This is a genomic window from Paenibacillus caseinilyticus (assembly GCF_027533645.1).
GTDB classification, from domain to species: Bacteria; Bacillota; Bacilli; order Paenibacillales; family NBRC-103111; genus Paenibacillus_G; species Paenibacillus_G caseinilyticus.
This window is the reverse complement of sequence record NZ_JAQAGY010000035.1, coordinates 1-57671: the sequence shown is the minus strand read 5'-3', so window position 1 is coordinate 57671 and position 57671 is coordinate 1. Positions and strand designations below refer to the sequence as shown.

The following is a 57671-nucleotide window of genomic DNA, read 5'->3' as shown; positions in this document are numbered from 1 at the left end:
TACTGCAGATTGCGCTCTTCCTGTCCCGGGATCGGTTGGTGGAAGAGCATCGGAAGCCCTTTGGCCAGCCCTTCGGTACAGGTCATGCCTCCAGGCTTGGTGATTAGGAGGTCCGAGACGTCCATCCACTCCGATATCTCCTGGGTGAAGCCAAGCAGCCGGACGTTCGGATGGCGGAAGTGCGGATGGTCAGCCAATATACGGATCATTTTACGGTTGGAGCCGAGGCAGAGGACCAGTTGAATCTCCTCGCGCCAGCGGACCAGTCTGTGAAGAAAGCTGCGGTCTTGGAGCATCCCCCAGCCTCCCCCCATGACAAGCACGGTGGGCAGCGGACGCAGTCCGAACCTGGAACGGAGTACCTCCCGGTTCTGAGGCTCCCAGAAATCCGGATGCACGGGAATGCCTGTGACCTGGATGGCTTCAGATGGAATGCCTAGACCTTCCAGTTTGTGCTTAACATCCGGGGTAGAGACGAGATAGGTATTCACCTCGCTGCTGACCCACGTGCCGTGGGCATCGTAATCCGTGATGACCGTACACAGCGGAATCTCGAGACCGAACCGCTTGAGACGGGAGATGACGGCGCTGGGAAAAGGGTGTGTGCAGACGATGGCATCGGGACGCAGCTGCCGGATAATCCCCGCGGTCCGGGCGTAGCAGATCCGGTGCAGGGCCAGCTGGGTTAACCGGTTCAGCGATTTTTTATCCTGAGACCGGTACACCAGGCCGTACAGCTTTGGCTGTGTCGTTACCGTTTTGTGATAAGCGCCGATGACCCATGGGGCAAGCGTCGGATGAAGGAAGGTGCCGAGCTCAAGGACGCGCGTCTGGATATGGGGGGCCAGCCTACGCAGGCTGCCCGACAGCGCCTTGGCTGCCTGCGTATGGCCGGCTCCGAATCCTTCGGAGAGAATCAGAATCCTTTTTTTGCGCATGGACACTCACCATACCTCGTACCATTGTAGTCATACCTTGGTTCTGGAAGCGGCGCGGCAGCACGTGATCTATCCGATGATGGAAGCAGCCGCAAGCGCCGCGCCGGTCCCGATCACCGATCCAACCAGACAATCCGATGGATAGTGCAGCCCCAGATAGATGCGGGAGATTCCGACGAGTATGGCGGCCGGAAGCAAGGCTGCGGCGCACCAAGGAGACATGAGCATCAGCGGGACGGTAACGGAGAAGACCGCCGTCGTATGGCCCGAAGGAAAGGAATGATCTTTCAGCGGATTCTTGTATGTGATCGTGTCGGGGAGAACAAGATAAGGACGAAGACGCGGGTATTTCTTCTTGATGACCGCCACCGGGATATGGCTGACGGCCAAGGCTATGCAGCTCTCGAGCCCCGCAAGCTTCCACGACCCTCTCCCGAATAACGCCACGCTCAGCGCAATAAAGATCATCGCCGTCGCGCCCCCCAGATGGGTAATGCCGTTAAAGAAAAGATCCAGCATCCGATGCTGCATCCGGCGGTTTACAAAGCTAAACATCTTCCTTTCATGCTGCACCAGCCACGAAACCACTCGGCCCATTTCATAACCCTCCTCGAAAGTGGGATAAGCTCTCCTAAGCATTCATATACATTCATTGTACATCCTTTTTGTTATTGGAGTATCAACAGGATATGAAACAAGGCGAAGCCCAAAATTAACGCAGCCTTGATGTTCTCTTAACAGTGCTCCGTTACGATGGCAAAGAATCCGGATGAAAGCAGGGTTCGTTCGCTTCATTAATATAGAGAGAGCGGTTTCACTCGGCCCGATCCTCTCCAGTTTATTACGCAATAAAGTGTCCATATGTTTCATTAACGCAAAGCCCGCACCCCGAAGCACCCATCTCTTCCGATGCCCGATCAGGCTCCTGGGCATGCCTGCTACTGCGAAATCATCTTCCCATGCGGTTTTGTTCACAATCTCATCAAATTTGAGGTGTTTCAACAAAACTTGTAGGAGGTTAATCATGAGAGTAGCCCTGTTTACAGATACGTTTGTGCCGGATGTGAACGGTGTGGCGAAGACGCTTGGCCGCTGGGTGAAGGATCTGGAATCAAGGGGAGTAGAGTGCAGGGTATTCGCTCCTCAAGGGCCCGAGGCTTCGGAAGCGGACCAATGGATGGTGGAACGGTTCTACAGTATCCCCTTCCTTCTGTATCCGGAGTGCCGGATGGCGATCCCGAACCTGTTGAATCTCAAGCGATCCTTGAAGGAATTTGCACCGGATCTGATCCACCTGGCCACGCCCTTCAACCTGGGACTCGCCGGGCTTCACTACGCGAGACGCAATCACATTCCCGTGGTTGCCTCCTACCACACCCACTTCGACCAATACCTCGCTTATTACAAGCTGCAGTGGATGGAGCCCATGCTATGGAAGTATATGCTCTGGTTCCACCAAGACTGCCGCCGTATTTTTGTGCCGTCACATTCGACTTTGCAGCATCTGCGCACCAAGGGGCTGAAAGAACTCGAGATCTGGTCGCGGGGGGTGGAAATACAGCGGTTCCATCCGCTGGTGAACCGGGATGAAGTGCTTCGGGCATGCAACATTCCACCGCATAAGTTCGTCATGCTTTATGTGGGGAGATTGGCTGTCGAAAAGAGTATGGATGTACTTCTCGGCACGATGGATGCGCTCCCTGAGGCGATCCGGCGCCAGGCGCATCTGGTGATCGCCGGAGACGGTCCGCTGCTTCAGCCGCTTCGGGAGCAGTACGGCAGCAGGTGCAACATCACGTTCACCGGTTTTCGCGAGGGCCAATCCCTGAGTGATCTTTATGCCGCGGCGGATGTGTTTTTGTTTCCTTCGGCAACGGAAACCTTTGGCAATGTCGTCCTGGAAGCCATGGCTTCTGGAACGCCGGTGATCGGAGCGCGTGCAGGCGGGGTGCAGGATACCGTCAGGCATGGGTCCACAGGCTTGCTTTGCCGCCCGGGGGACATCGCGGATTTTGTCGATGCGGTCGAGCGTTTGTACGCAAGTCCCTCTCTGAGTGCACAACTTGCCCAAGGCGGAAGGGCCTACAGCCTGACGCAGTCGTGGGGGGCGGTTTTTGACGGCTTGTTTGCGAGCTACAAGGAAGTATTGGACTCCTCCACCGCCCGCGAGCGCGGAAGAAAAGTTTCGTATAAGTGAGCGGAAAAATGAGCGGAGCCTCCCCTGAATACCTGGGCGCGTGTAAGCCGATGCCGGTCATTCCGCCGATCAAGCAGAAAGTTTTTTCCAGCCCTGGCTTATAAAAAGTTTGAAAATCGATGAAAATAAGACGTAAAAAGCTGGATGTCAGAGTCTCTGCGGGGATTATCGGCCGTTTTTGCGCGAAATGACGCGGTAATGAGGGCAGGGAGCACCCTGTAGGTTTTGACAAATGGATGCAAAGAGAGGAAAATCATATTCGGCGACCCTCGTAAAGAGGGGACTCCCTATCGAAATGGATCTATGGCGCTATCAAAAAAGACATAAGGGGTACATACAAAAAAAGGGGGATGTTGCATGTTAGACAGTTTACTGTTAGGCCTGCAGATTGTGCTGGCTTGCATCGGGGCCTATCAGCTGGTTCTGACGTTTTTCGGTTGGTATCGCCGCAGAAACCGGGCCGAACACGCTCCGCAAAAGTCGTTTGCCGTATTGGTGGCCGCTCATAACGAAGAGCAGGTGGTCGGCGCGCTGATTGAGAATCTCAAAAATCTCGACTATCCGAAAGAGCTTTATGATATATTCGTCATTTGCGACAACTGCTCGGACCAGACGGCTCAGATCGCCAGGGATGCCGGCGTGCATGCCTGCGAACGGCATAATCCGCAGCTGCGGGGCAAAGGTTTTGCCATCGAATGGATGCTCAAAGAGCTCTGGAAGATGCCGCGCCAATATGACGCGGTCGTGATGTTCGATGCCGATAACCTCGTCAGCCCGGATTACCTGTTGCATATGAACAATGACCTGTGCAACGGTTCCCAGGTCATCCAAGCTTATCTCGATACGAAGAACCCGCACGATTCCTGGATCACGGCGGCTTACGCGATTACGTACTGGTACTGCAACCGCCTGTGGCAGCTGCCCCGTACGAACCTCGGACTCGCCAATTACCTTGGCGGGACGGGCATGTGCTTCGAGACCAACCTGCTGAAAGAAATCGGCTGGGGGGCTACAAGCCTTGTCGAGGACTTGGAGTTCACGATGCGCTGCGTTATGCGGGGCATTAATCCGACGTTCAATTACGATGCGAAAGTATACGATGAGAAGCCGCTGACCTTCAAGGCTTCGGCACGCCAGCGCCTTCGCTGGATGCAGGGTCATTTCGATGTGGCCAGACGCTACTTTTTCCCGCTGTTCTGGAGAGGGATCAAAGAGGGCAGCTGGGCGAAGATCGATACGGCCGTCTATGCGCTCAACGTCTACAACTTGTTTATCGGTTCCATCGTCACGGTTGTTCTTTGGATCAACGCGGTGATTCCGGATGTGGAGAAGTTCCCTTCGCTGTATGAGATGGCGCCTTATGCGTTCGGTATTTTCTCTGTTCTTACTTACGCTCAGTTCGTGGTTGCCCTGGTTTTGGAGAAGGCGCCGCTCAAAACGTATAAATATCTGTTTGCCTTCCCGGTGTACCTGCTGTCCTGGTGGCCGATTACGTTCTATGCGTTCTTTACCCAAAACAACAAGCAGTGGAGCCACACCGAGCATACACGGGTCATCCGGCTTGAAGAGATGCAGAGCAAGCAGGCTTCCTAAAACAGGTTGACATGGGTTAGGCATTTGTGATATATTATTTTGGTGCAAAAGAAGAAGCGCCCGCTTCTCACCTGTCCGACCCCGGTTGGCTGGTTATGATTAGAGTGACTTGAACAGTCTGTCCGATTTATTTGGATGGCTATCACTTGAAACCAAACCGACGTGGGCGTACTAAGCGCCCACGTCTTTTTTTATAATCCCTTTTGGAGGTGGCAGGTTATCAGTACAGAGCACATGATTAACGATGAAATTCGGGCGAGAGAAGTTCGTATGATTGGCGCGGACGGAGAGCAGCTCGGCATCATGCCGATTCGCGAGGCGCTTCAAATGGCGCTGGACTTGAATTTGGACTTGGTGAACGTGGCTCCTACGGCTAAACCGCCGGTATGCCGGGTGATGGACTACGGGAAGTTCCGCTATGAAACACAGAAGAAAGAAAAGGAAGCCCGTAAGAACCAGAAGATCGTTGAACTGAAGGAAATCCGTCTGAGTGCAACCATCGATGAACATGACTTCCAGACGAAGCTGCGCAATGTCGAGAAGTTCCTGACCGACGGCGACAAGGTGAAACTCTCGGTTCGTTTCCGCGGACGTGAGATTGCCCACGCTTCGATCGGACAGAAGGTCCTGGAACGCATGGCTGCCGAAGTGGAAGAACTTTGCGTGATTGAGCGTAGACCGAAACTCGAGGGTCGCAGCATGATCATGATTCTTGCTCCGAAAGCACAGTAGTAATTACTTATTCTTTAAGGAGGAACACCCCATGCCTAAGATGAAGACTCACAGCAGCTTGAAAGACCGTTTCAAAATTACCGGTACCGGTAAAGTAAAACGCTATAAAGCGCACAAAAACCATCTGTTGTCCGGCAAGTCCGCCCGTCAAAAGCGCGTATTGGGCACGAACCCGGTTATGGCTCCCGGCGATGTAAGACGCCTGAAGCAGCAGCTCGGCAACATCTAATTCATACCGCATTACGTCTGTACGTTTTCGATACTTAGACCACTTTGGAGGTAGATTTTCATGGCAAGAGTGAAAGGCGGTTTCATCCGCACCCGTCGTCGCAAGAAGATTCTGAAACTTGCAAAAGGTTACTTCGGTTCCAAACATAGATTATTTAAAACAGCTAAAGAACAGGTTATGAAATCCCTGGTCTACGCATACCGTGACCGTCGTCGGAACAAGCGCGACTTCCGCAGATTGTGGATCGTACGGATCAACGCGGCTGCCCGTCAGAACGGCCTGTCCTACAGCAAGCTGATGCACGGCCTGAAGCTGGCTGAAGTTCAAGTGAACCGCAAGATGCTCGCTGACCTCGCGGTTAACGACATCGCAGCGTTCAACTCCTTCGCTGACACAGCCAAACAAAAGCTTAACGCTTAATTGGGGTAAGGCTTGTGTAAGGCTTAAATAAAAACCCCCGGTTTGAAAGCTCGCGAGAGCTTCCGAACCGGGGGTTTTTGCGTCCACCGAAATTTCGCTGAAGGCACGGAATACCGGCGGCTGTGCACAAAAAAGGCACCTTCCCTTGCATCCGCCAGCAGATGAGCTTCTGCGGTGGCGTAAGCTTAGGGAAGGTGCTTCTGCAGCGGGGTAAGCTTAGGGAAGGTGCTTCACTTGGGATGCTTGAGGGAAATCGGCCAGCTGCCTTAGGACTCCGGCGTGACGGTGAACTGAGCCTCCGGCACCCAGCGGTGACGGTAGAAATCCCGCCCTTTGATCTGCACACGGTCTGGATAAACCTCTACATAGAGACCTTCGCTTTCCTCAGGTCCGTTCATTTTCTCCCCTTTTTGCCCATTGTCGCTCCATGTCTCGATGACGGCGGAGGAGTTCACCATGGTGAAGGCATCGTGTACGAGGGTCTGCGGATTCTTCAGCTCCCAGTGGGTATGCCCGGAGAATAGAATGACTTGGGGGTATGCGGACAGGATCTTCTTGAGCTCTTCGTGCTGAATCACGGCGCGGGTATTCGTGCAGCAGAAGTGGGTGCCGGATACCGTATAGGGCAGCGGCTGGTGCAGGAAGACGAAGATCGGTTTGCCGGGTTCGCTGCCGGCCTTCAGTGTGCTCTTCAGCCAGTTCAGCTGGGCATCGGACAAGTAGGCGTCTTCCCCGTTATTCGGGTCGGACTGGCGGTAACGTTCCGAGCCGAGGAAGATGAATTGGTAGCCTTGGAATTTCTGGGCGGTGTAAACCCGTTCTCTGCCTGCAAAAGTCAGGAATCTGGAGAGCGAGTCCTGCTCCGTCTCTCCGTTCGGAAATCCGCCGCCGTTCCATTCCCGGCCGCCGGTATACCAGGCTTTGAAGTACTCATGATTGCCTACGGTCGTGAATATGGTCTCCGGGAGAGGGGATTCCTGCAGAAGCTCCTGCAGCTTGATGTAGTCTTCTGTCATGCCTTCGGTCATATCCCCGTTGAGCACCAGTGCATCCGTACCCGCGTCGATGTTCTCGATGTCGGTGAGCGCCTGCTTCAGCTTCCGGTGGGAAGGCTTGTGCCAGGATTGGACATGAACGTCACTGAGGACAGCGAAGGTAAAGGTAGGCTCGGCCTGCGGAATCGGAGGCGCAGGCCGAGCCGTAGGGCCTGTAGAAGCCGAGAGGGTTTGTACGGAACGTACATCCCCCTTGGCGGCTCCGCTCCTCCCGTCCCAAGGGGCAAACAGGCTGGGCCCATGCAGAAGAGGAGCGGCTGCGGAGGAGGCGATGAGAGCGGGCAGCAGGGAAAGGGATAACAGGGTGTTGTGGAAACGTCGTCGCATAGGAATCACTCCTTCTTATGTAAGTTTAGGATGCTTCTATCCAATAACCTTTACACGCAGGTTCAGAATCATCCGCTGGACGGCGGGCAAGGCCCGGCTAAGTAGGATTGGGCATGGTCATGGCCTCTGCTCCCGGTTGTTGCTGCGGTAAGTATGATTGTCCTTCCTTCAGGGGGTCATGGAGAAAGCCGAAGGGCATCGACGCTCCCTTCGGCTCTCCCATACTGCATCCAATGCCGCGCTGCTAGTCTTTCAAGGGAATCGTGAAGTCTGCTTCCGGGATCCAGCGGTGCCGGTAGAAGTCGCGTCCCTTGATGGCGACGCGGTCTTTGTACACTTCGACGTACAGACCTTCGCTCTCTTCCGGTGCCGTCTGCATTTCGCCGCCGCTTCCATTATCTGTCCATGGCTGTACGACGGAGGACGAGTTCACCATGGTGAACTTCTCCCTGACCATCGTCCCGGGGAGCTTCAGTTCCCAGTGGCTGTGGCCGGAGAAGAAGACAACCTGCGGATAGGCGGATAGAATGGCTGTGAGCTCTTCATGCTGCACGATGGCACGGTTGTTGACGCAGCAAAAATGGGTGCCGGCTACCGTGTACGGCAGGGGCTGGTGCAGAAAGACAAAGATTGGCTTGCCGTTCGAGGCTCCTTTGCGGAGCGTCTTCTTGAGCCAGTTCAGCTGATCTTGGGAGAGGTAGGCGTCTTCGAGGTTCGCCGGGTCGGATTGGCGGTATTGTTCCGAACCGAGAAAAATAAAATGATAACCTTTGACCATCTGGTCATAATACACTTTGTTGTTCTCTCTGGTCAAATCCAGGAAGCGGACGATGGACGCTTCCTCGGTCTCTCCGTTCGGGAAGGCGGGGGGATTCCAGTAGCCGGAAGCGTCGAACCAGGCTTTATAGAACTCATGATTGCCGATGGTATAGAATATGCTGCGGGGATGCGGCAGTCCTGCGAGCAGTTCGCGGAGCTTGGCATAGTCGGCCGGCATGCCGTTCGTCAGGTCGCCGTTGATAACGAGGGTATCGGATTTGGGACGGATCTGGTTCAGGTCCTGCAGCGCTTGCGTGAACTTCTCATGCGAAGGGGTATGCCAGGATTGGATATGAATATCGCTAAGTACGGGGAAGGAAAGCTTGGGTTGGTCCTTCTTGTCCAGCGGGCTGCCCGCCCCACTCGGCTCGTTGCGCTGTTCAGCGTCTTCGGAAGCGGGAGACTTGCTGCCGGCTGAGCCCGCTGGAGGCCCGAGTGAAGATTCGGCGGAGCGCTCGGCGGCACCTGGGTTCTCCAGCGTTTTGCTGCCTCCCACAGGGCCGGAATTCGGCTGGGATCCAAGGGGGGCGGCGGCTGCCGATGCAAGGACACCGGTCAGGAGGACAGCGGTTAAGGCGGCGGACAGGAACGTTTGGCGCACGGAAGCTTCCACTCCTTCATGATTCGTCTCGTTTATTATTCGTATCGTTACCTAAGGAACAGGGGATTAGCCTCGCAGTAACGATCTAACCATAACCCCGCCGTGTCATCGAGGGGTAAAGGGGGGACGAAGGTTTTGTGAAGAAAACGGAAGGGTCCACGAGGTCTTAACTTAACGCGACAAGATACGACAGAGATGGAGATAGGCGCCTTGGAATGCAAACGGAGCGGATAGGGGGAACCTTAGAAGAGGATAGTGCGAACCTTAGAGGTGATCCTGCGAGAGAAGCTGGTAGCCATAGGAAGCCTGCGTACGAAGTGAAGCCTCCGGAGCCGAAGAAACTGCAGAATGACGCCGAGTAAGCCTTGCAGACTGCACAATGACGCCAGTGTGTCTTTCCTAGTATTCAGATTGACGCTTGACTAAATAAGGGATAGGGCATATAATTATCAAAAAGTACAACAGTTGCTAACGGCTATGAAGAGGACGAAGTGATAAGGGCTCTTATGCTCAGAGAGCATTTGGAGATGCTGAAACCAATGCCATAATCCCTAATCTACGAGCTCACCTCGGAGCTGTTTTCCTGAAAAGTACTCGTTTTTTTAAAAGCGGGCTTTACCGCTGGAAAGCGATGTAGTTATTAGGGAGAATCGGAAGGGCACACGTTACCGTGCCGAAGGTTCCTTAAAGCGTTCTTTGCGCTGCTGCTTCTATCGTGCTAGCCGATAGCTGCCGCCTTGCCATGAACGGTCTTTGAGACCTGCTAAGGTTATTTGCCGAGAGGCATCTAACAAACTTTGGGTGGTACCACGGAAGATCAACCCCTTTCGTCCCTTCAAATGCACAAGCTGCATTTGGGGCGAGAGGGGTTTTTTGATGCATATTTGTCGGACTGTCGGATTTTCGAGAGGAGGCCATAAGATGATCGTTCAAACAACACAGAAATCAAAGGAGCAGCTGCGCGAAGAGCTGCTGAAGCCAGAGGTCGTCACCGGATCGGAAGCGCTCCTGAGGAGCTTGCTGCTGGAGGACGTGGACTGCGTCTTCGGTTATCCCGGCGGTGCGGTGCTTTACATCTATGATGCCATGCACGGCAATCCGAACTTCAACCACCTGCTGACAAGACATGAGCAGGGGGCGATCCACGCAGCAGACGGTTATGCACGGTCGACCGGCAAAGTCGGCGTCTGTATCGCCACCTCGGGACCGGGAGCGACGAACCTGGTTACGGGGATTGCGACGGCGTACATGGACTCGGTGCCGCTTGTGGTCATTACAGGCAACGTGGCGACGTCGGTAATCGGAACGGATGCTTTCCAGGAAGCCGACATCACGGGTATTACGATGCCGGTCACGAAGCACAGCTATCTCGTGCGCGATGTCCGGGATCTGCCCCGCATCATCAAAGAGGCGTTCCATATTGCATCGACCGGCCGCAAAGGCCCGGTATTAATCGACATTCCGAAGGACGTATCGAACGACACCTTCCCGTACTACTATCCGGAGAAGGTGGAGATTCGCGGCTACAACCCGACGGTGCAGCCGAACCGCCTTCAGGTGGACCGTATGCTCGAAGCGATCGCCGAGAGCGAGCGTCCTGTGATCTTGGCCGGCGGCGGGGTGGTCTACTCCGGCGCTGCGGAAGAGCTCATCAAGTTCGTGGAAGCCACGCGGATTCCGGTCACGACGACACTGCTCGGACTCGGCGGCTTCCCGAGTGCGCATGAGCTGTGGCTCGGCATGCCGGGTATGCACGGGACGCATACGGCGAACCATGCGCTGCAGAACTGCGACCTGCTCATCGGCATCGGCGCCCGGTTCGACGACCGGGTGACGATGAAAGTGGACGGATTCGCCCCTAAGGCGAAGAAGATCGTGCATATCGACGTGGATCCGGCGGAGATCGGCAAGATCGTCGAAACGGCGATCCCTGTGGTCGGAGACGTCAAGGCGGTTCTTGAGCTGGCCAACCAGAAAGTAAAGGCTGGCGACACCTCCGCTTGGGTCGATTGGGTGAAGGAGAACAAAGCCAAGTATCCGCTGAGCTACAAGGATTCCGATACGGAGCTGAAACCGCAATACGTGATCGAGATGCTGCACGAGACGACAAACGGCGAAGCTATAGTAACGACAGACGTCGGCCAGCACCAGATGTGGTCGGCACAGTATTACAAGTTCAACAAGCCGCGCTCCTGGATCACTTCCGGCGGCCTCGGCACGATGGGCTTCGGCTTCCCTTCCGCGATCGGCGCACAGGTGGCCAATCCGGACCGCCTCGTCATCTCGATCAACGGCGACGGCGGGATGCAGATGTGCTCGCAGGAGCTCGCGATCTGCGCCATCAACAAGATCCCGGTGAAGATCGTCGTCATCAACAACCAGGTGCTCGGCATGGTCCGTCAGTGGCAGGAGATTATCTACGATAACCGCTACAGCCACATCGACCTTGCCGGTTCCCCGGACTTCGTCAAGCTGGCTGAAGCCTACGGCGTGAAGGGGCTGCGCGCAACGAACAAGGATGAAGCACGCACTGCATGGAAGGAAGCGCTGGATACCCCAGGTCCGGTACTCGTCGAATTCGTGGTCCGCAAGCACGAGAATGTGTTCCCGATGGTCACGCAGGGATCGACGATAGACCAAATGATAATGGGGGATTCGTAAATGAGCTACAAACATACCATATCCGTACTAGTGAATAACCAGCCCGGTGTGCTGCAGCGTGTATCCGGCCTGTTCGGCCGCCGGGGATTCAATATCGAGAGCATCACCGTTGGCGAATCCGAGGAGAAGGGCCTCTCCCGGATGATCATTGTGACGACAGGGGACGATAAGACGCTCGAACAGGTGTCGAAGCAGCTCTACAAGCTGATCGATGTCATCAAGGTCGTCGACCTCAGCGCCAACCCGATGGTGGGCCGCGAGCTCGCTTTGATCAAAGTTGCCGCAGAGCCAAGCGTCCGTCCCGAGATCCTCGGCGTAGTGGAGACCTTCCGCGCTGCGGTGGTCGATATCGGACCGAGCTCGCTGATCGTGCAGGTGGTCGGCGACTCCGAGAAGATCGACGCGATGACCGAGCTGCTCAAGCCTTACGGTATCAAGGAGCTGTCCCGCACTGGCGTTACCGCCATGATCCGCGGCAAATAAACGTTAGCTAGGCAGAGGTTTACGGTATATCTTCAATACAACATTTTATCGGCATATCCCGTGTGAGCGGGAGCCCAAGCGGATAGCAGCCGGTCGGCATGCCGCACAGGCAGGGTTGTCCCTTTGGGCACCCGCTCACAGGGTTTAACTTAAAGGAGGAGCAATTATCCCATGGCAGTTACTATGTACTATGAAAAAGACGCAGACCTGAACGTTCTGAAGGGCAAGACGATCGCGATCATCGGTTACGGAAGCCAAGGCCACGCCCAAGCGCAAAACCTGCGTGACAGCGGCCTGAAGGTAGTCATCGGCCTTCGCCAAGGGCGCTCTTTCGACCAGGCGAAAAACGACGGTTTCGATGTATACTCCGTTGCGGAAGCTACTAAGATCGCCGACGTGGTACAAATCCTGATGCCGGACGAGACGCAGGCGAGCGTATACCGGAATGAAATCGAGCCTAACCTGAAGCAGGGCGCAACGATCATGTTCTCCCACGGCTTCAATGTCCACTTCGGCCAAATCAAGCCGTCCCCGGACAAAGACGTACTGCTCGTCGCTCCGAAGTCCCCGGGTCACATGGTGCGCCGCGTATACGTGGAAGGTTTCGGCGTTCCCGGCCTGATCGCGGTACAGCAGAACGCTACGGGCCAAGCGCAAGCGATCGGTCTGGCGTATGCCAAAGGGATCGGCTGCACGCGTGCGGGCGTAATCGAAACGTCCTTCCGCGAAGAAACCGAAACGGATCTGTTCGGTGAGCAGGCGGTTCTGTGCGGCGGCGCTTCCGAGCTCGTCAAGGCCGGCTTCGAAACGCTGGTGGAAGCAGGCTATGCTCCAGAGATGGCTTACTTCGAGTGTCTGCATGAACTGAAGCTGATCGTCGACCTGATGTATGAAGGCGGCCTGGCTTCCATGAGAAGCTCGATCTCCAACACGGCTGAGTACGGCGACTACGTAACGGGTCCTCGCATCATCACGAGCGAGACCAAAGCCGAAATGAAGCGCGTACTGACTGATATCCAGCAGGGCAAATTCGCCCGCGACTTCATCCTTGAGAACCAATCCGGCTTCGCCTTCATGACGGCAACACGCCGCTTGGAGTCCGAGCACGGCCTCGAGAAAGTCGGTTCCCAGCTGCGCGAAATGATGCACTGGATCAAGAAGTAATCAGGCTCCAGAACCGTTTTCCCGAAATAGGGAAGACTTAGAAGAAGGTCGGCTTGGGAGCGGGCAGGAAGCGTACGGGCAGCCGGGGCGTTTTCCCCGCTGTCCGGGCCGTACCTTTTTCTGCTTACTGAAGACCAAACTATATTATAAAGCGCAGGTGAAACCTTATGAGGAAAATTTATATTTTTGACACGACGCTGCGTGACGGAGAGCAGTCTCCCGGCGTGAACCTGAATATGCAGGAGAAGGTGGAGATTGCGCTGCAGCTCGAGAAGCTCGGTGTAGACCGGATCGAAGCCGGATTCCCTGCCGCGTCGCCGGGCGACCTCGCCGGTGTGAACGCCGTAGCGCGTGCGGTCAAGAATGCGTCGATCGTCGGCCTCTCCCGCTCCCGCACCCAGGATATCGATGCGGTTCGGGAAGCACTCAAGGGTGCACAGGATCCGTGCATTCACCTGTTCCTCGCCTCGTCGCCGATACACCGCAAGCACAAGCTGCGGATGGAGAAGCATCAGGTGCTCGAAGCGGCCGAAGCGGCTATCCGGTATGCGAAGCAGTATTTCAGCAAAGTCGAATTTTCTCCGGAGGATGCGGGCCGGACGGAGCTGGACTTCCTGTGCGAAGTGACGGAGATGGCGATTCGGGCGGGAGCAACGGTCGTGAATATTCCGGATACGGTCGGTTACCTGACGCCTTATGAATACGGGAATATCTTCAAGACCCTGAAGGAGAATGTGAAGGGGATCGAGACGATCCAGCTCAGCGCCCACTGCCATGACGATCTCGGAATGGCTACCGCCAATGCCTTGGCAGCCATCCTGAATGGCGCGGATCAGATTGAAGGCACCATCAACGGCATTGGTGAGCGGGCCGGCAATACTGCGATTGAAGAGGTGGCCCTCGCCCTCGAGACACGCCAGGAGTTCTTCCAGGCGAAGACGGGCTTGACCCTTTCGGAGATCGCGCGCACGAGCAGGCTGGTCAGCAAGCTGACGGGCATGCCGGTACCGGGCAACAAGGCGATTGTCGGCGCCAATGCTTTTGCACACGAGTCCGGAATCCATCAGGACGGCATGCTGAAGGAGAAAACGACATACGAGATCATGTCGCCGGAGACAATCGGCCTTAAGGAAAGCAAGCTGACGCTCGGCAAGCTGTCCGGACGCCATGCCTTCCGCGAGAAGCTCGTGGATCTCGGGTACGATCTTGGGGACGAGCAGCTCAATACGGCGTTCGGCAAGTTCAAGGACCTCGCCGACAAGAAGAAGAATGTAACCGACGAGGACATCCGCGCGTTGATCGAGGAGAAACTGATCGAGACGCCGGAAGTGTATGCGCTGGAGACCATCCAGGTCTCTTATGGCAACCAGTCGACGCCGACCGCTACGGTCCGCTTGCGGCTGCAAGATGGCAGCACGCTGGATGAAGCGGCGGTGGGCAATGGCTCGGTCGATGCCATCTATAAGGCTATCGATAAGGCAACGCAGGAAGAGGTGGAGCTAGGCGACTACTCCATCCAGTCCGTAACCCAAGGGAAGGACGCACTCGGCGAAGTGCATGTGGTCCTGAGCCAAGGGGATTACTCCGTACAGGGACGTGGCGTCAGCACGGATATCCTGGAAGCGAGTGCGCGCGCCTACGTCGATGCCGTGAACCGGCTGGTGGAGAAGCGCAAGACGCCGGCCCGCGGCCGCGATAATGTAACGCTGATTTAAGATAACGCAAGGAAAGCGGCGCCCATAATATGCAGCGCTGCTGTGCGATAAGCAGCGGAGAAACAGAGGGATGCTTGCCCATCCCGCTCCTACAAGCCTCCGGCTCCCGTACTGGTTTTATTCCAGCGGGAGCCGGAGTTTTTTTGTGTGAGGATATGTCCTGATTCCCATGGACAGCGAAGGTGTTGATTTTACCAACGGTTAAAACAACTGGCCGAACAGCCGGCTGTCCATCAAGTTCGTATCCACCGGGCATCCCTGGGCATCCCGGCTGTACTGCCAAGCCCATACATTCGAGCTGCAGGGGGGCTTCTTCGGAGCATAGATCGGCGGGGCATCCGGACCGGAGGCCGGACGTTGAGGCTCGGCACTCCACAGCGCCGTCTCGGCCGTGACCCGAAAGTCCCGGCGGACCGCCTCGCAGAAGGCGGTGCTGAAGGAGCCGAGTACGGGGTCGTGATAGAGGCCTGACTTGTAACCCGACGAGCGTATGGCATTCACCCAGCCCAGAATCCATAAGGCGTCTACCGAAAAAAAACGTTCGACATTGCCGAACAGGAACTTCCCGCGCGGGATGCCAAGCCGACGGGCATGCTGAGCCGCCAACTGGGCGGTTTTTTTGCCGTTCTCATAACCGGTCGCTTGCCGGAATTCATTATAAATCGGCAGAATCCGGATTCCCTGCCGGTGCAGGAGAGTGATCTCTACCTTGCTGAGCCCCGAAGCGACGCCTTGAACTGTTGTCAAGTATCTTCCCCAGAACCGCGGCTTCCCGAACTGTTCGGTCACACATCCGAGCAGCTTCTCATCCACCGGCGAAGCCGAGTCGACACCCCATACATAAGCCATGATCCATTCCTCCCTTAGGCAGCAGGCTATCATAGCATATTCCATTCAGCGCCTGGACTCTCTAGGCTTTTGTCCAAATTTTATACAAAGGTCATAGTTATATAGTTCTCAGGACTCATGAAATTGAGCTGGGATCGAATGGATATTGTCGAAAACCGTAGTCCAGCTATAACGTTTGGGGAGAGGCTGAACGATATATATACAGGAAGCATTAAAGGGACCTAAAGGGGGCAGCGCACTCCAAGTTTAGATCCTAAAGAAAGACCAAATTATATTTTATCGGAGGAATGAAATGATATGCGAAGAAGGGGAATGTCATTTTTTGCCAAGAACCTTTTGTTTACCTCGATCAACATCGTATTGGTCGGCGTGATTCTCATCGTATCCAGCTACCTGATTCAAAGAAATGTCTTGGTGAGCCAGCTGCATAATCAGATCGAGACGATTACAGGCAAATGGAACAGTCAGATCGTTACATCCGAAGTACAAACCGCTGTACAAGAGAAGAGCTACGAAGGACCGGTACAGACGAAGATCCGAGCCATGTTGGACCAGGTGAGCAAATATAATCCGAACATCGCCCAGGCGTATATCTTCGGAACAGAGTTGCAGGACGGGAACAAAACATCCGTGGTTGCCATGCCGACCCATGTCATGGAAATGCTCGTCAAAGACAACCTGCTCGTAGGTACCATGTATGAGCAGCCAACTGAAATTGCAGAGACCGTGAAAGAAATGATTGCTTCCGGCAAGCCGGAATTATCCGATTTTTATAAGGACGATTATGGCACTTGGGTGACCATCGTCTATCCGCTCAAAGACAGCAGCGGCAAAATCTTTGCTTACTTCGGCGTTGATACGGATGCCAGCCTGGTAGAAAAAGGAATGAACTCCCTGATTCTGTACAGCCTGCTGATCATGGCGGTATTTATGGTCATCACGCTTGTGGCCCAATACCTCATCGCGAGGAAGACACTGTCGCCGATCAAGAACCTGATGCAGGGGATCGACCTGGTGAGTGAAGGGCGCCTGGATGTGGAGATCGCAACGGGCACCGACGACCTCGGTCTGATCAACGAGAAATTCAACTTGATGGTTCAGAAGATGAACGAGACGATGCTGAAAGTGCAGGAAACCTCGCACCAGGTGGCCGATTCGGCCAAGGCGCTCTACTCGAACTCCGACCGCAGCAGCAAGAGCGCGGAGAATATCGGCGGACATATCAAAGAAATCGCCGGCAGCATCAAGGTTCAAGAGCAATCCAGCTTTGAAGCTTCCCGGGCGATCTCCGAAATGGCATCGGTTATTCAAATGATCGCGACCAATTCGGCGGACGTGTCGGATGAAGCTTATGCCGTAGAGAAGAAGTCGATCCAAGGGGACGAAGTCGTACAGACGATGGCGGACCAAATGCTCCTGATCACGCAAACGGTGAAGAGCACTTCCGTTGCGGTCAACTCGCTCGAAAAGCGTTCCCAGGAAATCGGCAGCATTCTCGAGATGATTACCGGCATCGCGAACCAAACGAACCTGCTCGCTTTGAACGCAGCCATTGAAGCGGCGCGGGTAGGCGAGCACGGCAAAGGCTTTGCCGTTGTAGCCGGTGAAGTCCGCAAGCTGGCAGAACAATCCCAGTCTTCGGCCAATCAAATTTCCGTTCTGATCAAAGAAATCCAGAGCGAAATCCGCAGTGCGGCCGTAGCTATGGATCAAGGAACGCACGTAGTGGAGAAAGGCATGCAGGTAGCGGAAGCCACGGGGCAGCTGTTCTCCGAAATCCGCAACGCAACCAAACGGGTATCTTCGCAGATCCAAGAAGTGTCCGCCGCTGCGCAGCAGATCTCTGCGGGAACCGATGAGATTTCGGCAACGGCCGGCGATCTGACCACTTCCGTCAGCAAGACTGCAGCAAGTGCAAGCGAAATCGCACAGTCGATTGACGAGCAGAAGCAGTATATGGAGTCGATCGTAGATGCTTCGAACACGCTGTCGGACATGTCCCAAGACTTGAAAGGTCTTCTCGAGCAGTTCCACGTCAAGAAGAACTGAGAGTAGATTCATCCATGGTAACACTGACCCCTCCTCCTCTTGGGGGAGGGGTTTTGCTGACGGACGGTAACTATGATCATGATCTATGATTACGATCTATGTTTACGATGCCCAGCCGACCCCCAGGCTACCCGGCCTCGGACATTACATCAAGGGAGACAAGCACCATGACATCGAAACCCCATCATCCATTGCAGGGAGCGCCCGAACTCGCGATTCTGCAGATTCCATTAGATTCTTCCCGCCGTACCCGTACATTCGAATACCAAAGCATGGCCATTGAGCTTCCCGGGGAACTCAGCGGTATGCTCAGCGGCGTAAGCCGGGATCAGGAAGCATTTCATCTGACCCTGACGGTTTTTGCTGCCTGGCTCTACCGGCTCTCCGGGGAGAAGGAGCTGACCATCGGCGTTGAAGCCGGCGGAGAGGCCCTCCTTCTGTCTCTTGAATTAGCACGTGGTCAAAAATTCAGCTCTCTTCAGCACAACATCCGGGAAGGTCTGGAGCGGGCGGAGAAGGCTTCCGTGGACGCTGTGGATACCTTGTTCCATTGGAACGCGCCCACTCATGCGGGTCCTGTTTCGCAGACCCTCCGCTTCGGCATTCAAACCTGCGAAGGACGCTCTTGCCTTCTGGCCGAGTATGATGCCTCGCTGCTCAAAGAGTCGACGCTTCGCCGGTATGCGGGATATTACGTGACTCTGCTCGAGACGGCCCTGACGTCGCCAGAGACCCCTTTTGGTGCAGTAGATATACTTACGGCGGAAGATGCCGAGCTCTATCGGCGGATGAACGATACCGCCGGGGCCTACCCGCTGGATATGACCATTCACGGCATGGTGGAGGAAGCAGCTGTCCGCTTCGGCGACCGGCCTGCGCTTTCTTCGAATGAAGGCCGCTATACTTACCGGGAACTGAACCGGCGCGCGAATCAGGTGGCTCATCTGCTGCTTGCCAAGGGGCTGAACAAAGGGGACTGTGTGGCAATCTATATGGAGCGCAGCCTCGATACCGTTGTATCTCTCCTCGGCGTACTGAAGGCAGGCGGTGTCTATGTGCCGGTCGATCCGGACCATCCGGAAGAACGCTGCCGTTATATCCTGGAGGATACAGCAGCTCCTTTGATCCTGACGAAATCATCGCTTCTGGAGAAAGCTAGCCGCCTCACGGAGCCCCTGGGAACTGTGAAGGAGTTCCTTCCGGTAGATGGGCCCGGGATGGAGCAGTACGGCGAAGCGAATCCGTCGGCGGATACGCAGCCGGATGATATGGCCTATATCATCTACACCTCCGGTTCGACGGGCAAACCGAAAGGCGCCATGATTGCGCACCGCGGCGTCGTCAACCTGGGAACCGCGATCCGGCGCGACTACGGCATTACGGAGTATGATGTACTGACGCAGTTCGCCACGTACAGCTTCGATGCTTCGGTATGGGACACGATCGGCGCTTTGTTCTCCGGGGCGGAGCTGTATCTCTTGTCGTCTGAGGAGCGTATATCGGTAGAGGCCTTTGCCGAAGCGGCTGAGAGATCCGGCACGACGATCATTGCGATTCTGCCTACGGTGTTCTTCAATCAACTCGCTGCTTATTTGTCGCAGGAAGGCTTCCGGCGGCTGGCGAAGGTGAGAACGATTATGGTCGGCGGCGAGGCGCTTTACGGCGAACAGGTACGGGGGTTCCAGCACAAGTTCGGCACGGGGATCCAGGTCGTGAACCTGTACGGCCCGACGGAGACGACGGTGGTAGCCACTTCCCATACGATCGAAGGCTATATTGCCGACGGCATGGCGAATGTCCCGATCGGCCGCCCGCTCCCGAACTACCGGATCTATCTGGTGAATGAGGAAGGACAGCTGTGTCCCGTAGGCGTACCAGGCGAGATGTATATTGCCACGGTGGGACGGGCCATAGGTTATTTGAATCAGCCCGAGAAGACGGCGGAGGCCTTCGTCCTCAGCCCGCTGGCTGACGGGGAGAAGGTGTACCGCTCGGGGGATATCGCCAAGCTGCTGGCGGACGGCACGATCGAATATGTGTCCCGGCGCGATTCCCAGATCAAGATCCGCGGCCACCGCATTGAGATCGGGGAGATCGAAGACAGCTTCGCCCAGTTCCCGAATGTGCAGGACGCCGTAGTGATCCCGAAGAAAGAGGGCGACGGCCAGAACATGCTCGTCGGATATTTCACCTCGAAGGATGGGGCCGCGATCCCGCCGGCGGAAGTCAAGCACTTCCTGGCCGAGAAGCTGCCGGGCACTTATGTGCCGAAGCATGTATGCCAGCTCGCCGAGATGCCGCTGTCGCCGACCGGCAAGATCGACCGCAAGAAGCTGGTGTCGTATGAGCATGCGGATGCGGCGGCGGAGAACAGCGCGGATTACATCGCGCCGGTTACGCCGATGCAGAAGCTGGCGGCTTCCGCTTGGCAGGAGTCGCTGCACATGGATAAGGTGGGGCTGCACGATTCGTTCTTTGAGATCGGCGGGGACTCGCTGATGGTCATTCAAGTATTGGTGCTCTTGAAGCCCCAGGTGCCGAGCCTGACGATCGGCGACCTCTTCCAATACAAGACGCTTGAAGAGCTGGCCCTGCGGATGGAGGAGCTCGTCCGCAGCGCACCGGCAGTGGAAACCAAATCGGCCGTATGGCAAGTGACCGATTTGAACGAGCACCCGGTCGAAGTCGCCACCCCGGCTCCATGGGCAGGCAACCACGCTCCTTCCCATATTCTGCTGACGGGCAGCACCGGGTATCTCGGCTCCCATCTGCTCTATGATCTGCTGCAGCACAGCGAGGCGAAAGTCTATGCCCTGGTGCGCAAGCCTTCCGCAGGGACAGCCAGACAGCGGCTCGAGGAGCTCATGAGCTGGTACTTCGGCGGGGATGTGCTTGGTGCGATGAGCGGGCGCGTCGAGGTAGTCGAAGGCGACTTGGAGCAGCCGCGCCTGGGCCTAGCCGCAAGCGATTGGGATAGGCTCGCCGGCTGCGTCGATGCCATCCTCCATGCGGCTGCCGATGTGCGCCACTTCGGGGACAGCGCACAGTTCGAGAAGACCAATGTACTTGGAACGAAATATTTGCTCGAGCTGGCCGAATCGAAGCCGGGTGTGCGGTTCCACCATGTCTCCACCCTGGGGGTACCGGAGGATCTGCTCCTCAGCGGCCAGTGGGAAGAGGTACTTCGCGTGAGCGAGTTCTCGCCGGAGCTGCGGCTCGAAAATCTGTATACGAACAGCAAGCTCGAGGCGGAGAAGCTGGTCTACGAAGCGGCGAAGCGCGGAGTGGCCGTCAATGTGTACCGGGCGGGCAACCTGACCTGCCACTCGGAAACCGGCAGATTCCAGCGGAATATCGACAGCAACGCGTTCTACCGGATGTTCAAAGCGATGTTCTTGCTCGGCAAAGCACCGAAGGCGAACTGGTACGTCGACTTCACGCCGATCGATTATGCCAGCCGTTCGATCGTCCATCTGGCCTTCCGTGAAGATACGGTCGGTCGGACCTTCCACATATGCAACCCGGAGCAGATCCTCTACTCCGACCTGATCGAGATGATTCGGGACTGCGGCTATGAGGTCGAAACGATAGAGTTCCAGCGGTATATGGACTGGCTGTTCGATGCAGGCATTCCGAAGCCGGCCGAAGCGCTGCAGCTGGCGATGGCGCAGCTCGAAGGCGACGGGGCCAAAGACTCGGAGGTCCGCTACGGCTGCACAGTGACGTCTGCCTTCCTGCGCGGCACGGACATTGCCTGTCCGCCGGCCGGCCAAGAGTTCATCCGGCTGATGCTTCAGTATGCAGCGGAGATCGGGTATTTCCCGCAGGGGACGAATCATTTGCAGCGGGCATAAGGAACGATTCCATCGTATCGAAGGTTTATGATCGAACGACCAAAGGAGGGCATGCCGCGGGCATGTCCTTTTTTTTGGACATCGCACAAAATTCATCACGCAGAGTTCATTCTGTCTTATCGCACGGGGCAGAAGGTATGAAAGAACAGGGAGTCTGCCCATCCTAGAGAAGAGAGAGAGGAGGTGGACAGACCATGGCACAAGACGTACTTTGTGAAGTGAACTCCTGTAAATACTGGGCGGCGGGCAACAAATGCAGCGCTTCCGCCATCTATGTAGTAAGTCATCGAGGCAGACAAGCGAGAGATTCGGAAGAAACGGATTGCAAGACGTTCGAACCGAAGCTGTAACGACGGTCCATTTGGGATTATAGGACACTAGGAAGAACGGACGACGGCGGCCTGCGGGCTGCCGTTTTATCTTGCGATACTAGAATGTATATCTCACCGGAGCTCGACCCTGTCTTCTGGTATTTCTTAATCAACACGCATCGTTCTTGAAGGAAGACGAAGCCGTTCTCGCTGTCAGAAAGTATAAGGAGAGCATAGGCGTGTGTTTATCTCCATGCGCCGTTGTCTCCCTTCTTTTGCAAGTATAACCAAGAATGATTCTTATTATCACTAGGATTGCGGATCAACCTGGAGCAGAACAAAAAATCCGGCAGCCGAGGTATCTCGGGCTGCCGGATCGCTCCGTTCCTTGCAGAATCAGTGTGCCGCTGCCGCCTGCATGTTCTTCAGGGCGCGGTCGAGGCGGTCGAAAGCCATGACCATCTGCTCGCTGTCGGTATGCGTAAAGTTCAGACGCATCGTATTGTACTGCGGCTGGTCCGCGAAGAAGGCGATGCCCGGTACGAAGGCGACGCCTTCCTCGACGGCGTACTTCATGAGCTGCTGGGTATCGATGCCCTCCGGCATCTCGACCCAGACGAACATGCCGCCTTGCGGCTCGAGGAAGCGCATGCCTTCCCAGTTCTTCGAACGGAGGAGACCGACCATCTGGCGCATCCGTGCTTCGTACTCGGTACGGATGAGGTCGATGTGGGCATACAAGTCGAAGTTCTCCATGAGCGCATGCAGCGCCTGCTGGTCCATCGTGCTCGAATGCAGGTCTGCGGCCTGCTTCGCCCGCGTCATATGGGTGATAACGTTCTGGTCTCCCACGACCCATCCCGTGCGCAGGGCGGGAGCGACGATTTTGGAGAAGGTGCTCGTATACACGACCGGACTGCCGTTCGCTTCCCCGGCCAGCGAGAAGATGGAAGGATAGGCCTCATCCCCGCCGCCGAACCGCAGCTCGCCGTACGGATCGTCTTCGAGGATCAGCACGCCGTGACGGCGGCAGATGTCGAGCGTGCCCTGCCGGCGTTCGGGGCTCCAGGCTTTGCCCGTCGGATTGGCGAAGGTCGGGATCACATACACCATCTTGGGCGAGTGCGCCTGAATTTTGCCCTCGAGGTCACCCAGGTTCATGCCGTCCGCATCGCAGTCCACCGAGATGATCTGGGCCTTGCGCGACTGGAATACTTGGATGGCGGCCAGATACGTCGGTTTCTCGACGAGGATGACGTCGCCCGGATCGATATATACACGCGTAAGCAGGTCGATCGCCTGCTGGGATCCCGTAGTGAGCAGCATATTGTCGATAGGGGCATGGATGCCCTTGCGCTCCAGATGCTTCGACAAGCTCTGGCGCAGCGGTGTGAAGCCCTCGGTCAGGCCGTACTGCAGCACCCCTTTGCCCTGCTCGAAGACTCGGGTGAAGGCCGCTTGGACCGCATCCAGCGGAAAGAACTGCTCGTTCGGCAGGCCGCCTGCCAGAGAAATGATCGACTTGCCCTGCGTCAGCTTAAGAATCTCGCGCACGGCGGAGGATTTGAAGCTTTCGATGGTATCGGAGAAACGGTAGTCCATGGCGTAAGGCTCCTTTATAGTGACTTTACAGTTAGGTGAAGTGGAGTTTCGGCGTTCATATGTGTTCATTTTAATGCTTTGCCCGGCGAAAGACAACTTGCAGCACCGGCGGCGGTTTTTGAGCCGATCTGCTGCTAAGGGAGGAGTGTCTATAGTCATTACCTATGAAGATGATAGATTTTATATCTTTGTCAGTGGGGGCGCAAGTATGCTACAACTGAGGTAATGACAACCACTAGGAGTTGAAACGCATGGCAGAAGTCAAAAAAATCGCCGTGATCGCGGGCGACGGGATCGGTCCCGAAGTCGTAGCGGAGGCAATCAAGGTCATGAAGAAGACCGAGGAAGTGTTCGGCCTTTCTTTCGAATTCGAACATGGACTTTTCGGCGGTATCGCCATTGACGAGAAGGGCACCCCGCTGCCCCAAGATACGCTGGAGATGTGCAAGAAGTCCGATGCCGTGCTGCTCGGCGCCGTAGGCGGACCGAAGTGGGACAACAACTCGAAGGAGCTGCGTCCGGAGACGGGCCTGCTCGGCATCCGCAAGGAGCTCGGCCTTTTCTCCAACATCCGTCCGGCGACGGTGTTCGACTGCCTCAAGGAAGCGTCGACGCTGAAGCCCGAAGTGCTCGAAGGCACGGACCTGATCGTCGTGCGCGAGCTCACCGGCGGCATCTACTTCGGCGAGAAGTTCCGCCGGGAAGGCGCGAACGGCGAGGAAGCCGTCGATACATGCGTCTACAACGTGACGGAGATCGAACGGATCGTGCGCCAAGCGTTCGAGATCGCCCGTACGCGCAGCAAGCGTCTGGCTTCCGTCGATAAGGCCAACGTGCTCGAAACCTCCCGTCTGTGGAGAGAAACGGTGAACCGTCTGGCAGCCGACTATCCGGACGTGGAACTGGAGCACGTGCTTGTCGATAACTGTGCGATGCAGCTCCTCCGCCGCCCATCTTCCTTCGACGTCATCGTGACGGAGAACATGTTCGGCGACATCCTCAGCGACGAGGCGGCGATGCTGACCGGTTCCATCGGGATGCTGAGCTCCGCTTCCCTCGGCGAAGGCGCCTTCGGCCTCTATGAGCCGGTACACGGCTCCGCACCGGATATCGCGGGCCAGGGCATCTCGAATCCGATCGCAACGATCCTGTCCGTAGCGCTGATGTACCGCCTGACCTTCGGTTACCACGAAGCAGCCGAGGCGATCGAGCGTGCGGTGAAAGAAGTGCTGGATGCCGGCCACCGGACAGGCGATATTGCTGTCGACAAGGCATCGGCCATCGGTACGACCGCGATGGGCGAGCTCATCGTGAATGCGGTACGCAAGTAAGGATGACGAAGGGATAATGGCGTGAATCGTTAACGCCCCCAGTCATTAACCTCATACCTGACAGCAGGATGAACTCTTGAGAACAGCCGTTTCTTAAGGGTTCTTCCTTTTGTTTATATTTGTGTCCAAATCGTGTCAGATTATAATAATTATTAAAATAAAATTAGTTTAAACATTGACTGGCATTCGCCGATAATGGTAGGATTTATAACGTGATCACCAATTACGGTAAACCTTATTTTAGGGAGGAAATTTCCATGTCTCAACGTTTGGTAGGTAAACAAGCTCCAGACTTCACACTGCAAACTGTCTCCGGTGACGGTAAAGAATTCGGTCAAGTATCCCTGTCCGATTACAGCGGCAAATGGCTCGTTCTGTTCTTCTACCCGCTGGACTTCACATTCGTATGCCCGACTGAAATTACGGCCATCAGCGATGCTGCTGCCCAGTTCAAAGAAGTAGACGCTGAAATCCTCGGCGTATCCGTGGACAGCATTCACTCCCACCGCGCTTGGATCAACACGCCAGTGGACCAAAACGGCCTGGGCCAGCTGAACTTCCCTCTGGCTGCCGACATCACGAAGCAAGTTGCCCGTGACTACGGCGTCCTGATCGAAGAAGAAGGCATCGCGCTTCGCGGTCTGTTCATCATCAACCCAGAAGGCGAACTGCAGTACCAAGTGGTACACCACAACAACGTGGGCCGCAGCGTAGAAGAAACGCTCCGCGTTCTCGAAGCTCTGCAGTCCGGCGGCCTGTGCCCGATCGGCTGGAAAAAAGGCGACGAGCACCTCGTAGCGAAGTAAGTTCCAAAGTCTTAGATAAGGCTCCGATCTCCCTCGGCCTGCCCCTGTTTTTGGGCGGGTCAGAGGGTTTTTGGCTTCAAGGATAGGTTAAGCTGGGGAAGAGGGGAGCGGTGCCTGTATATGGATATCATACCAGGATTGAAGTACAGTGAAACGCACGAGTGGATTCGGGTTGAAGGCAGCCGGGCGGTGATCGGCCTGACCGATTTTGCACAGGAAGAGTTCGGCATGATCGTCTTCGTAGAGCTTCCGGAAGTGGGAGAAGAACTGAAGGCGGGGCAGCCGATCGGCAGTATGGAATCCGTCAAGACGGTGACGGAGATGTATGCGCCGGTGAGCGGTAAGGTGCTGGAGGTCAATCCCAAGCTGACCGCCAACCCTAGCCTCATTAACATGGCGCCCTACGGTGACGGATGGCTGCTGGTAGTGGAGATGAGCGATCAGGCGGAGCTGGAGCGCCTGTGGGATGCGGACAAGTACGAACAAACCTATGTGCACGAATAGAGAGGCAGCCTGAGCTCATCGGCCTGCAGGTATTCCTTTCTTGAGAGGAAGGTCGGCTGCGCAGGGCATGATCCGATTCGGCCCGTATCCTCACAATATAAGAAACCACCCCATTCTCCGGCTTAGGCCGGGAATGGGGTGGTTTTTGTGCACATACTAGAATTTATATCTGCCAGAGCTCGATCCTGTCTTCTTGCATCTCTTAATAAAGGCGCATCGTCCTTGTAAAGGACGATGCGCCTTTATCTTATTCTCGCTAGGCCTGCTTGCCCGCGGAGGAGAGCAGCTTCTTGTACTTCTCCGTATATTTGACGACGGACAGCACGTAGGTGGCATGCGACCAGGTGAGCGGGGCCACGGAAACCGGTCCCCCGTCGAACGGATCGAGCTGCTCGGGGAGCACGCCGCTTTCCATCGCATGCTTCACGACCCACTCCAATGTCCGGCGCGGCGATTCGAGGTCCGCAAGCGTCTTCGCGCACTCGATCTCCCACTCGGCAATCCAGAGAGTGCAGATGATCCACGGGTTGCCGGGAATGTTCTCGATATCCGAGGAGCGCTGGAAGTAGTAGTCGTGATGGTAGCGGGCCACCCCGCCGATCTCGGTCTTGATCGTGAGTCCGTCGCGGTTGGCCTTCATCGTCGAAGCGACACGGGGATCGTCCGCCGGGAGCACACCGAATTCGAAGATGCCGTATACGCTGCTCTCCAGCGTCTTATCCTGGGTCCAGACGCCGCCGTCGAGGTATAGCCCGCGGACGAAGCGGCCTTCTTCCTCATCGTAGAGGTGCTTGAGGATGCCGGCTTTGATCTTCTCCGCCGTATGGCGGTAACGGCTCGAGCGTTCCTCGTCGCCGAACAGGGAGCAGAAGTTCGCGGCCGCGATCAGACCGCCGTACACGGCCGAAGCCGTAAAGGTGAAGATGCCGTACCGTTCCTCCCACAGATCGTAGCTCGGTTTCGGCAGGTTCAGATCGTGCTCGATGTAGCTCGACATGAAGCGGGCCGCCCGGCGGATCAGGGTGCGGTACAATGACTGCGGCAATTCGATCACTCCGTGGCGCTCGTAGTCCTGCCACAGGGCGAAGAGCACAAGGGCTGTCTCATCCTCCTGGATCGGCAGCTGCATGTTGCCTCCGTTGAGATAGGGGTGCCAAGAGGAGCCGACCGTGCCGTCCGGGTTGTACTTGTGATGCAGGTACCCTTCGGGCGACAGGCCGTTCGCACAGAAGTGGAAGAACGGCGTAATCATGCCCTGGTAGCCCGCCATCGACATCGCGTATGCGATCAAGGCGCCGTCCCTGGGCCACATGTAGCTGTAATGGTCGCGGTTCGACTGCATGATCTCCGAGTCGTTGGCGGCGATGATCGCCCCGTTGACGTCGGTCTGCGTGCGGACCATCAGGAGGCTGTGCTTGTAGAGGCGGATGACCTCCTCGGGCAGGTTGCCGTAGTCCCGCTCGGACTTGTTGACCCAGCGCTGCCAGTAGATCTGGGTCCGGTCGAGCAGCTTGCCCGGATGGCTGTCTTTGACGTAGGCGTCGAGCTTCTTCACCTCTTCGAGGTTCTTGCCTGCCGTCATCCAGTAGTAGAGCGTCTCCTCCGAGAGGGGAGGCACATGCATCCGGACGGATACTGTGCTGTCCACCGAGCCTTGGGCGATGGCGTTGCCCATGAGATGGCCGTCTTCGGCGTCGCGCCATGTGCCTTCGGCATTATAGAACCGCTTCACGCCCGTTGTATATTGATAGAGTCCTTCCGTTCCGGCGAGGCCGTTGAACATGAAGTACCGGTCTTTTTTGTAATGAAATACGGTGTTGTTCTGCGGATAGTAAGCGGCCGTATCGCCGACTTCGGTCTCGTTGATCACAAGATCCTGGTTGAAGAACATGCGCACCTCGCGCACTTGGTCCCAGTGGTTGTGGACCGTTACGCGCTTCAGATAAATATCTTCCCTCTGGTGGACGCCGTCGTTGATCACGAGGGTAATCCCGAGGTGATAGTGCGTGGCCTTGACCTCCGTGACCAGCGAATCTTCTACGTACGAAAGCTCAAAGCTCCAGTCCGGGTCCGACAGCCAGGAGAACGCGCCGTCCACCCACAGACCGACTCTGCACTGATAGCCGCCGACGTGGTTCAATTGCCCTACATAAGGATAATACAGGTCGCGCATGTACGTATGGCGGTCCAGATTGATCAAGAACTTCCCGTTTCCGATGACTAACTGTCTAGGCAATGGTTCCACATCCTTTTCTATCCGGTATGCTTTCTCTATCTTAAGAGTACCTTTTTATGCCAATGGGGTCAACGGATGAAAATATAATGAAAACGTATGGAGACCAGGGTTGGGAGGGATGCGCCGGCTCCGCTGCGGCGGCGGCCTGCCTGCGGTCAACTCCTAAGACACTCTCACTATTAACCTACTATTTCCGCTTTGAAGAAAACTATACGGCCGAAAAAAAGAATCTCCGGCCCGGAAGCGGAGATTCTGGGATGGCGCCGATCACCCGAAGAGGCCGGACCCCGGAAGAAGGAGCGCTCCAGGTTATCCCTCGGCGATCGGTCCGCCCACGGCCGTCATCTTCATGACCAGATCGTACCGGTTCGGGGATTGCAGCAGGAGCTGGTACTGGTCCGGCTGCACGCCGCTGCAGGTATAGGTCTGGCCGGTATGGTACTGGATATGCATTTGCGAAGCCTGGTCGTCATACCTCACATAGGCAATCTGTTTGGAGGGGATCGGAATCAGCTTCATGAGACATCTCCTTCCGGGATAGGGGATTCTTCCGTACGGATGGCATGGCGCGGCGCGCGGCTGCGGGATTCCCGCACGGGCCGCGTAGCGGCCGAAGCCGCCCGCCGTGTTCGCCAGGTCACTATACCTTATGCTTACTCCAGAAAATTTAGAATATGGCCCCGGTAGTGCTCGAGCAGCTCGGAGACATGCTGCGCGTGTTCCCCTTGGGCCACGACGCTGAAGAGGGGCTCATCGGCATCGGGAAGCAGCAGCACCGATCCTCCGTCATGATAGAACTTAATGCCGTCAATGAGATCGACCTGCTGCCCCTGTGTCCGTTCCATCATGCGCCTCATCACGTGTCCCTTGCGGTCCCACGGACAGCCGACCGTCTCCCGCTGGAGATGAAACGAGGGGATCAGGGAGAGCAGGCCATGAAGCGGAACGCCGCTGCGGTGCATGTTGCATACGATGAGGCCTGCAGCGAACAAGGCATCATAGAGCGGGTGCAGCGCCATGCTGCCGGAGACCTCCATGATGCTGCGCAGATGCTCCTTGGTGCGCACCACCCGGCAGCCGAGCCCGCCAGCCAGGCTCTCTAGCAGCTGGGGGGCGCTGACCGGTGCGCCTATGGAGCTGCCCGGGAAGCTGTGGAAGTAGGAGAGATACTGCAGCAGCGTCAGCTTGTCTCTGGAGACGGACTCACCTTCGGCGGTCACGAGGCTCATCTCCCGCCCGTCGCCGCCGAGCCAGAGGCCGAGATCGGCCTGGAGCCGGGGGACCAGGGCTGCAAGGTCATCCCTCTGCGATGCCTCCGGCAGGTGGACGGCTTCGCAGGCGAGCGCGCGGAGCAGCGGATGCAGCAGCCGGAAGACGTCCGGCCGCGCCGAGACCGCCACCCGCAGCGGACTCGCTTCGTCCGCCGGGCCGTCCAGCCGGGCCGCCCCCGCTACCGACTGGACATAGAGCTCGGTCAGCGTCTCGTCCTGATGATAGCTCCCGACCTCTTCGTGGGAGACCCTCCCGTAGTCTTCCTGCCAGAAGGCATGGTCCACTTTGCGTTCGGCACGCCTTGCGAGCGGCAGGCCCTCGCCGTCGAAGCATTCGAAGGTGCAGAGGGCGCCATCCCCGCTGACGGAGAGATGGATGCCGCCTGCGGTACTCAGCTGCCGGACGGCAAACCGGGCGACCGGCGGAAGGACGAAACCGAGGTCGATGACATGGACCCCGGCAGAACGCAGGGCGGCGGTGACCGCGGCTTTCATGATCTCGGCGAAGTCTCCGGCAGAGCAGGAGACCGTCAGCGCCTGTCCCAGCGCGAGAACCGACCCGTACGCGGCAGCGAAGCGGGCCGCGAACTCGGGCGTCATCTCGGCATTCGGCGTGCCGGATACGACGCCTGACCGGTAGAGGGAGCTTCGCGAGGTATCGCCCCAGATCAGGGAGGCATTCAGCTGGGCGTTCTCCGCGACCTGCTTCTTCGGCCAGATCTTCACGCCGGGATGCACGACGGCCTTGGGGCCGATGGTGCAGTGGCTGCCGACTACGCTGCCGTCGCCGAAGCTGGCGGCAGCCCGGGAGACGATCCGGGAGCCGAGCGTGGTGCCGAGGAGCTCGCTGCCTTCGGCGATCCGGTTGTAATCCCAGAGGATGGCGCGCCCGAGAATGCTGCCGTCCGCCACATGGTTCCCGCGGCCGACGATGCAGTATTCCCCGATCTCCACCCCATGGCCGACCCGGGTGCCGTCTCCGATATAGGCCGGACCGCCGAGCTTCGCTCCCGGGGAGACGGACACATCCTCGCCGGCATAGATACCGGGAGCGATCTCCTGCCCATGGATCCGGACTTGGGCCCGTCCGTCCAGCATATCGAACTGGGTCTGCCTGTACTGCTGCAGGCTGCCAATATCGGACCAGTACCCGTCCGCCACATAGGCGTACAAGGGCAGTCCTTGGGCCAGCAGGTCCGGGAAGAGCTGGTTGCTGAAGTCGTACTCGGTGCCCGCTTCGAAGCGGTCCAATACTTCGGGCTCCAGAATGTAGATTCCCGTATTCACCGTATCGCTGAATACTTCCCCCCAGGAAGGCTTCTCGAGGAAGCGCAGCACCCGCCCGTCCTCGCCGGCCATCACCACGCCGTAATCCAGTGGGTGCTCGGCCGGTGTCAGGACGAGGGTGGCCAGCGCCCCCTTGGCCTTATGGAAGCTGACGGCGGCGGTTAAGTCGAAATCCGTCAGGGCGTCCCCGCTGATCACGATGAACGATTCATCGAGAAACTCCCGGGCGTTCCTGACGCTGCCGGCCGTGCCGAGAGGGACGGTTTCTTCAAAATAGCGGATCCGGACGCCATGGTCTTGTCCGTCCCCGAAATAATCGCGTATGACGTCCGGCAAATATTGAAGGGTTACGGCGATATCTTCGATCCCGTGGGCAAGCAGCAGCTCGATCATGTATTCCATACAGGGGCGGCCGGCCAGAGGCACCATAGGTTTCGGGACATGGCAGGTTAAGGGTCGGAGCCGGGTTCCTTTGCCCCCTGCCATAATGACGGCTTTCATTGGCTAACACTCCCTTGTTATTTGGGTACCAGCGATATCGCGTCGGGGGAATCGGCCGGCCGAGCTGCAGCCTGTACCGGCTCCTGATAATGGGTCAAGCCGCGGTAAGTCCGGGCGGTCTCTTCGGCGATACGGTCCCACGTGTAGAGGGCCTGCAGCTTGGCGTACGCTTGCTCCGCCATGCGGCTGCCGAGCCCGGGGTCCAACAGCAGCTCGCTGACATGCCAGGCGAGCGAATCGACATGGCCGGGAAGCGCCCGGTAGCCGTCCACGCCGTGTTCGACCATGTCGGCGAGACCGCCCGTATCGGAGAGAACGACCGGGCGCCGGTGCTTCATCGCCTCCAGCGCCACAATGCCGAACGGCTCGTAATGGCTCGGAATCACGCAGACGTCTGCAGCCCGGTAGAGCAGCTCCTTCGTCGGGTCATCCACGAAGCCGGTGAAGCGGACCTTCTCGCCCAGGTGGGCGGACAGCCCGCGCAGCGGACCTTCCATGGGCCCTGCCCCGCCGATGAACAGCACGGTGTCCGGCGCGGCGGACAGGATGGAAGGCATGGCGTGAATGAGCGTCTGGACGCCTTTCTCGAAGACGAGCCGCCCGATGAAGAAGAGCACGCGCCTGCCTTCCACGCCGAGCTGCCTTTTGGCGTCCTCCGAATCGTTCTCCGCCGGTGCAACTTTATCCAGCCGGACCCCGTTAGGAAAGACATGTAGCTTGTCATCCGGTGGATGGAACAGGCCCTGGATTTCTTGCTTCATATAAGGACTGCAGACGATCACCTGGTCGGCGTCTCTGGTCAGTGCGCCCTCCAGCCGGTGGATGGCTTCGGACAGCGGGGAGGACAGGCGTCCGCCATGGCGCCCCCACTCGGTCGCGTGGATCGTGGCGATCATCGGCAGGCCGAAGCTCATCTTGATCTCGCGCGCGGTGTGGTAGACCATCCAGTCATGCGCATGGAGCAGGTCGATCCGTCCTCCGTGTTCTTTCCAATTCACCAGATAATCCGTCATGGCCAGATTCATCTCGAAGGTCCAATGATAAAAGTCGGTATCGTAGGAGTGCTGCACCGGAACCCGGTGGATGTACACGCCATTCTTGACTTCGAAATAAGGGGCTCCATCATGCGAGCTCGTCACAACATGCACGATTTGGCCGCGGGCCGCGAGAGCTTCCGACAGGTCGCAGACGGCACGGGAAAGCCCGCCGACGGACTTCGGCGGATATTCCCAGGCGAGCATGAACACGTTCGGCCGGTCCGCGGTGGCCGCGAGCAGCGCCTTCCACTGCCCCGGGTCCGGGATCAAAGGATTGGGCGACGTGCGGCAGACGCTGGCATAGTCCCGGTAGTCCACTGCGGGGAACAGGTTGTCCTTCGCCTCCAGCTCGGCCACGTAAGCTTCGTCCAGGCTTCCTGATTCGATGCCGTCGCACAGGAGCCGGAAGCAGCCGAGATGGTCCTTGGTCCTCCGGCAGGCATAGTCCACCACGGTCTTCGAATCCATGATGAACGCCCAGTCGCTGCTCTGCGCGAGCATCAGCTCGCGGGCGGCCTGGTTCAGCGCACGCTTCAGAAGCCCGGCGCTTAACCCGTCGCGGTTCTCCAAGTGTTCGTGCATCGTGGCCAGCCGGACCATCCGCATCTCTGCCTCGTGCAGGTGGGGATAGATCCAGTCATTGACCCCCTGCAGCCACACTTCGGCGGTGGAGCTGCGGCCCCAGCTCGATTCGTTCACTTTGCCGGTATCGGCTACCGGATATTCCTTGAGATAGCCCGACGGCGTGATGAGGGCCAGCTCGTGCTGGTCATAGAAGATCTTCCGGCACAGCATCTCGATCCACAGGGGGCCCTCATACCACCAGTGGCCGAACAATTCGGCGTCGTAGGGCGAGACGATGACCGGACGCCGGTCCAGGTGGGCATACCCATGCTCCGCCTGCTTCTGCCGGTTATAGAGGAAGTTGCCGGCATGCTCGGCCGCCCGCTCCCGGGCCCACTCGGGATTGTACGGCTCCCGGTGGTTCCCCCGGCCCGTGATCCGGTAGTACTTGATGCCCGTATTCACGCGTTCGTGGGTCGGCAGCACATAAGGGCGGATATGCTCCCACTCCTCGGGATCGTTCCAGCCGAGGTCCCATCCGATGTCCCGGTAATACTCGCGGTAGTTATAATCGCCGGGATAGCCGTTCTGTGAGCTCCATACCTGCTGCGACGATTCGGGATCGCGCGGGAATGCGGTGACCCCGTACGGCGTCATCAGCGGCGCATAGAGCTCCCGGTTCGGTCTTGGGGTGGCATAGGCCACAGCGGAGGAATCGGTGAAGAAGAAGTCGATGCCGCAGCTCTTCAGGATCCGGTCGATGCCGGGGGTGAAGCCGCATTCCGGCAGCCAGATCCCCCGCGGTCTGCAGCCGAAGTGCCGCTCGTAATCCCGCACGGCGGTAAGGATCTGCGCCCGGATCGATTCTTCGGTCTTCATCAGCGGCAGGAAGCCGTGAGTCGCCGCGCAGGTGATAATCTCGAGCTTGCCGAGATCCTGATACGCCTTGAACCGCCTAACGATATTACGGCCGGCCCCTTCGTAGACCTGCTGCAGCGTGCGGAACCGCTCCGCATACATCCGGGCGAGCGGGAGCAGCCGGGGGTCCTCCCGCAGCCGGGCCGTCTCCTTGTCCGCCAGTTCGATCAGCTTGCCCAGATGGTCCGCGTAGCGCTGCTGCATCAGCGGATCGCTGCACAGCGACAAAAGGGTAGGCGTCATGGAGAAGGTGAGCCGGAAGTCGACGCCGTCCGCGTGCAGGCGGTCGAACATTTCGACCATCGGCAGGTAGGTCTCCGTCATCGCTTCATGGAACCAGCGCTCTTCGAGATCGTCATCCCGGTCATCATGCCGGATATAAGGAAGATGGGCATGCAGAACCAGAGCCAGGTAGCCCTTCAGCTCCGGCTTCGGCTTTACGCGGTTGATCATAAACGCGTGACCTCATTTCATACAGTTGGAATAAGCATTGAAATTCTCGAAGTCATGGGGACGGAGCAGCCCATGGACTCTGCCGGGTTCGCGGACCTCCTCTACGGTGGAGACGAGCGGGGCTCCCCAGCCGGCCGGCCGGTCTCTCGGCGTCATCACCGCATTCGAGCGCAGGAGCGGGATGAACTGGCCCTCCGGCGTGGAGATGCCGAAGTCGGCGATATAGACCGTGCCGGCTTCCACCTCATGTATGTACCAAGAGGAGGCGCCGGGCATCGTCTCGATCTGCCGGAATCCGTGAGCATTGTGTCCATTAAAATAAACGGCGGTAACGTCATAGATCCGAAGGGATGTGGCGAGCGCGCCGTAATCGCTTTGGAAATGCTGCGAGCAGAGCCAGCGCTTGCGGTTGCTGACCTCCCAGTACGTGAAGAGGGTATGGGGCCCTTGTGTCAGCAGCTGGATTCGGTCGTGATGATAGCGCCCCGGTATCTCATAACCCGAGAGAGGCATGGAGTTCAAGCGGGATCCCCCCTTCTTTCCCTGAGGTCCAGGGAAGGCTCATCCGATAAGAATCACCTACATAAGAATAACGGTCCCTTACAGAATTTGCAGAAGAATGGGAATTTATGCGGGGCAGAGCGCCGTTCATGCTTCGGCCGAAGGGAAGGGCAATCAGCGGATATCGGGTAGGAGGTCCCGGAAACTTGGGGCAGGGGGCCCCCGTGGAAGGTTTTTCCTGGACCGTTTTTTGGCATAAAAAGAGGATTCTTGGTGGCGGAAGTCGAATACGTGTGACGGTGCCTGCCTATGCGGGACTCCATCCAGAATCTAGACGCGGTTTCCCTCTGAAAGAACATACAGGATTGTCCGATATAGTAGTTAGAGCGATAGAACAGCGGGGAATGAGGCGCAAACGCCGCCCCGGCAGCTGCAGACCCTACTTCGGGTCACGCCGTGTTCGCAACAACCAATCCAACCTACTCAGGGGACTCCAAGCGGAAGCGTCGGCTTCTCCTTCGGGCGACCTGCCATACAAGAACAGGGGGCAATTTCGATGAGTTTCTGCTGCGGAGCCAGCATGCTTGGAACAAAGGGGACATTGAAACACATCCGGACCCAAATTCATAATGTGCCGCTGTTATTCTGCCCGGTATGCCATCGTGTCGAGGTGCATCATCTGGTGGAGAACGAATATGAGATCCTGGCGGAGTACGCCCATGGCGACGGAGCACCGGAAGTGGACTTCCATGAATATGTGGATCAAAGAGACCAGTCCGAACTCTACGAGAATTGCGTGAACCATGAGAACGAAGATCCGTTCGATGTCGTCCGCAGCCAGATCGATATGGCGCTGGATCTGCTCACCGTAGCCAAGGAAATCGGGGATACCGAGTGGGAAGTACAGCTTAAGAAACGATTGAACGTGCTGAGCCAGCGGCGCAGCAAGCTCAAGAATAAGAAAACCATGCGGGGCCTCTCGTAGGTTACCGTCCGACTTCTAAATCAGTGTCCTCATCCGATCGCCTGTCTGCGGGGCGGACGGGCAGCGGTCCCAAGCGGCCCTGCACGTCCGTCCGCTCTGCGCTTCCGCCGCATTCATGGCTCTCATGGTGCTGTGCCGCGCAATCAGCGGCCCCGCCTGCAGAACAAGCGGCCGGCGGGGGACCTTTTTTTGTTGCATGCACCTTGGGTGCAAAAGTCCGGTCTCTTCGCATCAGCGCACACGGCAGGCCGGATGCCTGCATGGATGCGCCGCGTGCCGGCACAGGCGGAGGCCCGCCGGAGAACAGGCTCAAAATGTTGGCCGGGCCTCTGCCCGCTGACCCCCGTAATCGCACCCGGGACAGCGAAAATTTGTAGTGTGAGGTGGAACGATTGCTGCTCGTTTTATTTAAGAAATTTCTAGGAAAACGCCAGTCTCACCACCCGGAACCCGCGGATACACCGGAGGAAATCGTCATTCGCATTCAAGAGGGTGATTTGCGCCTGCGCAACCAGTTCATTACGGATTACCAGCCGTATGTTGCAAAGGTAACCAGCCGATTCTGTAAACGCTACGTGGACCCGTCGCGCGACGATGAGTTCAGCATCGCGCTCAGCGGTTTCAACGAAGCGATCAATCAATTCTCTCCGCAGGCCGGGCGCTCTTTCCTCGGCTTCGCGGAGCAGGTCATGCGCCGGCGGCTGATCGACTATGTCCGCAAGGAGCAGCGCTTCTCCCAGCAGCTGCCTTACAGCGCCTTCGATGTAGAGGACGAAGAGGACAATGTCGTCAATCCGGTCGAGGTGCACCAGGCGATCGAGCAGTACGAGAAGCAGCGGGGCATGGAAGAGCGCCGCGGCGAGATTATGGACCTGAACCGGGCACTCACCGAGTTCGGCATCCAGTTCGCGGATCTCGTCGATGCTTCCCCGAAGCACGACGATTCGCGGCAGGCGTTGTTCGGCATAGCGAAGAAGCTGTCGTCGGATACGGAACTCATGCGGCTTATGTTGACCAAGCGGATGCTGCCGATCAAGGAGCTGCTCGACATCGCCGGCGTATCGCGCAAGACGCTCGAACGCAACCGCAAGTTCATTATCGCTGTATCACTGGTCTATCACGGGCCGTTCCCGTACCTTAGAGATTATCTCCACATCAAAGACCAACCGGAAGAAGAAGGGGGGGACGCACATTGAACAAGGGGATCGTGATGGAAATCACGGAGAAAAACCTGATCGTCATGCGGCCGGACGGCAAGTTCGACCGGGTGCCGCGACGTAAGCGCTCCTGCGAGATCGGCGAAGAGATCGTCTACGCGGAAGAAAGCGGGGGCTGGCGTACGCCGTCTGCTGCTGCACGTTCGGCCATGGCGGCCGCGGTTATTTTCTGTATCGTGCTGTTCGCTTCCTGGGGCGGCAAGCTGGGCAGTCCGGACGTCGTCGCCTATGTCTCCATGGATATCAACCCGAGCATTGAGATGGGGATCGATATCGAGGAGAACGTGCTCGAGCTCCGCGGGCTGAACGAAGACGGCAACGCGCTGATCGAGAACGTCGATTACCAGGGCAAGAAGCTGGAGAACGTAACCGATGTGCTGCTCGACAGGGCGGAGAAGAAGCCTCTGGCGACGGGTGAAGCGGAGATTGTCATTGCCTCGACCGTCGTCGGTACCAATCCAGCGATGAACGATGAGGCTATTGCCGAGAAAGTCAAACAGCAGGTGACGAAGCATATCGAGGCCGTGCATCCGGACCAGACGCAGACTTATCAGGTGGCCGCGTTCGCCGCGCCGCAGGAAGTCCGGGAAGAAGCAGCGAAGAACGGAGTCTCCGCCGGCAAATATACGGTATATCTCAATGCGAAAAACAACGGGACGGATGTCACGCTGCAGGAGCTCAGAGAGAAGTCTGTGCTGAGAATCTCCAAGGAGAAGCCGGAAGTGGCGGAGGTCATCAAGAAGGACCGTCTGCCGACCAAGGAAGCGATGAAAGAGCTCGTGAAGGAAGAAAAAGCGGGCAGGCTGGACAAGAAGCTGCAGGAGCAGAAAGAAAAGCAGACCGGCGGGAACAAGAACGGGACCTCGGCGAAACCGGCGTCAGGCGGTAAAAACGACAAGGATGACGACGGGGACGACGAGAAGAAGAGCAATAACAGCAGCAACAGCCATTCGAAAAAGCCGGAATCTTCCGGCTCATCGAACGTGCCTGGTGTAAACAAACAAACCCAAAGCGGCCGGGATGACGAGAAGAAGAACGGCGGTGCGAAGAACGGAGCCGGATCTTCTTCCGGCAAGACGTCCGGCAAAAGCGACGATAAAGATAAAGACAAAGAGAAAGATGGCGCAGGCCGGTCGAAGGAAGACGCGAAGAAGGAAGAGGAACGCCGGAAAGAAGAAGCAGCCGAGCGTTCCGAAGAGTGGAAGAAGAAGCAGGAAGAGCAACGCAAGAAGGCGGAAGAGGCCAAGGAACAGGTCGAAGACGCGCTGAAGAAGAAGCAGGAAGAAGCCCGCAAGGAGCTCGAGAGACAGAAAGAAGAGCAGAAACAGCGGGATGAGCTGAAGAAGAAAGAAGAAGAGCAAACGAAGAAGGAAGAGCAAAAGAAGAAAGAAGAGCAGGAAAAGAAAGAAAGCAAAAAAAATGAAGAAAAGCCGAAGAAAGATCAGCGGGAGAAAGACGAATCTTAATCCGGATCCGGAAGGACCGGCCGGAGTAAACGATATCCGGGCCATCGGAAGGAAAAGAACCGGATAGATAAAAGCAGGATTCACGGCCATAAGCAAGCCCCTCTGCCCGTTAAGGGTGTAGAGGGGCATTTTGTTTTGAAAGCGATTACATAGAGTCACTACCTTGGGAAGCGCGGAAGGAGATAGAGGAACTGCCGGCGGCTGTCCGGTTCTGCCGGAGCGGCGGTCTGCCTGCTGGAGAACCGGGAGCAGCCGGCGGTTGTCCGGCAGCGGAAGAGCCGGGTATGCAGAGTCCCGGAGCAGCCGGCTTATCCCGCTTGGTTGCCTCACGCCGCCTGTTATTCGAAGGATCGGCGGGCCGGCCAGGAGCCCCGAAGCTTACGGAGGAGCACAATCTGTCCGGTATGGTATGCATCATGGTTCGTGAGCGCCTTCACCCACAAGTCCAGCTCTTTGTCCGGCGTCCGGTTCTCCCACTCTTCGTCCGACAGCACCGCCAGCTCTTGACGGATGGAAGCGTGCACGGCTTGCAGCTTGGCGAAAGTGGTTTGCCAGGAGCCTCCTTCCGTGCCCCGTGGCTCGAAGGTATCGTCATTCGTCACACCCTCCGGGTTCTTGGTCTCTTCGCCGGTCAGGCGTTTCAAGAGGCGTTCTTTATAGAACAGCAGGTGTTCGAGATTCTCGCGGATCGTATTGGCCGCGGCGCCTTCGGGACGCCACGATGCTTCTTCCTCCGTCAGGTCCTTCAGCACGTCGCGCAGGGGAGGATACCAGTCCTCCCGGTCCAGACAGTGGTCCCATCCGTGCAGCAGCAGGTCGGTCTTGTTCATGAGCGTGCAGCCTCCTTGGCCCTAAAGGGATTGGATTGTGTGGTGTGAGCGGATTCTCCTTGTGTTGATGTAACCAGTTATAATGTTAATGAACGTTACAAAATTAGTGTAGCACACCCTGGAAAATCATGCAAGTAACTGGTATTGGTCTGATTTGATTGTTACAATAGTAAAAATAGACAGCGGTACATCATGAAGGGCAAGCGGGGTCGAAGGTTATGATATGGGACGATTTTTTGAACAGCGAATGGCATGATTGGCGGGGCAGCGGCCGAAGTGAAGACCGGCTGGAGAAGTACGAATGGATCCGGGAGTGGCTGGACGAGCACAAGCTGGAGGCCGGAGGGCCGCCGGACAAGGAAGAGCTTGAAGCGCTGAAGGGGCTGCGCCGCCTTATGCAGGAGATGGTGCGGTGTCTGGTCTCGGGAGCTGCGCTTACCGAAGGGATGCTGGATGAGTTCAACCGGGTATTGGCGGAGGAGGCGGTGCTGCGCCGGCTTGTCCGGAGCGGGGAAGCGTACCGCCTGGAGCACGAGACGCCGAGCCGGTCCTGGGTCTCCGTGATGGCCGAGACGGCGGCTTCCTTCGCCGGCATCCTGGCAGACGGCGATCCCACGCGGATCCGAATCTGCGAGAACCGGGACTGCCGCTGGATCTATTATGACGATACGCGCAACCGGTCCAAGCGGTATTGCGACGATAAATTGTGCGGCAATCTTATGAAGGTGCGCCGGTTCCGGGCCCGGAAGAAAGCCGAGGCTGCGGGCGAAGGCGGCGCACCCCGGGAATAACGGGCGCAAGCCTTGCTTCTTCCCGCTTCCAGCAGGCTCGTTTGCAGCGCGCGGGATAGGGGCAGATGAGCGGGGCACCGTCTGTTTTTTTGGCAGGGATTGGACTATAATGGTCACAAGAGTGCACGAGCACATGCATGTGGAGAAAAAAGGAGCGTTGTCTACGATGCGTTATACGATCTTCGGCAGTACAGGCTGCCGTGTGTCTTCCCTGGGGTTCGGGGCGATGAATCTTCCCGGCGTGCCGCTGGAGCAGGCGCGGGAGACCTTGAATTATGCGCTGGATCACGGAATTACCTATATCGACACTGCAGCAGGATACCGCAACAGCGAAGAAATTATTGGCGAGTGCATCTCGCACCGCCGTTCCGAATATTTTTTGGCCACGAAGACGGCGAAGCGCGATTATGCGGGAGCGCTGGAGGAGATCGAGCGCAGTTTGACCCGGATGAGAACCGATGTCATCGATCTTCTGCAGATTCACTACGTCAATACGGTTCAGGATTTTAAAGCGGCGATGGGTGAAAACGGGGCCTATCAGGCTGCCCTGGAGATGAAGCGACGGGGTCATGTACGGTTCATCGGGTTGACCGGGCACCGGCCGGAGCTGCTCGCCAAGTGGATCGCGAAGGGACAGTTCGATCAAGTGCTGTTCCATCTCAGTCTCGTCCAACCGTTCGCGCTGGACGAACTGATCCCGGAGCTGACCCGGCTGAATATGGGCAAAACTGCGATGAAACCGCTCTCGGGCGGGTTCGTACAGCCTGTATCGAAAGCCATCCGGTATCCGTACAGCCAGGATGTGCATACGACGATATCGGGCATGGTCTCCGTGGCTGAGGTGCAAGAGAACATCGCAGCGATGGAAGCCGAGATAGCGGAGGAAGAGAAGACCGAGCTGGAAGCGCTGGCAAGGGAGCTCGGCAGCCATAACTGCCGGCGCTGCAACTACTGCTCCTGTCCGGTCGACGTGAAGATTCCGGATGTCATGATCTCAAGCCAGATCCGGCGGACGCTCGGCCTGCTGCCGAAGGGCAGCGATTTCTACGAGAAGCAGCGGGAGCCCATCGTCTCCTGTGCGGATCACGAGCCATGCCGGGAGAAGCCGCTCTGCGAACAGCAATGCCCCTATCATCTGCCGATTCAGCAGATGGTAACGGAGGCGGCCCATCTCTATGGGAAGACCACGGCTTAGCGTAAGGTTCATACCGAAGGCCCCGGCGGGGCATATCAATGAATAAATAAGATAGGCTCGCCGTTGGGGCAAGGGCCGAGGAGGACAGGCATGGAGCAGCAAGAGCTGGAACGTATCGTTACGCAGGAACTTAGCCTGCGCATCCGGGTTATCCCGGAAGAGCCCAAAGGGCCGCAGGGAGAGGCTGGAACGGGGCCGGAGGCAGGAACGGCGCTGGTACTCTTCCTTGCGGAGCAGGAAGGGGAAGCCTTGGCGGCGGAGGCCGGAGCCGCAGGCCTGCCGGAGGCACTGCAGCACGAGGTTCGCTCGCTTGCGGCGCGCGGCGTGTTCACGGGCCGCCTCGGCGAAGCGGCGGCCCTGCCGACGCTCGGCCTGCTGCCGGGCTATCAGGCCGTGCTGCTCTGCGGGCTCGGCGAAGCCGCCCGCAGCGGGGCGGCGGACGCCTGGCGCGACGCCGGCGTCTACGCGGCACGCGCCGCGCACGCGCAAGGGCTTGGGCGCCTAGCGGCGCCGCTGCCGCGCGACGGGCGCGCGGCTTCGCGCGAGCTGGCGGAGGCGCTCGCGCTGGGGCTCTGGCTCGGCGCGTACCGCCTGCCGAGCTTTGCCCGCGGCAGCGGGGCGCAGCCACCGCAGCCTGCGCTGCAGGAGGCCGTCCTGCTCGGCGGGACGGCCGGGGAGGCCGCGCTCGCAGAGCTGGAGCGCGCGGTGGATGCCGCGTATGCCGCTGCACTGGCGGTATGCGCGGCGAGGGACCTGACCAACCTGCCCGGCAACTATCTTGTGCCGGACACGCTGGCCCGCATCGCCCAGGGCCTGGCGGCCCGCTATGGGCTGGAGTGCGAGGTGCTGGATGAACACGGCATCCGCGGGAAGGGCATGGGCGGACTCAATGCGGTCGGTGCCGGCAGCGTTCATCCGCCCCGGATGATCACGGTCCGCGTCCGCGGCGCAGGCGAGAGTGGCGAGGTGCTCGGGCTCGTCGGCAAAGGTATCACCTTCGACACGGGGGGCATCTCGCTGAAGAAGCCTGAAGGCATGGAGGAGATGATCAGCGACATGGGCGGGGCCGCCGTCCTGCTGGGCCTGCTGCATCTGCTGGGACGCCGCCGGCCGGACCGGGACGTGGTGATCGTGATTCCTTCCGCCGAGAACATGCCGTCGGGCGCTGCGTTCAAGCCGGGCGACATTCTCACCGTCATGAACGGCCAGACGGTCGAAGTGCTGAACACCGATGCCGAAGGCCGAGTGGTACTGGCCGATGGGGTGCTCTATGCCAAGGAGCTTGGGGCGACTCTGCTGATTGATGTCGCTACGCTGACAGGTTCCGTGCTCATGAGTTTTGCGGATGTGGCTACAGGGGCGGTCGCGAATCATGAACCGCTGCTGGGAGAGGTACTGGCTGCCGCTAACCGGGCAGGGGAGAAAGTGTGGCCGCTGCCGAATTATCCGGAATACCGCGAGATGCTCCGCAGCTCGGTCGCCGACATTAAGAATTCCTCTTCGAAGGACCGCTGGGCGGGCTGCATTACGGCCGGGTTGTTTATCGGTTATTTTGCGGGGGAGACGCCTTGGGTCCACCTCGATACCGGCGGGACGGCTTGGCTGTGGAGTCCACGGGGGACCGAGCCTGCCGGCGGTACGGGCGCTATGGTGCGTACGCTTGCCGAGTATCTCTATCCTGGGGATGGCCGGAATGCGGGGGAGCCTTTGTCCCCATGAAAAAAAGCGGCCCCTGCTGCGCCTGGGTGGCGAAGCAGGGGCCGCTGGTGAAGGCACGGCAGTTCAGGCCTGAAGACGCTCGCCCGCTGCTGCCGCCGGCAGGGGAGAAGTGCCCGGCTTGACGGCCGCGGCTGCTTCCAGATCGCTGATGCGGATGACGAGGCGGGAGACTTCATGCGTCGTGTACGACAGACTGCGCGTACGCTCGGCGAGCTGGAGCAGATCGATGCCCACCCATCCTTTCTTGGACGGATGGAGCGAGAGGTCGTAAGGGAGCACGGAGAGGGAAGGGGCGTTCGCCGCTTCCGGGCTGTCGCCGGCTGTGCTCTTCAGTTTGCGCACGGTCTTGAGCGGGAGATACAGCTTGCCGCGCGTCCAGCGGACATCCCCCGGCGCGAAGGTCACGGACAGCGAGGGATCGCCGCCCATCGGCTCCAGACGGAACCGGTAGCGCTTTGAAGCTTTGATGAATTGATGCCCCTGCCGGTTCGGCAGCAGCATTGTGATCAGGATTGGCATGGCGCTGGCAGCGTAGAGCAGGTAGATCGATTCGAAGCGGTAAGACAAGCCGAGCAGCGAAAGAAACACGAGCACGGATAACCCAAAATACATATTCGATTTGGACATGGTTTACAATCCTCCAGAACGTTCAAACGCTAATCATCAAGCAATACGAGGTCTGCGGCACGAAGGGAAAGCCCGGTATTTCGGGCAGCATTCCTATTTTACCATATGGGACAGGCGCTTTAAAGCAGAGCGTGGGGAAGCGGTATGTCAATTTTTTGTAAGGAAGGAAGCGGAGAGTGCTCCATAGCCCTCCGGTCCTCCTTACCTTATCGGAAAAAACGGCTGCCGTCATAAGCGGGCCCAGCGCGAAACATGTCTTGGGCCGGCGGCAGCAGGCTATTCACAGAAAGCGGAGGGGACCATCATGCGTACCAGAATCGGAATCATCGGGCTTGGCGATATTGCCCGCAAAGTATACCTGCCGCTCCTATCCGGCGACGAGTCTGTTGAGATCGCGGGCATTGCCTCCCGTTCGGCCGATACGGTGCATCGGACGGGAGAACAGTACCGAATCGAGGGCCGGTATGCATCGGCGTCGGAGCTGCTCGAACGCGCGCGTCCGGACATCGTATTCGTCCACAGTCCGACCGAAACGCACGAAGACCTCGTGACGGCCTGCCTGCAGGCAGGCGTGCATGTCTATGTGGACAAGCCGCTCTCCTACGAGCTGCAGGCTTCGGAGCGGATGGCCGCTCTGGCGCAGGACCGGGGACTGCTGCTGGCCGTAGGCTTCAACCGGCGGTTCGCGCCGCTCTACACGGCGGTCAAGGCCTGGTTCGAGGAGGCAGGAGGCTTCGATCAGGCGGTCGCCGTCAAGCATCGGACGAAGCTGCAGGGCCTCAGCGCCAAACAAACGCTGTACGATGACCTGATCCATATGCTGGACCTGCTGCTGTGGCTGGGCGGGGATGAGGCTGAAGTGGGGTCTTACCTCGAGCGGACGAATGCCGGCGGGCAGCTGCTGCACTGTTCGGGGAGCCTGGTGTTCGGTTCAGCGAAGGAGGGGCCCGGCGCACACTTCGGCATGGTCCGCCAGGCGGGCAGCGATCTGGAACGCCTGGAGCTGCATGGTGCATCGCGCTCGGCTGAGGTGGTCAACCTGGAGCAAGCCATATGGATGGAAGCGGGGGCAGCTCCGAGGCAGATGACCTTCGGAACCTGGGATACCCTTCTGCAGCGCAGAGGCTTCGCAGGCGTCGTCTCGCATGTTCTTGCTTCCCTGACCGACCCGCAGAGCTGTACGGTGCGTGCAGACCGGGTGCTTCCGGTTCACCGGCTCATAGAGAAGCTTCATCCTTAGGAAGCTGGGCCACCTAGTCTATGAGAGAAGCGGATGCGGCTAAGTGGTTCAAGAGGAGTTACAACCGGCAGGAGGGGGCAGGTGGTCACAGTGGTGAAGCAAACATTATTTGAACGGGCTTTTGGTCAAGCTGCTTCCGGCATGGCCTTGGTGACCGGTGACGGTGAATTTTTGAGGGCCAACGGGACCTTCTGTTCCTTGCTCGGCTATCCGGAGGAGGCGCTACTGGGCCGGAGCGAATCCGCGTTCACGTGCCCTGGCGAGCCCGGGGCTGCAGGAATCTTGAGGGACGCCGCTGCGGGGGCCTTAGCGCTGCCGTACGGTATCGTCAAGGGTTATGTGCACCGGTCCGGGAGGGAGATCCGGTTCTCGACCCGGCTCTCCCTGCTGTCGGAAGCCGAAAACAACTCCCCCTGCGTATATCTGCTGGAGGCCGGCGAGGCGAAGGAGACATCATCGGGCACATCTGTTAAGGACCCGGCCTGCGCCTCGGAGCTCTACGAGCTGATCTCCGGCCATTCAAGGGATATTATCGCCTATGGCGAGAACGGCATCCTCGAATATGTGTCCCCTGCCTCGCTGCGCTTGCTCTTGGGTTATGAACCGGAAGAGATTCTGGGACAGCGAGCCTCGGATTTTGCGCACCCTGACGACCTGTGGAGGCTGCAGGAGGAGTTCCTTGGAGAATCGAGGCTCGTGACGTGCCGGCTCCGCCACAAGAAGGGCCGGTATATAGCCTTCGAGGTGGCCGTGAAGCGGATGCACTCCGGGGAAGACGGATCTTATAAAGCGGTCTATGTCGGCCGGGATATGACGGAGTCCGAGCGGGTCCATCAGGCGCTCCGCAATAGCGAGCGGCGTCTGGCCCAAGCGCAGCAGATGGCCCGGATCGGGAGCTGGGAGGGGGATCTTACCGCCGGAGAAGTATACTTGTCCGAAGAACTGCTCCGGATTCTCGAGAAGCCCCCATCCTATCGGCCGTGCTTCCGGACACTGCTGCGGCTCCTGCTCCGGGAAGACCGCCGGCCGGCTCTCGGCTCCCTGCGCACGGCGTTCCGGGGTGAAGCGTTTCACTTCGAAGGACGAGTCCGGAACCGGGACGGGTCTCTGAAGCATATCCGCGTCCAGGGCGCCGCGGGAGCTGGGGAAGAGGGCAGCCGGATCCGGCTGCAAGGGACTGTTCAGGATGTATCCGGGCAGAAGCTCATGCTGCAGATGCTCGAAGAGAGCGTGGACCGCTATACTTCGCTGAAGCACTATAACCTGGACGGCATCTTGTCGCTCAATATCAGCGGTATGATTACCTCGGCGAATCCTGCAGCCGAGAGGATTACCGGTTATTCAACACTTGATATGATCGGCTTGCACTTCACCGATCTGCTCCATCCCTCCGAGCATCAACGGGCGGAGGTCATCTTCCCCCGCATTCTGAATGAAGTGGGATTGGAGGCCTCCGAAATCCGGGCCGTCCACCGTTCGGGCCGGGGGCTGCATCTCTTGGTGACGCCCGCTCCGATCTTCGTCAACCGCCGGCAGGTCGGCTGCTATATTCTGGTCAAGGACATCACGGAACAAAAGCGCAAAGACGAGCTCCTGCTGAAGTCCGAGAAGCTTTCGATCGCCGGACAACTCGCCGCCGGAGTCGCCCATGAGATCCGCAATCCGCTTACCGCCCTGAAGGGTTTCGTCCAGCTCATGAGCCGGGGCACCGGCAGCGCCGCTCTCTATCTGGAAATTATGAGAGAGGAACTGGAGCGCATCGAGAGCATTATCTCCGAGCTGCTCATGCTGGCGAAGCCGCAGGCGCTCCAGATGAAGGATTGTGACCTTGCGGCGCTGGTGGAAGACGTAGCTCTGCTGCTGGGAACGCAGGCGGCTCTGCAGAACATCGAGATCGCCATCGGCCGCCCTGAGGGAGATCTCTGCATCCGCTGTGATGCAAACCAGATCAAGCAGGTATTCATCAATCTGCTCAAGAACGCCATGGAAGCGATGCCTCAAGGCGGTGTCATCCGGATTCAGGTGGAGGGAGCCGGAGGGGAAGCGGAGGAGCGGTTCCCCGTGGTGCGTATAACCGACCAGGGCTGCGGGATAGCGGAGGAGCAGCTGCAGGTGATCGGCGAGCCGTTCTATTCCACGAAGGAAGCAGGTACGGGGCTTGGACTGATGGTCAGCCACAAAATTATCGAGAACCACGGCGGCCGCATCCGTATCTCCAGCGAGATGGGGGTAGGCACCTCGATCGAAGTAAGCTTGCCGGCAGCCGCAGGATGAAGCCAGGACGGGCCTCCGGCCAGGGGCATGCGGCTGATTTTGGGGTATACTGAAGAGAAAGGGTTACCAATCATGAGCTGCCCCATAAGGGCTGCCAGGGGAAGGAGGCAAGCGGTCATGGATGAAAGAGAGAAGGGCAAGGAGTCCGGAGCCCCGGACCGGGTACCGCCCGGACAGACGGTAACGGAAGGATTCCCGGTTCTGCACTACGGCAGTGTTCCGTATTATAACGACATGGGCAAGTGGGACTTGCGCATCTTCGGCCTGGTCGAGGAGGAAGTGAAGTTCGGATACCAGGAGTTCCTGGCACTGCCCCAGCGTGAGTTCCGCAACGACATTCATTGTGTGACCACCTGGTCCAAGCTGGACAATGTCTGGGAGGGCGTGCCTGTCACCGCCCTGGTGGATCGGATACGGCTGAAGCCGGAGGCCAGGTACGTGATGCTGCATGCGGAGGAAGGATGGACCACGAATCTTCCACTGGAGGATTTCGTACGGGAGACCTCTTTCCTCGGGCTGCGCCATAACGGCGAGCGGCTGTCGCCCGAACACGGGTATCCTGTGCGCGCCGTCGTCCCCCACCTCTATTTCTGGAAGAGTGCCAAGTGGCTGCGCGGCATCGAGTTTATGGAGAAGGACAAGCCCGGCTTCTGGGAAGTGAACGGATATCATATGTACGGCGATCCGTGGCAGGAGCAGAGGTACGATTTTGACTAGAAGGATAAGTTCCGGTTTTGAGATACCGCCTGAGAGCGGTATTTTTTATATAGTCATTTTTTAATTCAGCCAATAATGGATTGGATTAATTATTCCATTAACTCTTCGGCCAGGGCTTCTACCGATTGTTCAAGTGCGGCCACATGCTCCTCGTATTGAAGAAGTATTTTGATGAGCATTTCCAATGAAACTAAGTGGCTTGAAAATGCTGTTTCCTTGAATGGATTTCGCTTTGCTGCAGCGACTAGAATGAGACGAAGGTCATTGAAAAGTTCGACGCGGAAAGCTCCAATCCCCGTCGAGTTCCAGCAAGGAGGCTGGCAAGCGATCATGGATAATTTCAAAGCTACAAAACTAATCATCGCGAAGAAGACGCCGGGGAAGATGCTCGGCGTCTTTCTTTTTGAACCCTGGTACGAGCGTGCCCTCCGTTAGCCTTAACCTTGTGCGGCATCCATGTTCATGTAGTTAATAGCCCACAGATGACCGTCCAAGTCCACGAAGCCCCAATGATACATGAACCCATGATCTTCAGGTTCAGCGTGCAATTTTCCACCCAAGGAGACCGCAGTATTCACGATTTCATCGACCTTTTCCCGGCTCTCGAAGGCCAATGCGATCGTCATCTGCGCATACTTGCTCGTATCGACGGATTCCTTCTCCGTGAGCGTATTAAAGAATGCTTGATTGATCAGCATGACCTGCAGGTTGTCGCCGATTACGATGGCTATCGAATTCTCGTTCTCGGGGAATTGCGGGTTGAGCTCGAATCCGAGTCCGGTGAAGAACGCTTTCGATTGTTCTACGTTTTTTACAGGCAGGTTAAAGCTCGTGAATGAGGACATTAATGCCATTTTCAAAACACCTCTTCTTCAAATTAGTTTGTGTTCACTTACGCCTTCGTTTATATAGACGACAGCCGATCCGGGAATTCATCGGTCTCATGAATGCAGAAGCGTAAATTCTGCCTTATTCGTGCTAAAGGCAGAAGAGGTGTAGTATGGGTGGTCATTACTTCCTACTGCTGAAGCCAAAATGATAAAAGTAGTTGTTATGTTATCGAGGAACGTTAGTTGAACAGCGTTAGCACGGTAGCCAGTCCAAGAATGGATCGGCTGCCTTTTTGTGTTAGCCCTATGAGAAGATTATTAATGAGTTGCGATTTAGCGATATGGAAATCAGGATGATTTTCTGCACACAGTTAAATAAACATGGATTATTTAATTAGGAGTGGCTAAGTTGCAAAATGAGATTCCTGACGAAAACTTCTATTGAATTAAAAACAAAGTTGGAGCAAACTTGGGATATAGGTACCTTGGATTTCGGGAGGTAATAACAATGAGAATAGCGGTGGCTCAAATAAAGCCCCAAAAGGGAAACATCTTGAACAATATCGAAAAACATAAAGCATTGATCTCTCTTGCAATCTCTGGCCAAGCCAATGCAATCTTCTTCCCGGAGCTATCTGTGACAGGTTATGAACCAGAACTTGCGAAGGATCTAGCAACAGACCAACATGATCGAAGATTTGATGATTTCCAGTACATTAGCGATAAACATTGTATTACCATCGGGATCGGCGTACCGACAAAATCCAATTCAGATATTCTCATCAGCATGGTCATTTTTCAACCGAACCAACCCAGGCAAACGTACTCGAAGCAGAAATTACATGCCGATGAATTACCATACTTCGTTGGCGGCCGTGAACAAATAACTTTGACTCTCGATGGTAGTAAGATTGCTCCAGCCATTTGTTATGAGTCTCTACAGATAGAACATGCAGAACTAGCAAATCAGCTGAGGACAGACGTTTACCTAGCGAGCGTGGCTAAGTCTCAAAACGGAGTCGACAAAGCAATGAGACATTACCCGCACATTGCAAAAACATATTCAATGACGGTTTTGATGGCGAATTGTATTGGGCCTTGCGACAATTTTGAATGTGTTGGGCAATCAGCGGTATGGAGTAATCAAGGACAATTAGTTGATCAGCTTGATGATATAAAAGAAGGAATCGTCCTATTTGATTCAGCAACGCAAACACTTATAAGAAAACAATATTTAGATGGGTTCAATGGCTAAAAGACCGAGTTAGTTTACATTATTCCTTCCTCATATAGGTGTGGGAGTCATAACTCATTAAGCTAACCATTCCTGTATAGCCTAAGAAAACCGCTTTGTCAAAAAAGGAGCGCCTCGGTATGATGGGTTTGTCCAATACACCATCAAGGAGGCGCTCCTTTAATTTTCATGATTCTGTGGTGATGCGCGTTGTGCGGCATGGATGGCTAATGGGCAGTTAAAACTTACAGTTATCGAACAACCACGTCCAAGTTGACATTCAATCCGAATTCGGATTGAATGTTGGGGAGGGATATGATGAAAGATAGTCGAAATGAAATTCGTCGGTTGATGATTGCCGTGAACCGCATTGATGAGCTTTATTACCGCGCATTACGTATGCTCAAAGTCAAGGACAACACATTCGTACTGTTTTATGCGATTTCCGATGGGAAGTCTCACTCCCAGAAACAAGTATGCGAGGAATGGCTAATCCCGCGTACGACACTTAATACGGTAGTGAACGAGTGTGTAAATAAAGGTTACATTCAGCTTGTTTCCCAAGGAAACAAAGAAAAAGAAATCGTACTAACAGACAGCGGAAAAGCTTTTGCAGCAAGTATTTTAACGCCGATTTTTGAAGCGGAAGAAAAAGCCATGGAACCACTTTTGGGAAAAGGCCTCGTAGAGCAATTGGAATGTTTTACTGAACGACTGGACTCGGAATTTCAGCAAATGAAGGAGTAAGAAATCATGAAAATGGAAAAGGAACCAAAAGTTACACTGGAACTGGCAAAGGAATCTGACCTACCGGAATTTCGGAAAAAATTACAGGAAGCATTTGCACTTGCTGTGATTGAAACGTTCGGTGATTGCGAAGATGAGCCGATTCCATCGGACAATGATGTTCAGGAGTCTTTCGATGCTCCCGGGGCGGTCGTATATCATTTTCTTCAGGATGGTAAGAAGGTCGGTGGTGCAGTATTGCGGATCAACAGCGAAACAAATAATAATTCGTTGGATTTGATCTATGTATCTCCAGAATATCACAGCCACGGGATTGGTCTTTCTGCTTGGAAAGCCATTGAAGTACAGTACCCGGATACTGTGATCTGGGAGACCGTGACACCTTATTTTGAAAAGCGAAATATCAACTTCTATGTGAATAAGTGCGGATTCCAAATCGTAGAGTTTTTTAATGAACATCACTCTGAACCGCATTTGCATCACAATGGACGCGAAACTGACAAGCCCCTACCGGGTGGTGCTGACTTTTTCAGATTTGAAAAGGTTATGAAAAAAAGTTAACAACACAAGCAAAACAGATACAGGCTTTAGCATGGAGGACGAGGAGTCTGTACTTTTTTGATGCCGCCCGATCAAAAGTGATTGCCAATAGTGCGGATGTTGGGATGACGTTACAGAATTGAGCATTTTGCACACACCCGAGCCCTTGCTGGATAAGGTTTTTTGAGCATAAAAAAGGGACTTCACCCCGACTTGGAGAAGTTTTCAAGCGACCAAACCCGAAAACAACCAAGGAAGTGAAGTCACTTGTATATTCTCCAAGAAAGTCTATTTTCCTTTGAGGAATTGCAAAAACTTGAATCGAAAGAACGATTGCCTATCTTTTTCAGTGCCCTTGACTTACGACCTTATGCCAAGGAATTAAGAAGTAACTCACCCCGAGGGGCTGATGGGCACTGTAGACAAGGGATTCTTCGAGCGCTTCTTGCAGCACCACTTGAAAACATCGACACATTCACAGGTCTGCATCGCCGGTTGGACCTGGATCTTCGCTTCCGTTACCAATGCGGACTTCGGCTTGATCGGGAAGCCCCTTCTATAGCGACAATAAGCCGCGTCTTCACCGAGATGACGAAGAAGGGATTGGCCAAGCGTCTATTTGATGATCTCGTCACACGTTCTAAACAAGAAGAGATCATCATTGGAAGTCATGTAGCGATCGACAGTGCAGCGATTCATGCCTATGAGAAGAAGGAGCCAAAACGGAGCAGCGAGTTGACCGGAAATGCCAACTGGGGCGTAAAGCTTGACACCTTTGGCAAACAAGGTCAAGTGGTTCGGCTACAAGCTTCATCTTGCCGTCGACACCGTAAGCGAGCTGCCCATGGCGCTCTCGGTAACACCGGCTCATGTCAATGATGGAGACATGGCTCCTTATCTTATGAAACAAGTCGCTTCTCGTACGAAAGTGGCATTCTTTGTGCTTAATGCCGGCTATGACCAACTGAAAAACTACGAAGCTGCACGGAGTGTAAAAGCACAAGCGATTATCCCATTGAACCTACGCAATGAGAAGGAACCGCCTGCGGGTTATGACAGCGAGCGGTACGCCGTGCTGCTCGATAGGCTTTGCCATGACGTATGGGGGGGCGGATGGGGATCACCTGAAATTCCGATGTCCCCATGCCACAGGCAAGGTCGACCGTCCTCTCGGTATGGCCGCATGCTCGTCCTCCAACTATGGGATGGTCGTCAAAGTCGATACGAAAAGCGATTTACGCCGCTATTCAAACCCACATCGCGATACGAAACGCTGGAAGGAGCTTTACAAGGAAAGAACGAGGGTAGAACGGTGCAATTCACGAATGAAGGCCTATTTAACCGCGGATTCTATGCACATCTGGGGGATCCAGAAGGTGACCACGCACCAATATCTGAACGCAATTGTATTACTGGCATCCGCGCTGGCGATAGCTCGTCAGTCCAATAAGGTTGCCGCTAAAATTTTTAATAGAGCAAAAATTCTGCAGGTCTGCCCATTTTTCATCTAGGTTTCCTAAATATGGATTATCCCCCCCCCCCTTGGCTGACCTCTAGATTCTATTCTTAAACTCTGAATTCTGCAAAATGCTCAAGTAACTGGTACGTTAGTTCAATAAAGACATGACGGCAGCCGGCCACGTGATCGGCTGCCTATTTCATTGAACTAAAGGGCAGGATAACGTGATGACCAATGCGAATATTACAAGGTTATAAGGTTAGATAATGGAATAGTTGAAATCACACTACTAACTATGAGAAGGCGGAATTAATAGTGAAAAAAGAAAGCAAAATTATCTATACTTCGATTGATATAATTGTTATGGTACTAATTTTTTATTTTATTTGTAGCAACATTAATAGCCTAGGCGTAGGCTTGATAACATCAATCTTCGCTTATCAGATTATTTCTAGGCTTTTATTGAAGAGATTTTTTAAATAAACGTTACAAGGGCCTAGGGCGAGTTTCGAATCTCGCTCTCGCTATCTGGGAACGATAGCACAACACCAGGGAGGAGATCGCCGCGCGGCAGCTGCTCCCTGGTTCGCGTTAAACTAAAGGGCAGTTTAACGTGGAGCAAATATTCGAATGGAGATGTATGTGATAATATTGAATTGGTAATTCGATATTTCGAACTGAATGGGTGATATTCTTGAATGCTGCTGATTTTAATCGTTTATATGAGGACATCGTAATAAAAAAGCTTCAAGAGCAGGGATATGCTACAAAAGGACAGAGTTTGTTCTTTCAAAAAGAAACGACCGTAGCCGCACTACTGAGAAGCACGTTTAGAGGTGAGCAAGGTTCGGACATAGTTTTTTGTATAAGGCACGCATTCCTTAGAGAACATTTGAAATTGACTAATGGAAGCTATCCTATGGACGCAATTGATTATCCATTTAGATTCTCAATTAAGTCATTCAAACAAGAGGACCTCTTTAAAGTAACATATACCCCTATTAACTACCTAAGACCCCGCAGTCAAATTCCTTACGAATCCATTTATTATGGCGACACAGCTGTCGAAGATTCAAAGGGACTTACTAATCAACTCAATGAAATCGCAGATAATGTAGTTAAGTTTGGACCACTTATCATGAATATCTTAAGTCCAAAAAAGGCATTTGATTGTATAGCAAGAAATAATAAAGATGCATGGATTGAAAAAATTTGGTTGGAAGATTACAGTAACAAATTGACCTAACTGGGAACGATAGCTTAATAACAATCGGGACGAAGCTGCCGGCACATGATCGGCAGCTTAATTTTTTAACAAGAAGTTATCTTAAAAAAGCCACTGATCTTAAGGTAAGAAGGTAGTATAATATTCCATAATAATAAATAATGGGTGTGATTGTTTGGAGAAGATACGACTTCGTGCATGTGCATTAATCATCGAGAACGATGCGATATTATAGCCATTCGTTTTTATTGGAGCCTTGAATGAAGTTCAACGCTGCGTAAAAACGACCCTGGGCGAGCGCCGCCGCGACTTTTCCCCCAATAAATCGTTAAATCTTACTATCCCACATTCCGGAAATGGAGGTACTAACGTTGAAATCACCCCAATGTTGGAAACTCGCGAGCGCACTGCTGCTGGCCGCCTCGCTGGCGGTGCCTGTACCCGCATCCGCTGCTCAACCCAAATCGGTGCAGGCCATCCTCGCGCCCTTCCCTATACAGGTGAATGGAACGCAGATTGATATTCTGCGGAGCAAGTATCCGCCGCTGCTCTATAAGAACATTACCTACTTCCCGCTGACTTGGGAGATGGCACAGGCGCTGAATTGGCAGGTGAACTGGAACGCCGTCGAAGGGCTGAAGGTGGCTCCCGGGTCCGTCTATTATATAGGAGAATACCAAGCGGTCAAGCTGCCGCTCCAGCAGGATTTGTCGGCCTCCAATCGGGCGGGAACCGCCTATCGTGCGCAGCTGCCCGGCTTCCCTGTACAAATTGGCGAAGAGGTCGTGAACAACGCCAAGGAAACTTATCCCCTGCTGACCTTCCGGGACATTACGTATTTTCCGCTCACCTGGCATTTTGCTAATGAGCTGCTCCACCTTAATCTGCAGTGGAGCGCGCAGGAGGGGCTGTCCATCCGCTCTCCGCAGGACAAGATCCTGAACTGGTTCGTTACCGATGATGTCGACCATCTCTACTTCAACACCTCGGTGACGCGGACGAACGGCCGCAGCGTACTGCAGATCCGCAAAGACTTGACCGGGAAGCCGGTGTGGATGACTCGGGAGGAGGCCAAACGTGCCGTCCCGTCGATCGACAAATACCCGAGTCCGACCATCGGTACGGATGTCAGCAGCAGCCTCCGAATCGAAGGAGATAAGTTGTACTACAAGGACTTGCTGCTCCCAGTGGAGCCCAACTCCGGAGCCCAGGAGGCCGTCCAACCGCAGCAGCAGCGCGAAGCCTGGTGGATTCCGCTGCAGGGAGACGAGGGGCTGCTGTCGCTCAAGAGCCAAGACCTGCCCATCCCCATCACTGCTCGGACTCCTCCCTACCGGGCGGAGCTCTTCCATGTGAAGAACGGCACGGCCGTGAAGCTCCAGGGCTTCCGGGATCTTCCCGAGGGTGTCATTTCCAACCCCGACGGCTCCCACTGGATTTATGTCCATATCGACCGGAGAGCGCCGTTTCGGGATATTTTCACCCGCTCCGCTCAGCTGGCGCTGCTCGACAAGGCCGGGACCTTCCATCTGATCAACGACCTCGTGCCCGCGAAATACGTGAACGTGCTCCGAGCGGAATATCCGGATGCCAGCCGTCCCGCCAGTGCCGAGGGTACCCTGCTCATCGATACCGCTGAGGAGAATCCGAATATGGATTCCCTACTGAAGCCGGGCGGCACCATCTACTCCATCGATACGAAGCTCCGTATGCAGAAGGTGTATACCTTCGATAGCGGATATCCCTTCGCCGACCGCCAGCAGAATCTATACCTTCTGCATGCCGAGCTTCGAAACGCCTGGCAAACGCCGGTCAACCAGATCACGGCGATCTCGGCGAAGAAAACGAAATTCTGGTGGGATTACGAGCTGCTCGGACCCTAAGGAAGGACGCGAAAGAACTCCAGGAACAGAGAGCACCCGGTCCAGAGGAAACCGCAGCAGCACGATCTTCTATGAAAACACCAAAAGACGCTTTCCTCTCACTAGCAGGTGAGGAGAGGCGTCTTTTCGTTGCAACCGCGAGGAGACGCTCGAGGGCATCCACAACTTGCTAGCGTGGAATAAAGATTACAATCTTAAGCTGTCTAACTTAATAGCCAATTGGGACTATAAGGATAAAACGATCCTCGTTCGAGATAACCTGGATCTTCTTGAATTTCAATTGAAATAAATTAGCGGACAGCAGGACTCCCATTGCCTGGTTTAATTCATTAAGCTATCGGGAGACGATAGCTTAAGTACTACCTATTTAGGAGATTGGCATGAACTCTTCGAAACGTTATGTATGGATAGAAGCTGAGATATGGCCCGTAGGCTCATGGGATTGTAAGAATCATAATTCCGATGTTATTGTTGTCTTTCCGGATCGTTCCAAATGGATTGCCAGCTTTTTCACGTACCAAAATATCGAGACGTTGAGGCAAAAGAATATGCAGACCGGTGAATGCATGAACGGCGCATATTTTTGGTCCAGTGACATGGTGTTGATTGATATTATAAGCAGGGAAAGGATTGAACAACTAATCGACCATTTGATCAAACACGAGTATTTCCATACAGTCTTTAATCGTCACCCTGATGTTGATGCAGAAGAGGATGAGAACTATCCTGTTGGATTTTTCATAACCGAAGAATCGTTGAGCTAACGGAGAACGATAGTTGAATGATCCAGAAGCAGTTTACCGCGGCAGCTGCCCAATTTTTTTCATTGAAGTAATGCAGCAGCTTCAAATCGAATAGGAGAGATGGCGATGCAACTTTCAGATTCCACCCATGCCGAAATTACCGCGCTATGTAAACAAGGCGATGATTTGATGAGAGCAGGCAATCTTGAGGCGGGCAAGAGTAAGTACGTTGCGGCCCTCCGATTATTGCCGGAAAATCATCGAGAATGGGAGGCCGCAACGTGGATATATGTGGCTATTGGGGATGTCCATTTTCAGATGAAGAATTATGACAAGGCATTCAAGTGCTTTGTTAATGCGGCAACGTGTCCGAAGGGGTTGGGGAATCCCTACATTCATCTTAGGCTAGGACAATTGTATTACGAACAGGACAAGCTTGAAAAGGCGGCAGACGAGCTGACCCGGGCTTACATGGGTGCCGGAATTGCGATTTTTATGGAAGATGACCCGAAGTACCTTGAGTTTTTGGAGTCAAAAATAGAGATTTGAAGTTCCAGGCCAGAGTGCATCCGATTGGGGGCACTCTGATTTCACTGAATAGATGATACGAAGAACCGTATTATAAATAGCCGTTAAGCTACCGGGAGACGTTGCGCACAATAACCAGGAAGCAGAGCGCCGAAGCGGCAGCTGCTCCCTGTCCGCATTAACCTAGAGGGAGGTTATCTTCATTTAATTAAGAATGAAGTATGGCTAAGAAAATGCTGTATATAGTACGCTTTTGATATGAACTATTTGTTTAGGGCACGTATGTTAAGACACTAGCGTTGCATAAACTTAACCCTATTAAAAAGACGGAATATTCAGAATTAAGTTTTCGGCTCTTACTGCCAAAAGGACTAGATCTCCTCAAGGGTAGCTCTGTCCAATTGGTAAATTAT

Annotated in this window: 47 protein-coding genes and 1 pseudogene (1 of these 48 running past the window's edge); 32 read left to right on the top strand and 16 right to left on the bottom strand. The window is 56.0% G+C overall.

The annotated features are described in order from the left end of the window. Both O9H32_RS31000 and O9H32_RS30995 read right to left on the bottom strand, forming a co-directional pair. A protein-coding gene (locus O9H32_RS31000) for an MGDG synthase family glycosyltransferase (protein ID WP_269869954.1) crosses the window boundary here: on the bottom strand, positions 1–938 show its 5' portion. The gene continues 178 nt to the left of window position 1, outside the view; only the first 938 of its 1116 coding nucleotides appear in the window; it begins with the start codon at positions 936–938; its stop codon lies off the left edge, out of view. Between the two features lie 69 nt (positions 939–1007). Beyond that, positions 1008–1535 carry a phosphatase PAP2 family protein gene (locus O9H32_RS30995; RefSeq protein ID WP_269869953.1) on the bottom strand — a complete coding sequence of 176 codons (528 nt, stop codon included), beginning with the start codon at positions 1533–1535 and terminating at the stop codon, positions 1008–1010. A 427-nt stretch (positions 1536–1962) separates the two neighbouring features. On the opposite strand from O9H32_RS30995, the gene O9H32_RS30990 reads away from it, so the two are divergent. The 5 genes from O9H32_RS30990 to rplT all read left to right on the top strand — a co-directional run bounded on the left by O9H32_RS30990 (position 1963) and on the right by rplT (position 6109). Further along, a complete protein-coding gene (locus O9H32_RS30990) occupies positions 1963–3135 on the top strand; it encodes a glycosyltransferase family 4 protein (RefSeq protein WP_269869952.1) in 1173 nt (390 codons plus the stop codon). Between the two features lie 357 nt (positions 3136–3492). After that, a complete protein-coding gene (locus tag O9H32_RS30985; protein WP_269869951.1) occupies positions 3493–4728 on the top strand; it encodes a glycosyltransferase family 2 protein in 1236 nt (411 codons plus the stop codon). 234 nt (positions 4729–4962) lie between these two features. Next, entirely contained in the window at positions 4963–5460 is a 498-nt protein-coding gene (gene infC / locus O9H32_RS30980) for a translation initiation factor IF-3 (protein WP_269869950.1), read from the top strand. Between the two features lie 31 nt (positions 5461–5491). After that, on the top strand, positions 5492–5689 hold the full coding sequence (rpmI, locus tag O9H32_RS30975; protein WP_269869949.1) for a 50S ribosomal protein L35: 198 nt from the start codon (positions 5492–5494) through the stop codon (positions 5687–5689). Positions 5690–5749: 60 nt separating this feature from the next. Continuing rightward, the gene (rplT, locus tag O9H32_RS30970; RefSeq protein ID WP_269869948.1) at positions 5750–6109 is read left to right on the top strand and encodes a 50S ribosomal protein L20; all 360 of its coding nucleotides are present in this window, start codon (positions 5750–5752) and stop codon (positions 6107–6109) included. Between the two features lie 266 nt (positions 6110–6375). Here the strand turns inward: rplT and O9H32_RS30965 are convergent, their stop codons facing one another. Then, entirely contained in the window at positions 6376–7491 is a 1116-nt protein-coding gene (locus O9H32_RS30965) for a metallophosphoesterase family protein (RefSeq protein ID WP_269869947.1), read from the bottom strand. Positions 7492–7735: 244 nt separating this feature from the next. Next, the gene (locus O9H32_RS30960) at positions 7736–8911 is read right to left on the bottom strand and encodes a metallophosphoesterase family protein (RefSeq protein ID WP_269869946.1); all 1176 of its coding nucleotides are present in this window, start codon (positions 8909–8911) and stop codon (positions 7736–7738) included. A 921-nt stretch (positions 8912–9832) separates the two neighbouring features. Here O9H32_RS30960 and ilvB point away from each other — a divergent pair. From ilvB to O9H32_RS30940, 4 genes are all read left to right on the top strand, one after another. Continuing rightward, entirely contained in the window at positions 9833–11572 is a 1740-nt protein-coding gene (ilvB, locus tag O9H32_RS30955) for a biosynthetic-type acetolactate synthase large subunit (protein ID WP_269869945.1), read from the top strand. Further along, positions 11573–12055, top strand: a complete 483-nt coding sequence (ilvN, locus tag O9H32_RS30950; RefSeq protein ID WP_269869944.1) for an acetolactate synthase small subunit — start codon at positions 11573–11575, stop codon at positions 12053–12055. Between the two features lie 171 nt (positions 12056–12226). Further along, positions 12227–13219: a ketol-acid reductoisomerase gene (gene ilvC, locus O9H32_RS30945; RefSeq protein WP_269869943.1), complete on the top strand. Its 993-nt coding sequence runs from the start codon at positions 12227–12229 to the stop codon at positions 13217–13219. Positions 13220–13386: 167 nt separating this feature from the next. Further along, positions 13387–14934, top strand: coding sequence for a 2-isopropylmalate synthase (locus O9H32_RS30940; RefSeq protein ID WP_269869942.1), 1548 nt, complete (start codon positions 13387–13389; stop codon positions 14932–14934). 201 nt (positions 14935–15135) lie between these two features. Here the strand turns inward: O9H32_RS30940 and O9H32_RS30935 are convergent, their stop codons facing one another. Then, the gene (locus O9H32_RS30935; protein WP_269869956.1) at positions 15136–15786 is read right to left on the bottom strand and encodes a glycoside hydrolase domain-containing protein; all 651 of its coding nucleotides are present in this window, start codon (positions 15784–15786) and stop codon (positions 15136–15138) included. A 294-nt stretch (positions 15787–16080) separates the two neighbouring features. Between O9H32_RS30935 and O9H32_RS30930 the strand changes: the two genes are divergently transcribed. From O9H32_RS30930 to O9H32_RS30920, 3 genes are all read left to right on the top strand, one after another. Then, positions 16081–17832 carry a methyl-accepting chemotaxis protein gene (locus tag O9H32_RS30930; protein ID WP_269869941.1) on the top strand — a complete coding sequence of 584 codons (1752 nt, stop codon included), beginning with the start codon at positions 16081–16083 and terminating at the stop codon, positions 17830–17832. 167 nt (positions 17833–17999) lie between these two features. After that, complete coding sequence (locus O9H32_RS30925) at positions 18000–21686, top strand: non-ribosomal peptide synthetase family protein (RefSeq protein ID WP_269869940.1); 3687 nt, start codon at positions 18000–18002, stop codon at positions 21684–21686. 194 nt (positions 21687–21880) lie between these two features. After that, on the top strand, positions 21881–22036 hold the full coding sequence (locus O9H32_RS30920) for a DUF1540 domain-containing protein (RefSeq protein WP_269869939.1): 156 nt from the start codon (positions 21881–21883) through the stop codon (positions 22034–22036). Positions 22037–22393: 357 nt separating this feature from the next. Here the strand turns inward: O9H32_RS30920 and O9H32_RS30915 are convergent, their stop codons facing one another. After that, positions 22394–23599: an aminotransferase-like domain-containing protein gene (locus tag O9H32_RS30915; protein ID WP_269869938.1), complete on the bottom strand. Its 1206-nt coding sequence runs from the start codon at positions 23597–23599 to the stop codon at positions 22394–22396. Between the two features lie 251 nt (positions 23600–23850). On the opposite strand from O9H32_RS30915, the gene leuB reads away from it, so the two are divergent. The 3 genes from leuB (at position 23851) to gcvH (ending at position 26240) form a co-directional block, all read left to right on the top strand. After that, the gene (gene leuB, locus O9H32_RS30910; RefSeq protein ID WP_269869937.1) at positions 23851–24930 is read left to right on the top strand and encodes a 3-isopropylmalate dehydrogenase; all 1080 of its coding nucleotides are present in this window, start codon (positions 23851–23853) and stop codon (positions 24928–24930) included. 257 nt (positions 24931–25187) lie between these two features. Then, positions 25188–25736, top strand: coding sequence for a peroxiredoxin (locus O9H32_RS30905; protein WP_269869936.1), 549 nt, complete (start codon positions 25188–25190; stop codon positions 25734–25736). A gap of 120 nt (positions 25737–25856) precedes the next feature. Further along, positions 25857–26240, top strand: coding sequence for a glycine cleavage system protein GcvH (gene gcvH, locus O9H32_RS30900; RefSeq protein ID WP_269869935.1), 384 nt, complete (start codon positions 25857–25859; stop codon positions 26238–26240). 256 nt (positions 26241–26496) lie between these two features. On the opposite strand, the gene O9H32_RS30895 is transcribed toward gcvH, so the two are convergent. From O9H32_RS30895 to O9H32_RS30875, 5 genes are all read right to left on the bottom strand, one after another. Then, positions 26497–28476, bottom strand: a complete 1980-nt coding sequence (locus tag O9H32_RS30895; protein ID WP_269869934.1) for a glycoside hydrolase family 15 protein — start codon at positions 28474–28476, stop codon at positions 26497–26499. A gap of 309 nt (positions 28477–28785) precedes the next feature. Then, complete coding sequence (locus O9H32_RS30890) at positions 28786–28995, bottom strand: KTSC domain-containing protein (protein ID WP_269869933.1); 210 nt, start codon at positions 28993–28995, stop codon at positions 28786–28788. A 134-nt stretch (positions 28996–29129) separates the two neighbouring features. Continuing rightward, a complete protein-coding gene (locus O9H32_RS30885) occupies positions 29130–31535 on the bottom strand; it encodes a sugar phosphate nucleotidyltransferase (RefSeq protein ID WP_269869932.1) in 2406 nt (801 codons plus the stop codon). Between the two features lie 17 nt (positions 31536–31552). Next, the gene (locus tag O9H32_RS30880) at positions 31553–34507 is read right to left on the bottom strand and encodes a 1,4-alpha-glucan branching protein domain-containing protein (protein WP_269869931.1); all 2955 of its coding nucleotides are present in this window, start codon (positions 34505–34507) and stop codon (positions 31553–31555) included. A gap of 12 nt (positions 34508–34519) precedes the next feature. Then, positions 34520–35020: a DUF4912 domain-containing protein gene (locus O9H32_RS30875; protein ID WP_269869955.1), complete on the bottom strand. Its 501-nt coding sequence runs from the start codon at positions 35018–35020 to the stop codon at positions 34520–34522. Between the two features lie 544 nt (positions 35021–35564). Between O9H32_RS30875 and O9H32_RS30870 the strand changes: the two genes are divergently transcribed. Further along, positions 35565–35993, top strand: coding sequence for a hypothetical protein (locus tag O9H32_RS30870; RefSeq protein WP_269869930.1), 429 nt, complete (start codon positions 35565–35567; stop codon positions 35991–35993). Between the two features lie 15 nt (positions 35994–36008). Here O9H32_RS30870 and O9H32_RS30865 read toward each other — a convergent pair whose 3' ends face one another. Beyond that, positions 36009–36191 (bottom strand): hypothetical protein, encoded by a 183-nt coding sequence (locus O9H32_RS30865; RefSeq protein ID WP_269869929.1) that lies wholly within the window; start codon positions 36189–36191, stop codon positions 36009–36011. Between the two features lie 194 nt (positions 36192–36385). On the opposite strand from O9H32_RS30865, the gene sigI reads away from it, so the two are divergent. Both sigI and O9H32_RS30855 read left to right on the top strand, forming a co-directional pair. Beyond that, positions 36386–37189, top strand: coding sequence for an RNA polymerase sigma factor SigI (sigI, locus tag O9H32_RS30860; RefSeq protein ID WP_269869928.1), 804 nt, complete (start codon positions 36386–36388; stop codon positions 37187–37189). After that, a complete protein-coding gene (locus O9H32_RS30855) occupies positions 37186–38676 on the top strand; it encodes an anti-sigma factor domain-containing protein (RefSeq protein ID WP_269869927.1) in 1491 nt (496 codons plus the stop codon). Before sigI ends, O9H32_RS30855 begins: the two co-directional genes overlap by 4 nt. 338 nt (positions 38677–39014) lie before the next feature. Here the strand turns inward: O9H32_RS30855 and O9H32_RS30850 are convergent, their stop codons facing one another. Beyond that, positions 39015–39506: a DinB family protein gene (locus O9H32_RS30850; RefSeq protein WP_269869926.1), complete on the bottom strand. Its 492-nt coding sequence runs from the start codon at positions 39504–39506 to the stop codon at positions 39015–39017. 218 nt (positions 39507–39724) lie between these two features. Here O9H32_RS30850 and O9H32_RS30845 point away from each other — a divergent pair, with 218 nt between their 5' ends. From O9H32_RS30845 to O9H32_RS30835, 3 genes are all read left to right on the top strand, one after another. Next, a complete protein-coding gene (locus O9H32_RS30845; protein WP_269869925.1) occupies positions 39725–40297 on the top strand; it encodes a CGNR zinc finger domain-containing protein in 573 nt (190 codons plus the stop codon). A 166-nt stretch (positions 40298–40463) separates the two neighbouring features. Beyond that, positions 40464–41492, top strand: a complete 1029-nt coding sequence (locus O9H32_RS30840; RefSeq protein ID WP_269869924.1) for an aldo/keto reductase — start codon at positions 40464–40466, stop codon at positions 41490–41492. 90 nt (positions 41493–41582) lie between these two features. Continuing rightward, positions 41583–43211 carry a leucyl aminopeptidase gene (locus O9H32_RS30835; RefSeq protein ID WP_269869923.1) on the top strand — a complete coding sequence of 543 codons (1629 nt, stop codon included), beginning with the start codon at positions 41583–41585 and terminating at the stop codon, positions 43209–43211. A 63-nt stretch (positions 43212–43274) separates the two neighbouring features. Here the strand turns inward: O9H32_RS30835 and O9H32_RS30830 are convergent, their stop codons facing one another. Next, positions 43275–43838, bottom strand: coding sequence for a hypothetical protein (locus O9H32_RS30830; protein WP_269869922.1), 564 nt, complete (start codon positions 43836–43838; stop codon positions 43275–43277). A 304-nt stretch (positions 43839–44142) separates the two neighbouring features. On the opposite strand from O9H32_RS30830, the gene O9H32_RS30825 reads away from it, so the two are divergent. The 3 genes from O9H32_RS30825 to O9H32_RS30815 all read left to right on the top strand — a co-directional run bounded on the left by O9H32_RS30825 (position 44143) and on the right by O9H32_RS30815 (position 48069). Continuing rightward, positions 44143–45078, top strand: coding sequence for a Gfo/Idh/MocA family protein (locus O9H32_RS30825; RefSeq protein ID WP_269869921.1), 936 nt, complete (start codon positions 44143–44145; stop codon positions 45076–45078). 93 nt (positions 45079–45171) lie between these two features. After that, a complete protein-coding gene (locus O9H32_RS30820; RefSeq protein WP_269869920.1) occupies positions 45172–47352 on the top strand; it encodes a PAS domain-containing protein in 2181 nt (726 codons plus the stop codon). Between the two features lie 117 nt (positions 47353–47469). Continuing rightward, positions 47470–48069 (top strand): sulfite oxidase-like oxidoreductase, encoded by a 600-nt coding sequence (locus tag O9H32_RS30815; protein ID WP_269869919.1) that lies wholly within the window; start codon positions 47470–47472, stop codon positions 48067–48069. Between the two features lie 89 nt (positions 48070–48158). Here O9H32_RS30815 and O9H32_RS30810 read toward each other — a convergent pair whose 3' ends face one another. Together O9H32_RS30810 and O9H32_RS30805 are read right to left on the bottom strand one after the other, a co-directional pair. Next, positions 48159–48431 carry a hypothetical protein gene (locus O9H32_RS30810; protein WP_269869918.1) on the bottom strand — a complete coding sequence of 91 codons (273 nt, stop codon included), beginning with the start codon at positions 48429–48431 and terminating at the stop codon, positions 48159–48161. 75 nt (positions 48432–48506) lie between these two features. Then, positions 48507–48923, bottom strand: coding sequence for a VOC family protein (locus tag O9H32_RS30805; RefSeq protein WP_269869917.1), 417 nt, complete (start codon positions 48921–48923; stop codon positions 48507–48509). Positions 48924–49407: 484 nt separating this feature from the next. Between O9H32_RS30805 and O9H32_RS30800 the strand changes: the two genes are divergently transcribed. From O9H32_RS30800 to O9H32_RS30765, 8 genes and pseudogenes are all read left to right on the top strand, one after another. Then, positions 49408–50154, top strand: coding sequence for a carbon-nitrogen hydrolase family protein (locus tag O9H32_RS30800; RefSeq protein ID WP_269869916.1), 747 nt, complete (start codon positions 49408–49410; stop codon positions 50152–50154). Positions 50155–50451: 297 nt separating this feature from the next. Beyond that, on the top strand, positions 50452–50880 hold the full coding sequence (locus tag O9H32_RS30795; RefSeq protein ID WP_269869915.1) for a MarR family winged helix-turn-helix transcriptional regulator: 429 nt from the start codon (positions 50452–50454) through the stop codon (positions 50878–50880). A 6-nt stretch (positions 50881–50886) separates the two neighbouring features. Continuing rightward, positions 50887–51441, top strand: a complete 555-nt coding sequence (locus O9H32_RS30790; protein WP_269869914.1) for a GNAT family N-acetyltransferase — start codon at positions 50887–50889, stop codon at positions 51439–51441. Positions 51442–51687: 246 nt separating this feature from the next. Then, positions 51688–52931, top strand: a pseudogene (locus O9H32_RS30785) (transposase). A 642-nt stretch (positions 52932–53573) separates the two neighbouring features. Then, on the top strand, positions 53574–54125 hold the full coding sequence (locus O9H32_RS30780) for a hypothetical protein (RefSeq protein ID WP_269869913.1): 552 nt from the start codon (positions 53574–53576) through the stop codon (positions 54123–54125). A 350-nt stretch (positions 54126–54475) separates the two neighbouring features. Beyond that, positions 54476–55987 (top strand): hypothetical protein, encoded by a 1512-nt coding sequence (locus tag O9H32_RS30775; protein WP_269869912.1) that lies wholly within the window; start codon positions 54476–54478, stop codon positions 55985–55987. Positions 55988–56367: 380 nt separating this feature from the next. Beyond that, positions 56368–56751, top strand: a complete 384-nt coding sequence (locus tag O9H32_RS30770; RefSeq protein WP_269869911.1) for a hypothetical protein — start codon at positions 56368–56370, stop codon at positions 56749–56751. A 105-nt stretch (positions 56752–56856) separates the two neighbouring features. After that, a complete protein-coding gene (locus O9H32_RS30765) occupies positions 56857–57279 on the top strand; it encodes a tetratricopeptide repeat protein (RefSeq protein WP_319946964.1) in 423 nt (140 codons plus the stop codon). Positions 57280–57671 lie beyond the last annotated feature (392 nt).

Coding starts and splice junctions, on each gene's coding strand:
- O9H32_RS30815 (WP_269869919.1), top strand. CDS start 47,470: ATGGATGAAAGAGAGAAGGGCAAGGAGTCCGGAGCCCCGGACCGGGTA.
- O9H32_RS30930 (WP_269869941.1), top strand. CDS start 16,081: ATGCGAAGAAGGGGAATGTCATTTTTTGCCAAGAACCTTTTGTTTACC.
- ilvC (WP_269869943.1), top strand. CDS start 12,227: ATGGCAGTTACTATGTACTATGAAAAAGACGCAGACCTGAACGTTCTG.
- O9H32_RS30985 (WP_269869951.1), top strand. CDS start 3,493: ATGTTAGACAGTTTACTGTTAGGCCTGCAGATTGTGCTGGCTTGCATC.
- O9H32_RS30875 (WP_269869955.1), bottom strand. CDS start 35,020: ATGCCTCTCTCGGGTTATGAGATACCGGGGCGCTATCATCACGACCGA.
- O9H32_RS30795 (WP_269869915.1), top strand. CDS start 50,452: ATGAAAGATAGTCGAAATGAAATTCGTCGGTTGATGATTGCCGTGAAC.
- ilvN (WP_269869944.1), top strand. CDS start 11,573: ATGAGCTACAAACATACCATATCCGTACTAGTGAATAACCAGCCCGGT.
- O9H32_RS30790 (WP_269869914.1), top strand. CDS start 50,887: ATGAAAATGGAAAAGGAACCAAAAGTTACACTGGAACTGGCAAAGGAA.
- infC (WP_269869950.1), top strand. CDS start 4,963: ATGATTAACGATGAAATTCGGGCGAGAGAAGTTCGTATGATTGGCGCG.
- O9H32_RS30880 (WP_269869931.1), bottom strand. CDS start 34,507: ATGATCAACCGCGTAAAGCCGAAGCCGGAGCTGAAGGGCTACCTGGCT.
- O9H32_RS30915 (WP_269869938.1), bottom strand. CDS start 23,599: ATGGACTACCGTTTCTCCGATACCATCGAAAGCTTCAAATCCTCCGCC.
- O9H32_RS30840 (WP_269869924.1), top strand. CDS start 40,464: ATGCGTTATACGATCTTCGGCAGTACAGGCTGCCGTGTGTCTTCCCTG.
- O9H32_RS30810 (WP_269869918.1), bottom strand. CDS start 48,431: ATGATTAGTTTTGTAGCTTTGAAATTATCCATGATCGCTTGCCAGCCT.
- O9H32_RS30990 (WP_269869952.1), top strand. CDS start 1,963: ATGAGAGTAGCCCTGTTTACAGATACGTTTGTGCCGGATGTGAACGGT.
- O9H32_RS30835 (WP_269869923.1), top strand. CDS start 41,583: ATGGAGCAGCAAGAGCTGGAACGTATCGTTACGCAGGAACTTAGCCTG.
- O9H32_RS30995 (WP_269869953.1), bottom strand. CDS start 1,535: ATGGGCCGAGTGGTTTCGTGGCTGGTGCAGCATGAAAGGAAGATGTTT.
- O9H32_RS30885 (WP_269869932.1), bottom strand. CDS start 31,535: ATGAAAGCCGTCATTATGGCAGGGGGCAAAGGAACCCGGCTCCGACCC.
- leuB (WP_269869937.1), top strand. CDS start 23,851: ATGGCAGAAGTCAAAAAAATCGCCGTGATCGCGGGCGACGGGATCGGT.
- O9H32_RS30825 (WP_269869921.1), top strand. CDS start 44,143: ATGCGTACCAGAATCGGAATCATCGGGCTTGGCGATATTGCCCGCAAA.
- O9H32_RS30830 (WP_269869922.1), bottom strand. CDS start 43,838: ATGTCCAAATCGAATATGTATTTTGGGTTATCCGTGCTCGTGTTTCTT.
- O9H32_RS30940 (WP_269869942.1), top strand. CDS start 13,387: ATGAGGAAAATTTATATTTTTGACACGACGCTGCGTGACGGAGAGCAG.
- O9H32_RS30800 (WP_269869916.1), top strand. CDS start 49,408: ATGAGAATAGCGGTGGCTCAAATAAAGCCCCAAAAGGGAAACATCTTG.
- gcvH (WP_269869935.1), top strand. CDS start 25,857: ATGGATATCATACCAGGATTGAAGTACAGTGAAACGCACGAGTGGATT.
- O9H32_RS30850 (WP_269869926.1), bottom strand. CDS start 39,506: ATGAACAAGACCGACCTGCTGCTGCACGGATGGGACCACTGTCTGGAC.
- O9H32_RS30870 (WP_269869930.1), top strand. CDS start 35,565: ATGAGTTTCTGCTGCGGAGCCAGCATGCTTGGAACAAAGGGGACATTG.
- O9H32_RS30925 (WP_269869940.1), top strand. CDS start 18,000: ATGACATCGAAACCCCATCATCCATTGCAGGGAGCGCCCGAACTCGCG.
- O9H32_RS30770 (WP_269869911.1), top strand. CDS start 56,368: ATGAACTCTTCGAAACGTTATGTATGGATAGAAGCTGAGATATGGCCC.
- O9H32_RS30805 (WP_269869917.1), bottom strand. CDS start 48,923: ATGGCATTAATGTCCTCATTCACGAGCTTTAACCTGCCTGTAAAAAAC.
- O9H32_RS30865 (WP_269869929.1), bottom strand. CDS start 36,191: ATGCAACAAAAAAAGGTCCCCCGCCGGCCGCTTGTTCTGCAGGCGGGG.
- O9H32_RS30890 (WP_269869933.1), bottom strand. CDS start 28,995: ATGAAGCTGATTCCGATCCCCTCCAAACAGATTGCCTATGTGAGGTAT.
- O9H32_RS30965 (WP_269869947.1), bottom strand. CDS start 7,491: ATGCGACGACGTTTCCACAACACCCTGTTATCCCTTTCCCTGCTGCCC.
- O9H32_RS30920 (WP_269869939.1), top strand. CDS start 21,881: ATGGCACAAGACGTACTTTGTGAAGTGAACTCCTGTAAATACTGGGCG.
- rpmI (WP_269869949.1), top strand. CDS start 5,492: ATGCCTAAGATGAAGACTCACAGCAGCTTGAAAGACCGTTTCAAAATT.
- ilvB (WP_269869945.1), top strand. CDS start 9,833: ATGATCGTTCAAACAACACAGAAATCAAAGGAGCAGCTGCGCGAAGAG.
- rplT (WP_269869948.1), top strand. CDS start 5,750: ATGGCAAGAGTGAAAGGCGGTTTCATCCGCACCCGTCGTCGCAAGAAG.
- O9H32_RS30845 (WP_269869925.1), top strand. CDS start 39,725: ATGATATGGGACGATTTTTTGAACAGCGAATGGCATGATTGGCGGGGC.
- O9H32_RS30905 (WP_269869936.1), top strand. CDS start 25,188: ATGTCTCAACGTTTGGTAGGTAAACAAGCTCCAGACTTCACACTGCAA.
- O9H32_RS30765 (WP_319946964.1), top strand. CDS start 56,857: ATGCAACTTTCAGATTCCACCCATGCCGAAATTACCGCGCTATGTAAA.